Source organism: Dehalobacter sp., from assembly GCA_023667845.1.
GTDB lineage: Bacteria > Bacillota > Desulfitobacteriia > Desulfitobacteriales > Syntrophobotulaceae > Dehalobacter.
Map to the genome: position 1 here is coordinate 57,672 of JAMPIU010000112.1, position 57,671 is coordinate 115,342.

General features: G+C 46.2%; 51 protein-coding genes, 4 tRNA genes, 1 pseudogene and 1 riboswitch (2 of these 57 cut by a window edge). Of the genes and pseudogenes, 7 read left to right on the top strand and 49 right to left on the bottom strand.

Annotated features, from left to right (window positions below; all coding sequences use genetic code 11):
* Positions 1 to 174 carry the 5' portion of a germination protein YpeB gene (locus NC238_08245; GenBank protein ID MCM1565927.1) on the bottom strand. 1,248 nt of this gene lie to the left of the window's left edge, so the window shows 174 of its 1,422 coding nt (coding positions 1–174); its start codon is at positions 172 to 174; its stop codon lies beyond the left edge, outside the window.
* Positions 175 to 185: 11 nt separating this feature from the next.
* Positions 186 to 893, bottom strand: coding sequence for a spore cortex-lytic enzyme (sleB, locus tag NC238_08250; protein MCM1565928.1), 708 nt, complete (start codon positions 891 to 893; stop codon positions 186 to 188).
* 355 nt (positions 894 to 1,248) lie between these two features.
* On the opposite strand from sleB, the gene NC238_08255 reads away from it, so the two are divergent.
* Both NC238_08255 and NC238_08260 read left to right on the top strand, forming a co-directional pair.
* On the top strand, positions 1,249 to 2,154 hold the full coding sequence (locus NC238_08255; protein MCM1565929.1) for an FAD-binding oxidoreductase: 906 nt from the start codon (positions 1,249 to 1,251) through the stop codon (positions 2,152 to 2,154).
* Positions 2,154 to 4,313 (top strand): heterodisulfide reductase-related iron-sulfur binding cluster, encoded by a 2,160-nt coding sequence (locus tag NC238_08260; GenBank protein ID MCM1565930.1) that lies wholly within the window; start codon positions 2,154 to 2,156, stop codon positions 4,311 to 4,313. The genes NC238_08255 and NC238_08260 overlap by 1 nt, the downstream gene beginning before the upstream one ends.
* A 252-nt stretch (positions 4,314 to 4,565) precedes the next feature.
* Here the strand turns inward: NC238_08260 and NC238_08265 are convergent, their stop codons facing one another.
* From NC238_08265 to NC238_08280, 4 genes are all read right to left on the bottom strand, one after another.
* Positions 4,566 to 5,735 carry an alanine--glyoxylate aminotransferase family protein gene (locus NC238_08265; protein ID MCM1565931.1) on the bottom strand — a complete coding sequence of 390 codons (1,170 nt, stop codon included), beginning with the start codon at positions 5,733 to 5,735 and terminating at the stop codon, positions 4,566 to 4,568.
* 183 nt (positions 5,736 to 5,918) lie between these two features.
* Entirely contained in the window at positions 5,919 to 7,310 is a 1,392-nt protein-coding gene (asnS, locus tag NC238_08270; GenBank protein ID MCM1565932.1) for an asparagine--tRNA ligase, read from the bottom strand.
* A 35-nt stretch (positions 7,311 to 7,345) separates the two neighbouring features.
* Positions 7,346 to 8,098 carry a DUF2225 domain-containing protein gene (locus NC238_08275; GenBank protein MCM1565933.1) on the bottom strand — a complete coding sequence of 251 codons (753 nt, stop codon included), beginning with the start codon at positions 8,096 to 8,098 and terminating at the stop codon, positions 7,346 to 7,348.
* Between the two features lie 68 nt (positions 8,099 to 8,166).
* Positions 8,167 to 9,318: a class I SAM-dependent RNA methyltransferase gene (locus tag NC238_08280; protein ID MCM1565934.1), complete on the bottom strand. Its 1,152-nt coding sequence runs from the start codon at positions 9,316 to 9,318 to the stop codon at positions 8,167 to 8,169.
* A 271-nt stretch (positions 9,319 to 9,589) separates the two neighbouring features.
* Here NC238_08280 and NC238_08285 point away from each other — a divergent pair, with 271 nt between their 5' ends.
* Positions 9,590 to 9,985, top strand: a complete 396-nt coding sequence (locus NC238_08285; protein MCM1565935.1) for a response regulator — start codon at positions 9,590 to 9,592, stop codon at positions 9,983 to 9,985.
* 178 nt (positions 9,986 to 10,163) lie between these two features.
* Here the strand turns inward: NC238_08285 and NC238_08290 are convergent.
* Positions 10,164 to 10,316: pseudogene (locus tag NC238_08290) on the bottom strand (GntR family transcriptional regulator).
* Between the two features lie 132 nt (positions 10,317 to 10,448).
* Here NC238_08290 and NC238_08295 point away from each other — a divergent pair.
* A complete protein-coding gene (locus tag NC238_08295) occupies positions 10,449 to 11,000 on the top strand; it encodes a hypothetical protein (protein ID MCM1565936.1) in 552 nt (183 codons plus the stop codon).
* Between the two features lie 39 nt (positions 11,001 to 11,039).
* On the opposite strand, the gene NC238_08300 is transcribed toward NC238_08295, so the two are convergent.
* The gene (locus tag NC238_08300; protein ID MCM1565937.1) at positions 11,040 to 11,876 is read right to left on the bottom strand and encodes a metallophosphoesterase; all 837 of its coding nucleotides are present in this window, start codon (positions 11,874 to 11,876) and stop codon (positions 11,040 to 11,042) included.
* 111 nt (positions 11,877 to 11,987) lie between these two features.
* On the opposite strand from NC238_08300, the gene hflX reads away from it, so the two are divergent.
* Positions 11,988 to 13,793, top strand: coding sequence for a GTPase HflX (hflX, locus tag NC238_08305; GenBank protein MCM1565938.1), 1,806 nt, complete (start codon positions 11,988 to 11,990; stop codon positions 13,791 to 13,793).
* A 57-nt stretch (positions 13,794 to 13,850) separates the two neighbouring features.
* On the opposite strand, the gene NC238_08310 is transcribed toward hflX, so the two are convergent.
* The 7 genes from NC238_08310 to NC238_08340 form a co-directional block, all read right to left on the bottom strand.
* Positions 13,851 to 14,792 (bottom strand): 1,4-dihydroxy-2-naphthoate polyprenyltransferase, encoded by a 942-nt coding sequence (locus NC238_08310; protein ID MCM1565939.1) that lies wholly within the window; start codon positions 14,790 to 14,792, stop codon positions 13,851 to 13,853.
* Between the two features lie 65 nt (positions 14,793 to 14,857).
* Positions 14,858 to 15,487: a LysE family translocator gene (locus tag NC238_08315; protein MCM1565940.1), complete on the bottom strand. Its 630-nt coding sequence runs from the start codon at positions 15,485 to 15,487 to the stop codon at positions 14,858 to 14,860.
* 2 nt (positions 15,488 to 15,489) lie between these two features.
* The gene (gene larC, locus NC238_08320; protein MCM1565941.1) at positions 15,490 to 16,725 is read right to left on the bottom strand and encodes a nickel pincer cofactor biosynthesis protein LarC; all 1,236 of its coding nucleotides are present in this window, start codon (positions 16,723 to 16,725) and stop codon (positions 15,490 to 15,492) included.
* Positions 16,726 to 16,841: 116 nt separating this feature from the next.
* On the bottom strand, positions 16,842 to 19,220 hold the full coding sequence (secA2, locus tag NC238_08325; protein MCM1565942.1) for an accessory Sec system translocase SecA2: 2,379 nt from the start codon (positions 19,218 to 19,220) through the stop codon (positions 16,842 to 16,844).
* Between the two features lie 72 nt (positions 19,221 to 19,292).
* Positions 19,293 to 19,616 (bottom strand): hypothetical protein, encoded by a 324-nt coding sequence (locus NC238_08330; GenBank protein ID MCM1565943.1) that lies wholly within the window; start codon positions 19,614 to 19,616, stop codon positions 19,293 to 19,295.
* 248 nt (positions 19,617 to 19,864) lie between these two features.
* Positions 19,865 to 20,614 (bottom strand): methyl-accepting chemotaxis protein, encoded by a 750-nt coding sequence (locus NC238_08335; protein ID MCM1565944.1) that lies wholly within the window; start codon positions 20,612 to 20,614, stop codon positions 19,865 to 19,867.
* A 418-nt stretch (positions 20,615 to 21,032) separates the two neighbouring features.
* Positions 21,033 to 21,476 (bottom strand): chemotaxis protein CheW, encoded by a 444-nt coding sequence (locus NC238_08340; GenBank protein ID MCM1565945.1) that lies wholly within the window; start codon positions 21,474 to 21,476, stop codon positions 21,033 to 21,035.
* 272 nt (positions 21,477 to 21,748) lie between these two features.
* Here NC238_08340 and NC238_08345 point away from each other — a divergent pair, with 272 nt between their 5' ends.
* Positions 21,749 to 23,002 carry an AraC family transcriptional regulator gene (locus tag NC238_08345; GenBank protein ID MCM1565946.1) on the top strand — a complete coding sequence of 418 codons (1,254 nt, stop codon included), beginning with the start codon at positions 21,749 to 21,751 and terminating at the stop codon, positions 23,000 to 23,002.
* Between the two features lie 237 nt (positions 23,003 to 23,239).
* Here the strand turns inward: NC238_08345 and NC238_08350 are convergent, their stop codons facing one another.
* The 19 genes from NC238_08350 to rlmH form a co-directional block, all read right to left on the bottom strand.
* A complete protein-coding gene (locus tag NC238_08350) occupies positions 23,240 to 23,866 on the bottom strand; it encodes a precorrin-8X methylmutase (GenBank protein ID MCM1565947.1) in 627 nt (208 codons plus the stop codon).
* A 65-nt stretch (positions 23,867 to 23,931) separates the two neighbouring features.
* Positions 23,932 to 25,200: a precorrin-6y C5,15-methyltransferase (decarboxylating) subunit CbiE gene (cbiE, locus tag NC238_08355; protein MCM1565948.1), complete on the bottom strand. Its 1,269-nt coding sequence runs from the start codon at positions 25,198 to 25,200 to the stop codon at positions 23,932 to 23,934.
* Complete coding sequence (locus NC238_08360; protein MCM1565949.1) at positions 25,188 to 25,583, bottom strand: CbiX/SirB N-terminal domain-containing protein; 396 nt, start codon at positions 25,581 to 25,583, stop codon at positions 25,188 to 25,190. Before NC238_08360 ends, cbiE begins: the two co-directional genes overlap by 13 nt.
* Positions 25,584 to 25,669: 86 nt before the next feature.
* On the bottom strand, positions 25,670 to 26,947 hold the full coding sequence (gene hemL, locus NC238_08365) for a glutamate-1-semialdehyde 2,1-aminomutase (GenBank protein ID MCM1565950.1): 1,278 nt from the start codon (positions 26,945 to 26,947) through the stop codon (positions 25,670 to 25,672).
* A gap of 30 nt (positions 26,948 to 26,977) precedes the next feature.
* A complete protein-coding gene (hemB, locus tag NC238_08370; GenBank protein ID MCM1565951.1) occupies positions 26,978 to 27,964 on the bottom strand; it encodes a porphobilinogen synthase in 987 nt (328 codons plus the stop codon).
* 28 nt (positions 27,965 to 27,992) lie between these two features.
* Complete coding sequence (cobA, locus tag NC238_08375) at positions 27,993 to 29,492, bottom strand: uroporphyrinogen-III C-methyltransferase (protein MCM1565952.1); 1,500 nt, start codon at positions 29,490 to 29,492, stop codon at positions 27,993 to 27,995.
* On the bottom strand, positions 29,493 to 30,389 hold the full coding sequence (gene hemC, locus NC238_08380) for a hydroxymethylbilane synthase (protein ID MCM1565953.1): 897 nt from the start codon (positions 30,387 to 30,389) through the stop codon (positions 29,493 to 29,495).
* 76 nt (positions 30,390 to 30,465) lie between these two features.
* Positions 30,466 to 31,794, bottom strand: a complete 1,329-nt coding sequence (cobK, locus tag NC238_08385; GenBank protein MCM1565954.1) for a precorrin-6A reductase — start codon at positions 31,792 to 31,794, stop codon at positions 30,466 to 30,468.
* Positions 31,791 to 32,519, bottom strand: coding sequence for a precorrin-3B C(17)-methyltransferase (gene cobJ / locus NC238_08390; GenBank protein ID MCM1565955.1), 729 nt, complete (start codon positions 32,517 to 32,519; stop codon positions 31,791 to 31,793). The genes cobK and cobJ overlap by 4 nt, the downstream gene beginning before the upstream one ends.
* Before the next feature lie 8 nt (positions 32,520 to 32,527).
* Positions 32,528 to 33,769: a glutamyl-tRNA reductase gene (hemA, locus tag NC238_08395; protein ID MCM1565956.1), complete on the bottom strand. Its 1,242-nt coding sequence runs from the start codon at positions 33,767 to 33,769 to the stop codon at positions 32,528 to 32,530.
* Positions 33,759 to 34,817, bottom strand: a complete 1,059-nt coding sequence (locus tag NC238_08400; GenBank protein ID MCM1565957.1) for a cobalt-precorrin 5A hydrolase — start codon at positions 34,815 to 34,817, stop codon at positions 33,759 to 33,761. The genes hemA and NC238_08400 overlap by 11 nt, the downstream gene beginning before the upstream one ends.
* A complete protein-coding gene (gene cobM, locus NC238_08405; GenBank protein MCM1565958.1) occupies positions 34,814 to 35,599 on the bottom strand; it encodes a precorrin-4 C(11)-methyltransferase in 786 nt (261 codons plus the stop codon). Before cobM ends, NC238_08400 begins: the two co-directional genes overlap by 4 nt.
* Positions 35,596 to 36,297, bottom strand: a complete 702-nt coding sequence (gene cobI, locus NC238_08410; GenBank protein MCM1565959.1) for a precorrin-2 C(20)-methyltransferase — start codon at positions 36,295 to 36,297, stop codon at positions 35,596 to 35,598. The genes cobM and cobI overlap by 4 nt, the downstream gene beginning before the upstream one ends.
* A complete protein-coding gene (gene cbiD / locus NC238_08415) occupies positions 36,294 to 37,490 on the bottom strand; it encodes a cobalt-precorrin-5B (C(1))-methyltransferase CbiD (GenBank protein MCM1565960.1) in 1,197 nt (398 codons plus the stop codon). Before cbiD ends, cobI begins: the two co-directional genes overlap by 4 nt.
* Positions 37,491 to 37,509: 19 nt before the next feature.
* On the bottom strand, positions 37,510 to 38,388 hold the full coding sequence (locus NC238_08420) for an ATP-binding cassette domain-containing protein (protein MCM1565961.1): 879 nt from the start codon (positions 38,386 to 38,388) through the stop codon (positions 37,510 to 37,512).
* Entirely contained in the window at positions 38,388 to 39,179 is a 792-nt protein-coding gene (cbiQ, locus tag NC238_08425; protein MCM1565962.1) for a cobalt ECF transporter T component CbiQ, read from the bottom strand. The genes NC238_08420 and cbiQ overlap by 1 nt, the downstream gene beginning before the upstream one ends.
* Complete coding sequence (locus NC238_08430) at positions 39,163 to 39,504, bottom strand: energy-coupling factor ABC transporter substrate-binding protein (GenBank protein MCM1565963.1); 342 nt, start codon at positions 39,502 to 39,504, stop codon at positions 39,163 to 39,165. Before NC238_08430 ends, cbiQ begins: the two co-directional genes overlap by 17 nt.
* Positions 39,505 to 39,506: 2 nt before the next feature.
* The gene (locus tag NC238_08435; GenBank protein MCM1565964.1) at positions 39,507 to 40,247 is read right to left on the bottom strand and encodes an energy-coupling factor ABC transporter permease; all 741 of its coding nucleotides are present in this window, start codon (positions 40,245 to 40,247) and stop codon (positions 39,507 to 39,509) included.
* Between the two features lie 132 nt (positions 40,248 to 40,379).
* Positions 40,380 to 40,574: riboswitch (cobalamin riboswitch) on the bottom strand.
* 100 nt (positions 40,575 to 40,674) lie between these two features.
* A complete protein-coding gene (gene rlmH, locus NC238_08440) occupies positions 40,675 to 41,157 on the bottom strand; it encodes a 23S rRNA (pseudouridine(1915)-N(3))-methyltransferase RlmH (GenBank protein ID MCM1565965.1) in 483 nt (160 codons plus the stop codon).
* A 141-nt stretch (positions 41,158 to 41,298) separates the two neighbouring features.
* Between rlmH and NC238_08445 the strand changes: the two genes are divergently transcribed.
* Positions 41,299 to 41,508 (top strand): alpha/beta-type small acid-soluble spore protein, encoded by a 210-nt coding sequence (locus tag NC238_08445; protein ID MCM1565966.1) that lies wholly within the window; start codon positions 41,299 to 41,301, stop codon positions 41,506 to 41,508.
* Positions 41,509 to 41,592: 84 nt separating this feature from the next.
* Here the strand turns inward: NC238_08445 and NC238_08450 are convergent, their stop codons facing one another.
* The 15 genes from NC238_08450 to lonC all read right to left on the bottom strand — a co-directional run.
* A complete protein-coding gene (locus NC238_08450; GenBank protein MCM1565967.1) occupies positions 41,593 to 45,966 on the bottom strand; it encodes a 2-hydroxyacyl-CoA dehydratase in 4,374 nt (1,457 codons plus the stop codon).
* A gap of 304 nt (positions 45,967 to 46,270) precedes the next feature.
* Positions 46,271 to 47,440, bottom strand: coding sequence for a trypsin-like peptidase domain-containing protein (locus NC238_08455; protein ID MCM1565968.1), 1,170 nt, complete (start codon positions 47,438 to 47,440; stop codon positions 46,271 to 46,273).
* A gap of 73 nt (positions 47,441 to 47,513) precedes the next feature.
* Positions 47,514 to 48,302, bottom strand: a complete 789-nt coding sequence (locus NC238_08460) for an MBL fold metallo-hydrolase (protein MCM1565969.1) — start codon at positions 48,300 to 48,302, stop codon at positions 47,514 to 47,516.
* A gap of 87 nt (positions 48,303 to 48,389) precedes the next feature.
* The gene (locus tag NC238_08465) at positions 48,390 to 49,001 is read right to left on the bottom strand and encodes a tetratricopeptide repeat protein (protein ID MCM1565970.1); all 612 of its coding nucleotides are present in this window, start codon (positions 48,999 to 49,001) and stop codon (positions 48,390 to 48,392) included.
* A 113-nt stretch (positions 49,002 to 49,114) separates the two neighbouring features.
* Positions 49,115 to 50,554 carry a thioether cross-link-forming SCIFF peptide maturase gene (scfB, locus tag NC238_08470; protein ID MCM1565971.1) on the bottom strand — a complete coding sequence of 480 codons (1,440 nt, stop codon included), beginning with the start codon at positions 50,552 to 50,554 and terminating at the stop codon, positions 49,115 to 49,117.
* Positions 50,555 to 50,698: 144 nt separating this feature from the next.
* Complete coding sequence (gene scfA / locus NC238_08475) at positions 50,699 to 50,839, bottom strand: six-cysteine ranthipeptide SCIFF (protein MCM1565972.1); 141 nt, start codon at positions 50,837 to 50,839, stop codon at positions 50,699 to 50,701.
* Positions 50,840 to 50,853: 14 nt separating this feature from the next.
* Positions 50,854 to 51,429, bottom strand: coding sequence for a hypothetical protein (locus tag NC238_08480; protein ID MCM1565973.1), 576 nt, complete (start codon positions 51,427 to 51,429; stop codon positions 50,854 to 50,856).
* Positions 51,430 to 51,558: 129 nt separating this feature from the next.
* Positions 51,559 to 51,633 (bottom strand) — tRNA-Gly (locus tag NC238_08485).
* 246 nt (positions 51,634 to 51,879) lie between these two features.
* Positions 51,880 to 53,160: a peptidoglycan-binding protein gene (locus NC238_08490; protein MCM1565974.1), complete on the bottom strand. Its 1,281-nt coding sequence runs from the start codon at positions 53,158 to 53,160 to the stop codon at positions 51,880 to 51,882.
* Between the two features lie 129 nt (positions 53,161 to 53,289).
* Positions 53,290 to 53,365, bottom strand: a tRNA-Phe gene (locus NC238_08495).
* Between the two features lie 45 nt (positions 53,366 to 53,410).
* Positions 53,411 to 53,486: transfer RNA gene (locus NC238_08500), tRNA-Glu, on the bottom strand.
* A 259-nt stretch (positions 53,487 to 53,745) separates the two neighbouring features.
* A tRNA-Lys gene (locus NC238_08505) sits at positions 53,746 to 53,821 on the bottom strand.
* Between the two features lie 129 nt (positions 53,822 to 53,950).
* Entirely contained in the window at positions 53,951 to 55,234 is a 1,284-nt protein-coding gene (locus tag NC238_08510) for an adenylosuccinate synthase (GenBank protein ID MCM1565975.1), read from the bottom strand.
* A gap of 154 nt (positions 55,235 to 55,388) precedes the next feature.
* On the bottom strand, positions 55,389 to 56,717 hold the full coding sequence (dnaB, locus tag NC238_08515) for a replicative DNA helicase (GenBank protein ID MCM1565976.1): 1,329 nt from the start codon (positions 56,715 to 56,717) through the stop codon (positions 55,389 to 55,391).
* A gap of 19 nt (positions 56,718 to 56,736) precedes the next feature.
* On the bottom strand, positions 56,737 to 57,671 hold the final stretch of the coding sequence (gene lonC / locus NC238_08520; GenBank protein ID MCM1565977.1) for a Lon family ATP-dependent protease. It continues 982 nt past the right edge of the window; only the last 935 of its 1,917 coding nucleotides appear in the window; its start codon lies beyond the right edge, outside the window; it ends in the stop codon at positions 56,737 to 56,739.

Consider the following 57,671-nt stretch of genomic DNA (forward strand, 5'->3'; position numbering starts at 1 on the left):
GTTTAATGACGTCACAAGATCCGTAAAAGCCCTCGAATACTGGTTCTCTGTTTCCGTCTTATACTCTTTGAGTTCCCTAAACTCATAATAACCCCAGCCCAGAGAGAAAATCAGCGCAATCCCTAACGTCAGGGACAGCCAGGAAAGCAGCTTTTTTTTTGATTCAGCGTTCATCGGTACCCCCCCTAACGTGTAAAAATATGTTTGCCAATTTTTTTGATCTGCGGTCTTGACCAGACAAATTTATTGGTGGTCTTGTCGGGATTAAAATAATAGACCGCTCCATTGGTCGGATCAGATCCGTTCATCGCTTCCCTAGCTGCCTTAATGGCGGTTTCATCAGGTTGAAGGTTGATCTGACCGTCATCTACTGCCGAAAAGGCCTTTGGCTCGTAAATGACACCGGCGATGGTTTTCGGGAAGGAGGAACTTTTAATCCTATTCATGATACAGGCCCCGATCGCCACCTGACCAATATACGGTTCACCGCGGCCTTCCGCATAAACACACCGAGCCAGCAGCTGAAAATCGGCGTTCTTAAAACCTACCTGTTTTCCGGAAGAGGTAGTACTTTCACCTGTCAGTCTTTTTAACTCCCGAATCGTTTTGTCTCCGGCTATGCCGTCAGCTTTTAATCCTCTGCTTTTTTGAAATCTTTTGACGGCAGCCATTGTTGACTTTCCATAAATACCGTCAACTTTCCCGACCTGATACCCGAGTTGGACCAGTTTGCTCTGCAAGGCTTTGACTTCAGAACCTCTGGAACCCTTGGACAGTGTCCGGTCTCCAAGAGCAGCCTGACTGGCAGCAGAAAGAACCAGACACAGAATAAGACTTACCGTTATAATACTGAATATTTTTTTTTGTTTTTTTTCATTGGAATTCTGATTCATGCTTTCACCTCACCCGAAGTTATTTCTATTGCACCGCATTTCTTTGCTGTTTTTCATGCCAGCTCCGATTCAGCTTTCTTCTTATTCTGGCTTGGTTAGCAGCGGTTTATCCGCCAAAAACCATCTGTTCTGCCAGTCCAAATTTTTACAGCCAGCTTATTTATAAATTTCTATGATTATTACAAAGAATATAAGGATATTACTTTCTCAAACTTTTATAAATATTTCTATATTTGGCTTGTTTGGAGAGGTAAATCTCTAAAATGAAGAATATTCTGACACAGTGGGATATTATTTGACTTTTTTATCTCTGATTTCGCATTGTCAATCAATGATCCGAAAGGAGAGTATGGCCTTGACCATTCAGAAAGAAGTCATTGAAGATTTGAAGTCAATCTGGGGGGACCGGATAAACTTCAACGCCCTGGAAAGAAAAATTTATGCCCACGATATGGGAGTAATGCCCTCCATGATCAAACCCTTTGCCGGTAATCCTATTCCGGACGGTATTGTTCAACCGTCATCCGAAGATGAACTTGTTCACCTCGTGACCTATGCGAACCGGCATCAAATCAGCTTAATTCCAAGAGGGAAAGCAACATCCGGGTATGGCGGCGTACTGCCGGTTGACGGTGGGCTAATCGTCGAATTTAACCGGATGAAAAAAATCCTCGATATCTCCGAACAGGAAAGCAGTGCAACTATACAGCCGGGCGTTGTCTGGAATGAACTCGAGTATCACCTGAACCAAAAGAACCTGACGCTGGCGTTATACCCGACAAGTGCTCCTTCTTCGACGGTCGGCGGATGGCTTGCGCAGGGCGGTGCTGGAATCGGCAGTTATGAATTCGGCTACTTCCGAGACAATGTACTGTCTGCCAGAGTTGTCTTGCCAGATGGCTCTGTCAAATTCATGCAGGGTTCGGATCTGGATCTGGTTTCGGACGTTAATGGAATCACTGGTTTAATTAGCGAGATCAGCATCCGGGTTAAAATGCTGAAACCAATGCATGTCAAAGCCATCGCTTTTGGCAATCCGGACCATCTTGCAGGATTCATGAAAGATCTGTTTTCCCGCAAAGTGCCTTTATGGTCGGCATCGTTTATTAACCCGGACGCTGCGAGGTTAAAGAATAATCTACCGCCGCATTATCATCACGGGGAGCGAGTCTCGGATGAGCACAGACCGATTCTGCCCGAAAAATATATAGCGATTCTGTCTGTACCAACGACCGTTGCGATCTTGTTCAGGCCGATGTGATGGAAATCGCCGAAAAAAACAACGGAGAATTTCTCTCCGCCGAAATCGCCCGACATGAATGGGATGCCCGTTTTGAACCCGTCAGGGCCAAGAGAATTGCCCCTTCCCTGATTCCAAGCGAGGTTATTATCCCGCTGGAAAACCTCGATAAAGTCATTCAAGAGATTACGGCCGAGGTTAAGCACCCATTTATTCTGGAGGGCTTTGCGACAAATTCCCAGGAATTTGTTCTGCTGGGTTTCATCCTGCATGATGAAAGGCAGTTTAACTTCAATCTTGCTTATGCGCTTTCTCTGTCTATTCTGAACACCGCTCAGAAATACCAGGGCAGACCGTATGCGTCCGGCTTATATTTTATTGGGTTCGTCGAAAAGATCTTTGGCAAGGACAGGGTCAAAAAACTGACCGCATTCAAAAAGCAGGTTGACCCGAATAAAATGATGAATCCGGGCAAAGTCCTGGACAACAGTTTTTTGTCCAGGGGAATTGAACTTGCAGGTACGCTTGACCCGATCCTCAAAATATTCGGCAATTTGGCCAAAGCCAAAGATCCCGGTGAAGTATTCAAGGAGAGAAAAGGCATTCCGGGTGACATTGTCTGGTATGCCTACGCCTGTTCGCAATGTGGCTACTGTGTCGATCAATGTGATCAATATTACGGCCGGGGTTGGGAGTCCCAATCCCCGCGCGGCAAATGGACGTTTTTTAAACTTCTTCTGGAAGGGGAAGTCGAATTTACCCAGCGTGCTGTTGACACTTTCTTGGCCTGCACGACGTGTGAATTATGCAACAGGACCTGTCAGCTGGATTTGCCGAATGAATCTTCCTGGCTAAAACTGCGGGGGCTGCTGGTAGACGGACTCGGGTACAGGACATTTCCTCCTTTTGAAATCATGGCCAATACGATGCGCCAGCAGAGCAATATTTGGGGCGGATACGCTAAGGACAGGGATAAATGGATCATTGACGAGGTTCGGGACAGTATCCAGGAAAAAGCCGAATACGCCTTTTTCCCTGGCTGTACCTCATCCTTCGTCGAACAGGATATTGCCCAGTCTACTGCTTTGCTGTTAAAGGAAGCAAGGATCAAATATGCTTATCTCGGCAACAAGGAACAGTGCTGCGGCATACCGATGCTCGTATCCGGACGCTGGGAGGTCTTCAATGAAACGGCGGCTAAGAATATTGCCACGATGAAGCAGACCGGGGCCAAGACCGTTATTACAACCTGTCCGGCCTGCTGGCTGGTCTGGGAAATCTATTACCGCCATTGGGCCAAAGACAACAATATTGAATATGATCTGCATGCCAAACATTATGCGGATGTTTTAGCCGAAAAGATTGAAGCGGGAGAGTTTAAGCTTGCCAAAGAACTTAACCTTCAGGCAACCTACCATGATCCTTGTCATATGGGACGGGCCGGAGCCAGGTTTAAAGGTCCACGTACGCTGATCAACGCAATCCCCGGCTCAAACTTCAGGGAAATGCGTTTTCACCATTATGATGCGCACTGCTGCGGCGCCGTGATCTCTCTAGTGGCTGATCCGAAGGTCGCCTCTGAGATTGGTGCTTCCCGGATTGAGGAAGCGATAGAGTGCGGTGCGGATACGATTATTACCGCCTGTCCCTGCTGCAGGGTGCAGTTAAAAATCTCGGCCGAGGATAATCATCTGCCAATTAAGATCCGCGATTTATCTACGCTGGCCGCCGAAAGCCTTGGCTATGACATTCCGTGCTCAGATCCGGTCATCGATGAGAAATGGGCTGTCTTTGACAGGATGATCCGAATGATGACCCCCTGGGGAATGGCCGATATGATGGCCGGTCTAATTCCGGAGATGATTGAAGCCATGCCGGACACATACAGGAACATGATGAAAATGGTGATGAACGCGCCGGAAGTGTTCAAAGAGCCGATGATCTCCATGATGAAAAGCGTGATGCCTTCCTTATTCCCCGGATTGCTACCGGGCATCATGGATAAAGTCATGCCGCGAATGCTTGAGAAAGTAAGCGAAGCCATCCCGATGCCGGGGTACCTCGAAGAACAGATGCCAAACCTGATGCCCAAAACGATGGAGGTACTCATGCCTAAAATGCTAGACGAGATCATCCCGTATTTCCTGCCGAAAATGGCGGATTATTTGAGAAGGAAATAAAGCCTGGGTAACCTTAATCCAAGAAAAAGCGGACTGCCTTGTAACTTGTCTCTGAGGGACGTCTCAGTAGAATAAACAGCCGAAAAGCGGATGGCACCATGTCGTCAACCTTAGCTTAACTCAAAAAAAATGCTGATAACAGTCAAAAACTATTATCAGCATCATATCGGTTTAGAGTTACTCTTGTTTAGGGGTTCACCCCAACCTTTTACATAGAGCCTCAAATCTCTTACTTTTGAGCAATTTAGTGGTTTATTTATTATTCTCAGCAAAAACGTCCTTGAATACCTGGACGGCTTTCGCGCTGTCCACCGGGAATCCCATTTCTCCGAGTGTTTCACCAATGATTTCGAGCGCTTTGCAGAAAATATCATTCGTGGTGTTCCCCATATGTCCCAATCTGAAGCCTTTTCCGGCCAGAGAAGCGAGTAATCCGGCTACGATCAGCCCTTTCTTCGCGAGTACGGCTCTGAATTCGGCATCGTTGATTCCTTCTGGATAAAGAATGCAGCTTAAAGTCGGAGCAGCGACTTCTTCCGCAGCAAAAATATTCATGCCCATGGATCTGACCGCCGCACGGATTGCTTTGCCAATCGCTGTATGCCGACGATAACGCGCTGCCGTTCCTTCGGCCGCAATGATTTTCATAGCTTCTGCATAGCCATAGATCATATTGATCGGGTGGGTCGCAAAATATTTCTGGGGCTCTTTCATGACCGGGCTCCAGTTGTTGATATCCATATAGTAACTGTTGATACCATCCATTTTCGCTCTGGATTCTAGGGCTTTCTGTCCAAAGGCCACAATCGCAAGTCCAGGAGGAACCCCGATCGCTTTCTGAGATGCGGTCAAAACAACGTCAATCTTATAATCGTCAGTACCATAGGCTTTGCCCATATCTTCTTCAAGTCCGCCGGAAGCACATACGCCGTCTAAAATAAAGAGCGCGCCATACTTTTTGACTGTCGGAACAACTTTGTCCAGATTAGCAGCTACTCCCGTTGATGTATCCGCGTGGGTTACCGTAACAGCTTTAAATCCGCCTTGCTGCAGCTTTTCTTCAATCTGAGCCGGTTCAATTTGTTTGCCCCACTCAGCAGCCAGTACTTCAGCTTCAATCCCTAAAGCTTTCGCTACTCCGATAAAGCGGTCTCCAAAATAGCCATGGCTTACGATGAGCAGCTTCTCACCGCGGGCAACCGTATTGGCCAGTGCCATTTCCATGGCTAGTGTTCCGGATCCGGCGATAACAAAAACTTCGCCATCCGTATTGAACATTTTTCTGGTCTGAGCGAGAGCTTCGCTGAAAATACCTGCAAAACGCATATCCGTATGGGACATTGTTTCCCGGGAAAGCGCCTCATAAATTTCGTCGACTACAGGTGTCGGGCCGGGAATTAAGAGCATTTCTTTATTGGGCATTGGGAATTTCCTCCTTGAAAATAGAACATTTAAAAATTGTACTCCAATTAGGGATTATATCATTAATTTAGTCTCTACGGCTAATTCTGTCAGAATATTTTCCATTAATGCCGCAATAATTATTATTCTAGGACTAGTAAATCTGTATGTCTCATTTGGGCAAATATTTAAAAATAATTTTTGCTAGACATCTGCGGATTTCACGGTTCTCGGGAACGGGATGACATCACGGATATTGGAAATCCCGCTTAAATACATGATCAGGCGCTCAAAGCCGAGGCCGAAGCCTGCATGTTTTACCCCGCCATATTTTCTAAGTTCAAGGTACCAGCCATAATGCTCCTCACTCATTCCAAGCTGAGCAATTCGTTTTGTCAGCAAATCTGTTCTTTCTTCTCTCTGACTGCCGCCGATGATTTCACCGACACCCGGAACAAGCAGGTCCATCGCAGCCACCGTCTGCTGATCATCGTTTTGCCTCATGTAAAAAGCCTTAATCTCCTTGGGGTAATCTGTAATGAAAAGTGGTTTTCCAAATACCTTTTCGGTTAAATAACGTTCGTGCTCAGTTTGCAGGTCTAATCCCCATTCCACAGGATAAGCAAAATCCATATTGGCTTTCTTTAAAATCTCGATGGCGTCGCTGTAGGACAGACGGCCAAATTCCGAATCTAAAACATTGTTCAGCCGGGCCAGCAATTCTTTATCGATAAACTTACTAAAAAACGCCATTTCGTCCGGGCAGTGTTCCAGCGCATAAGCAATCAGATACTTCATCATTTCCTCGGCGAGATTTTGGATATCGTTTAACTCTGCAAAGGCAATTTCCGGCTCAATCATCCAAAATTCGGCTGCATGCCTGGCCGTATTGGAGTTTTCTGCCCTGAAAGTCGGTCCAAATGTGTAGACATCTTTAAACGCAAGGCAAAAACTTTCGGCATTCAGCTGTCCGCTTACCGTAAGATTTGTCTCCTTACCAAAAAAATCCTGACGGTAATCCACTGCTCCCCGGTCATCACGCGGCAGATGATCAAGCTTCAGTGTGGATACCCGAAACATTTCTCCCGCTCCCTCGGCATCACTTCCCGTGATGATTGGCGTATGCACATAGACAAAGCCTTTATCCTGAAAAAACTGATGCACGGCCATTGAAATGACAGACCTGAGTCTGAATACAGCCGAGAATGTATTGGTCCGGGGACGGAGGTGCGCAATCGTTCTAAGAAATTCCAGACTATGCTTTTTCTTCTGCAGCGGATAATCAGCCGGACAGGCATTTTCGATTTGGATCTTCTCGGCTTTTAGCTCAAAAGCCTGGTTTGCCCCCGGAGAGGAAACCAGTATCCCTTCCGCAGTTATGGCGGAACCGGCTCCGAGTCGGCTGACTTCGGAAAAGTTTAGCAAATCCTGACCATAGACGATTTGTAGGTTTCTGAAGCAACTGCCGTCATTGAATTCGATAAAACCAAATTCTTTGGATGCTCTGACCGTCCTTACCCAGCCTGAGATTTGCAGACGCTCCCCAATCTTAGCCTCTGTTGCCTCATAAATTTGCTTTACAGCTATACTGTTCATCATTAACTCCTGTTTATAATTGATACACCCTTCAGTTATTCTGATTTTACGTTTGGCTGTATTTGCTGTTTGATCTTGCTCTCCCGATATTCCTGGACAGCTTCGCTCCACTGATTTCTGGCCATATTGACATATTTTATGTACCGGCTTTTGTCAGGATGTTCACTGACTGTAGAAAAATATTTGACAGCTTCATTGTATTTTCCTAGTCTGCGGTTCAATTCACCGATCAAATATAAAATCTGGATTTCCGGAGTCAATTCCGGATTGAAATCCGTATAAAGAAAAGATTGTTCATATTCGGTACAGGCCAGGTTCATAAATCTCATCTCTTCTTCAGTAATTCCGGCTCCGCGGTAAATCCACGCCAGGCGGTGACAGATCCTTGCCAGCACAACATGTTTTTCTTTAATCAGCTGGGCAAAGTAGATCGCTAGCTTAAACGTTCTGACTGCCATTTGATAATCCCGCTCTCCGCAAAAGTCTTTACTGTGGTCCATCTTGCCGGAGATCTCCTCGAGGGTTTTTTTGCGAACATTTTGTGCCATGATTTTGGAAAAATCCTCTGTGAAAGAAAAACCGCAATGAGGGCAGACCATGACATAGTAGAATAACGGACTATTGTCACCTTGCTCAAATATCTGACCAAAATCACTGTCGACCTTGCGCGGCTTAATGAACCGCGACCGGATTTTCTTGGTCACGAATTCCTGACCGCATAAAAGGCATTCGACCTTTTTGTCGTAGAGAGGCTCGAGCTTTTCAGTTATATCCTTTTTATCCATCATAATCCTTATATTTCCTTCTCATCTTTAAAATTACCCTATCCATATTTTATTCTTTTTTTAGAAATAATCTATAGGTTATTTTTCGCGTCTTTTGGAGGTTTGAGCCCAAAAAACTGATAATAATGGCACTCAATTCTTCCATTATATAATTTCCGGCTTTTATCCCACCTTTTTTTAATGAACCTTTCTGGTTTTGGCAGCGAAGTGAGCATCTGCAGGGACCAATCTTCGAGTCTCTCCAGAACCTCGCCAAGTTCCTGATAAGCAGTTTCAGCTTCTGCTGCTGTTCCAAGCCTTTGCCCGTATGGAGGATTCGTAATGATACAGCCATATTTAAATCTGGAGCGGACTTCTTTGACCGGTAGCCTCTGAAAAAATATTTTTCCTTCCAGACCTGCTTCTCTGGTGTGTTCCCTGGCTAAGCGTAAAGCAGCTGGATCAATATCCGAACCATAGATTGCAAGTTCCTCATTTCTTTGCCAGAGATCTTCTGCTTCTTCTCTTGCTTTTCGCCAATGTTTTTCCGCAATGTTCGTCCATCGTTCAGCCGAAAATGCCCTGGCCAGACCAGGTGCCCGGTTCTGCCCGATAAAAGCCGCTTCAATCGGAATCGTTCCTGTTCCGCAAAAAGGATCCAGAAGAACACGGTCGGGTTTCCAGTAGCTAAGATAGACCATTGCAGCAGCAAGTGTTTCTTTTAATGGAGCCTCCCCGGCCATTTGCCTATAGCCGCGTTTGTTTAATCCCTTACCGGAAGTATCGATGGTCAGCGTAACAGTATCTTTCAGAATAGAGACCTGTACGGCATAGAGGGCTCCTGTCTCTTCAAACCAGCTGACGCCATAGGTATCCTTCAGTCTCTCCACAATCGCTTTCTTAACGATCGCCTGGCAGTCTGGAACACTATGCAGCTGAGATTTAACCGATTTTCCGGTCACCGGAAAACAGGCGTCCACCGGCAGCCATTCCTCCCAAGGCAATGCTTTCGTTTGCTGGAATAATTCCTCAAAGCTTCGGGCTTCAAACTCACCCATCTTCAAACTGATACGGTCCGCACACCTCAGCCACAGATTGGCCCGGCAAATCCCTTCTTCATTTGTTGTCCATGATATCTTACCGTTCTGAACCTCTGTATTTTCATACCCCAGATTTTTAAGTTCCCGCGCAACGACAGCTTCAAGCCCAAATGCCGTTACTGCGATCAGTTCAACCCTTGCCATTCAAACACTCCAGTAAAGCTAAATTTTACGCATAACCTACACATCAAAAAAATACAATATTTACTAACTTTTTTACGATAAATGACATTTCTTTCTGTAACCAAAATAAATGGACAGGCTTTAAAACCATTGGAAATAAACGATTTTCTTCTAAAAAACAGTCAAAATATTTTTTTTCGGCCTTTGACAGGCATCAACATTTTTCTTCCTTATTGTAGTGTATACTGATAAAGGTTGCAAAATAAGAAAATTTTAGAAGGAGGAACGACAGTTGAGGCCTGTTGTAATGGTCATCGACGACGACACAAGTATAGCCAATCTTCTGTCAACAATGCTAATTGGCAACGGCTATACTCCAATTATCGCGTCAAATGGATATTCAGCTCTTACTATGCTGAAGAGCTGCCCTCACCCAAATTTAATTCTCACAGACTATTCCATGCCTATACTCAATGGCTGCGAATTTATTGAGAAGATTTCAGCTCAAAAAAATCTGAAAAATATCCCGGTAATTATGATTTCCGGTTCAGATATTGAAGAAAGGAAGCTGCCGAAAACCACAAATTTCAAGGGGATTATCCAGAAACCGTTTAAAATCAATACGGTTCTTGACGTTATCAAGCATCACGCAATCAATCATTGCGATTCTTCACTCTATCCTGCTTAAATTCGCACTTAAATTCCAAACAGAGTTTTTGCATTCATCGATATATCGGAAAAGGTGTCAAGTCAATAATAACCATAATACGCAAAAAAGGCAAAATTAATGCCTTTTTTTCTTTAGATCTTTAAACCCACTGCGTCTCGGCAGTGTTAAAAGTCTTTGTTTTTATAGTCATAAGGTAAATGACACTAATACGCAAACCCTTCCCAAGCTGCCTGATCGAAGGAAGCATTTCCCCCTCGGTCAGATCTCCCGCCAGGATCAATGTTTTGATCTGATTGATGATTTGCTGATAGATCGGTTCGCCGCTCATGTGTGAAATAATGATATTCATGCATCATCCTCATCTATTTAAAGCAAAACCCGTTAACGATTCTTTATTGTCCGTTTCTTTCATAAAATTCAATAACCGTTTCAAAAGGCACTAATAAAAAGATATGTAAGACTATGTCGGAAAGGAGTAGCTATGCAGATAAAGATATTATTAAAGACCGCATGCGCTGTGGTTGTTGCCTTGCTAATCCAATATCTGTATCTGGAAGGACCGGCAATTGCATCCTTCCAAAACGACCGGACGTATGAATATCAGGTAGATAATTATGCAGTCAAAGCACAATTCCCAGCTACAACTGAAGTGCATTTGACTCCCGACAAAGGAGAGGAAATGCGTCTGAACATCTATTTTACGGACAGTAAACTCAGCTTCAGGGGATATCTCCAGATCTGGAGGGCAGACGACCTGGAGCATTTCCTTCAAGACAGCAAAGCCAGAAGTACTTATAACTTTATAAGCTATGTTCTAAAACGTACGTCCTTAAATCATTGGAACGGATTTGAAGAAAGCTGGTCAGCTGATTTTGGCGAAAATGTTATCAGCTCGCAGGAATACTGGTTGGAATTGAATGACAACAACGAAGTTGTCAGAATCTCCTTTTTTACGGATCAGGCTTTTTTCCCCGATAGCACGAGCAGCGCCATTCGTTCGATCCTGGATTCTATATCTGTCAAAAATCATTGATTTGTTTACTGCTCATCTTGTTAACTCCCTCGTACCACGTCAACTCACTAGTTTCACCAGCACAATTTCTGGTCTGCTGCAGAACCTGAACGGGAAATGGGTACTTTCCCCTAAGCCGCAATTGATGATCATACTTGTGCTTTTATACTGAAACTCTCCATAATCATACTTTGGAAACAACGCTTGTCCCGGAACATAAATAGCCCCGAGCAGCGGCAGCCTGATTTGTCCACCATGCGTATGCCCGACAAGCACCAATTCTATCTCATCCTCGGCTGCTTTCGTTAAAATATCAGGGGCATGAGCCAGCAGTATTTTCGGGGCCTGATCGGATATCCGGCCTGTGGCCTTACTCAAGTCATCCCTGTACGTATACGGATCATTGACCCCGACGATCCAGATATGGGAATTTCCGATGCTGTACGTATACGCCTCGTTTTGAAGAACATGCACTCCCTCATTAATCAGAGGCTCCCGGATATGAAACTGATAACGCCATTCGTGATTGCCCGACACAAAGAAAATCGGTTTGGGACGAAGCCCTTGAATCAATTCCCGGCCGGCGGTGAAATCAGCATTATCTTTATCAATGAAATCACCGGTAAGCGCGACCATATCAAAGCTGAATTGATGGATCAAATCAAGCAGGGTTTTTTGCTCCCGGCCATATCTTTTGCTATGCAAATCCGTCAGATGCAGAATCGTGAATCCCTCAAATTCTTTGGGCAAATTGGCAATCGAAGCGCGATACTCAGTTACAGCAACTGAATACCGCTCGTAATATAGAAAAAAGGTGGTTACGATTATCCCGATTCCACCTGCAATCAACTGACGGCGAGTCAAATGATATCTACGCAGAAGATAACCTCCCTCCACCCCGGCCGTTCCTCTGATCTTTTAGGGAATGACTGGATTCAGTGATATAATACTGTTATTATACATGATCAACGTCTTCTTTCCTAATCTTACCACAGGGAGGAATTGCCTTTGCTACAGGTTAACGGTGAAATAGAAGGTATAAAAAACAGTATTCTTAAAAAGTTAGACGGTTTCTATACTTACCAAATTCCTAGAGACCATTTGTGGACACAGGAACTCATTGAACAACTTGCCGAAATCTCTTCGCAGGTGAACAAGGAAATTGCCGTGTATGCCGACCGCAAAGGCCGGATCACCGATGTCAGCATAGGAAATCACAGTACCGTGAAGCTGGCTGAAGTGGAGCAGAAACACAGCCTGCAGCGCCTTTCGGGCACCCGCTGTATTCATACCCATCCCAAGAGCAGCGGTTTATTGTCTTCCATGGACATCAGTTCCCTGAAGCAGTTGAATCTCGATGCAATGATCGCCATCGGGATCCGGAATAACCGGGCTGAAGACCTTTATGTTGGCATTCTGTCACCTACGAACATTGAGGAGGTCAATATTTTCGGACCCCTTGCGGCTGATATAGATGACTTTGCGTTGCTCTTTCAAAATATCGAAGATGCCGACAATGTACTCAGGAAATTGCCTGCAGAAAAAGCCAAAACAGGTGAACGTACCATACTGGTTGGACTGCAGACACGGTACAGCAGAGACCTATACGGAATCAGCGAAGCGGAAGTCTCGTTTGCTGAACTCGAAGAACTGGCCAAAACAGCCGGCGCCTTGATTGTCGGCCATTTGATGCAGAAAAAAGAAACCCGCGATTCCTTAACGATCATCGGCCCGGGCAAGCTCGAAGAGCTTCAGCAAATGATCCAGACACGCCAGGCTGATCTGGTTATCTTCGACGAAGAATTAACCGGAACCCAGCAGCGCATCCTCGAAGAAAAGCTGGGGTTGAAAGTTCTGTCCCGTACAGGCCTGATTCTGGATATATTCGCCCAGCATGCCCGTTCCAGGGAAGGAATCCTGCAAGTAGAGCTAGCCCAGCTCGAATATAGACTTCCCCGCCTGACAGGAACCGGTGTAGTGCTTTCTCGTCTGGGAGGCGGCATCGGAACAAGGGGACCAGGTGAAACAAAACTGGAAACTGACCGTCGTCATATCCGCTCCCGGATTGCTCATCTGAGAGAACGCCTTGACGATATCCGTAGACAACGCGGTGTTCTCCGCGGAAACCGCCAAAAAAACAATATCCCGGTTCTGTCCATTGTCGGTTATACCAACGCCGGGAAATCTACCCTTTTAAATGCGTTGTGCGGCTCGGATGTCTTGGCCGAGGACAAACTGTTTGCTACGCTTGATCCGACAACCCGCAAGCTTCCCTTAAATAACGGCAGTACGGTCCTGCTTTCCGATACGGTAGGCTTTATTCGAAGACTTCCGCCTAATTTGCTCGATGCCTTTAAATCAACCCTGGAGGAAGTCGTATTATCCGACCAGATTTTGATTGTGGCTGATGCTGCTGATCCTCAGGTCGAAGACCACATCCGGATTGTCGATGAAATCCTGGCAGAACTTGGTGCAGGCAGTAAACCGACCCTGATTGTCCTCAATAAAGTTGACCGTTTGCATCCGGACAACCGGATCAGCCTTTGGCGCGAAACGCGGCCTGTTGTAGAAATTTCTGCTTTGCAGAGGAGCGGGTTGGAAGAACTGAAGCAGGCCATCGAGAAAGAACTGTTCAGTGACCACATTCAGGTTAGTCTGAAAATTCCTGTTTCCGATGGAGCCGCATTGGCCTGGCTATATGCGAATACGAAAGTTCTTGAAGTCGTCTATGATGAACAAGTTACCCACGTCGAAGCGGAACTCGCCGCTTCCTTACTGAGCACTGTGGAGAGATATAGAGTCTCTGCTCCATGATAGCACTGCTCATGCCTCTGAACCGGTAGTTCCACTGCCTTTCCGCTTTTCGTTCTATTACAGTTGACTTACGGCTAGTTCAATTAACAAACCAATGGTAAGCAAAATCCCAAAAAGTGTATTGGTCTGAGCCACACTTTTCATTCCCGGCATCATTTCAGCCGGGAATTTTTTGTTGCGGAATCCGTTCAAGGCCTGAAGAGCATTCGGAATGCTCAGCAGGACCAATAGTGCCCAGACAGGCAGAACACCTGCCAGGGTAAGTACAACTACCCAAAGATTGGCCACCAGGAACATTCCCGCCATGAATTGTACAGCCCTGCGGTGTCCCAACAGAATGGCGAGTGTATGGCGCCCGTTCAGCTGATCCCCTTCCCGGTCACGTATGTTGTTGGACATCATGATTGCTCCGATTAGAATCAGATTCGGAACAGAAATTAAAAAGACGTCCCAGTTAATGCTGCCGGTCTGAACAAAATAGGCAATCAAAATAATTCCTGATCCCATAAAGAGCCCGGCCAGCAATTCTCCAAAAGGCGTATAGGCAATCGGGTAAGGCCCACCCGTGTACAAATAACCGACAGCCATACAGCCCAGGCCAATCAGGGCCAGCCACCAACTGCTGCTACTGCAGATGTAAATACCCAGCAGTGATGCAATCAGCAAACAAACCAAAGCCAGACTCAGAACTGTCCCTGCTTTTATTCCGTCCCTGGTGATCGCACCGGCGATGCCAACGGATTCCGCTGTATCCAGTCCCCGGATAAAGTCGTAATACTCATTAAACATATTCGTGGCTGCCTGGATTAAGATTGAAGCAATCAGCATTGCCGCTACCAGTCCCCAGTTTAAGCCGTCTCTAATCTGCCAAGCCAGTGCCGAACCAATCAGAACCGGTATGAATGAGGCCGTAAGGGTGTGCGGACGAAACAACCGCCATAAAACCTCCCTGCGGTTTGATTGCATCTTGGCCCCCGAAGGGGATGATTTTGTTTCCATTATGATTGCTCCTTTGACTCAGTCTATGATTATTCGGTTCCTCATCATTCATTCGAAGTTCGTTTTTATCTTGTGCTGGTCAGAAGCTTAAAGCCGATTGCTCCAAAGATGGTCGCCGAGACAATATTCATAACCTTGGAAAACCCGGGCTTCTCTAAAATCCAATTTCCTAAAGAGCCGGCCGAGTAACCGATAAATCCAAAAATCAGCGCAACAAGCCCCATAAAGATAAGCCCTAAGAATATCATCTGCAAAGGAACGCTGCCAAATTCAGAATTGACAAACTGAGGCAGGAATGCCAGGAAAAAAAGGGCGACTTTCGGATTGAAAACATTCATATAGAAACCTCGCAGCAGCAGGCCGCGGTGATCGAACCCTTGTTGGTCAACACCGGCAGTCAGCGGGTCATTCCGATGTTTGATCGCTTTATATGCCAAATAAAAAAGATAAAGCGCCCCGCAGGTTTTAAACAGAACAAAGGCGACTTCTGACGTCTTGAATATGACAGATAGCCCCAGCGCCGCGGCCAACGTATGAACCGAATTACCCAACGTCAGCCCGATTGAAGTAAAAATGCCTGCCTTCTTTCCCTTGGCTATACCCTGGGTTATCAAAAATACAATGTCCGGACCGGGTGCCAGGATCAGTACAATGGACGAGGTAATAAACAGCAGGACCGCAGATAATGAAAACACGTTCAGTTCTTCCTCTCTTGATTTAAAGCTCCGGATCGATTGCCTTTGGGCAGCAGTCTGTAAACTTCAGCATAGATTTCGCTTAAGGGAAGGTCATGCTCCCTGGCAAGTCTTTTACAGTCTTCATATTCCGGTTTCGATTTGATTCTTTCCGCATCTAAATAAGAATATTTTACATTGACCGGACCGTACCGGGTCTGCATCAGCATATTCTCCCGGCGGAGTATCGTTTTTTCAACTGGATAACTGCGCAAACCAATCGCCGATGTTTCCCGCAAAATAACTTCCCCGACAGCTGAGATCCCTTCCTTGTTGACTAAAGCGCTTAATTTTGACCCCGGCCGCCCCTTCTTCATGATCACCGGCGTTTTAAAGACGTCCAGGGCTCCGGCAGCAACCATCTTTTCTTCAATATATTCATAGAATTCCGGATTCATATCATCAATATTCGTTTCCAGCATCCACTGTCTTTCCTGCTGTCTGAATCCGGGAGCAGTCTTTTCAGCTCTCTCCCCAAGATATACCCGTAGAATATTGGGTATTTCCAAATCCCGCCGGCCAATCCCATAACCGGTCCGGTGAATGATCATATCCACATTGTCCGTATATTCTTGAACATTCGCAGCCAGAATAGCCGCTCCTGTGGGCGTCGTCGTCTCAAAAGGCACGATTCCGGTCTTTACCGGGACACCCTGGAGCAGCTCTGTTACGGCCGGTGCAGGAACTGGAAGCAGGCCGTGCTCACAGCGCACAAATCCACCACCAAGTTCCACACTGGAAGCGACGATCCTGTCAGCTTGCAAGTATTCCAGGCAAACAGCCGACCCGACAATATCGAGAATCGCATCCACAGCCCCGACCTCATGAAAATGGACTTGCTCGGCCTTTATTCCATGAACCCTTGCTTCCGCATCCGCCAGAATGGCAAATGTCCGGATGCTTCTGTCTTTCACAGCTGCTGACAAATCAATTTCCCTGATCATTTTAGTGATATCGGCTAACGTTCTCGCCTGCTGGCTGGAATGGTGGTTCACGGGATCTTCAACCGTTATCTCTACGCGTGTGCCTTCAATTCCATGCTTGCTTTCAGAACGGATGTTTATTGTATATTGCTCATTGATTTGAAGTTTAGCCAGCTCAGCGAGCAGATGATCCTTTGGGACGCCAAGATCGAGCATCGCTCCAAGATTCATATCTCCACTTATGCCGCTGAAACAGTCATAATAGATAACTTTCATCAGCCACCTCTTTTTACAGTTGCCACTACATTCGTTCCCAAAAAATCCCCCGCCGGCAATAACCATTGCTCTGTCCATAACCAGCTGGGCGTTGCGTAAGATCCTAAATACTCAATTCAACATTCATTTGAATAATCCTTGTGATTTTTCGCAGAATTGTGCCGCCATAACCATAAAAAGTTGTTCCCGTTCTCATTCAGAAGATAAGTCCAGGTTACTGAAGGAGTTTGCAGGACTTCTTTTTTGTGCACAATTCCGTTCTGATCAATTTGAACGGTATGAAACGCACTGACAATTTCCGTCTCAATTCTATCGGACAATTCTCGAAAGCCTTCCATAGCAATGCGGTTAAACTCCGTTAGCGGATTTTTTTTGCCCAGCGCTACCAAATAAATGCTCTCCCGGACATCGGAGATATAGGCAAGATATTCCGCCCAACATTTATCCAGATAATGAAGCGTAAGCTGTTTTTCAATTTTTTGCATAAGCTTCGTTCCATATTTCTCAGACAAAGACAGATATCTTTCCGTAGCTTGAAGCTGCAAATGATGCAACACCGTTTCATCTCTCAGGATCCGGAATCTTTTCTCAACAACGATCCGCCGCTGGTGCTCAATCATCGAGGAATACTCCCACAACTGTCTCCGGATATCTTCATGATATCCCTCAATCATTTTGATTCCTCTCGTTATTTCGAGTCTGACAACAGGATCTGAAACGGGACCTTCCTGATCCTGAGGACAATGGTCTTTCGGAATAAAGCGGGCAAGCTGATAATTCTTGATCAGTTCATCTTCCAGACTGATAAAGAATCTGCTTTCTCCCGGTTCACCGTGTCTTCCAGCTCTTCCCCTGAGTTGATTGTTCACCCTGCGGCTTTCAAAAAGACTTGTTCCGATGACATATAAGCCTTCGGCAGTCATCACTTTTTCTTTTTGTTCTTCCCTGGCTCCGCCCAGCTTGATATCGATACCTCTGCCGGCCATATTCGTAGAAACCGTAACCGCTCCCGGTTCTCCGGCCTGCGCAATGACTCCGGCTTCCATTTCATCGTTCTTGGCATTTAAGACCCTGCACGCGATTCCCGCCTGACGGAGGTCAGCCGCCAAAGACTCCGACTCTGCGACGCTTCCTGTTCCGACCAGTATAGGCCTGCCCCGGAGATGTACCCTGTTAATCTCTTCGAGTAATGCTTTTTGCTTGGCTTCCCGGCTTGTAAATATCCAGTCAGGATGATCTGCACGGATACACGGCCTATGGGTAGGAATGACAACAACCTCCATGCCGTAAAATTCGTTGAATTCACCGGCTGAGGTTACGGCCGTTCCTGTCATTCCAGAAATCTTCGGATATAAGCTTAAAAAATGCTGCAGCGTGACTGATCCCAAAATCATCCCGTTCTTCCCCGAATTTATACCTTCTTTGGCCTCCACGGCTGCCTGAATGTCCTCGGGCCAGTGGCGTTTGTCGGCAATACGTCCCGTATATGGATCGATCAGTTCGATCCTGTCGTTGCGAAGAATATAGTCCTTATCCCTTTTGAGCAAGACCTCTGCATGCAACGCGCAGTTTACCCTAGCCAGCAGCTGAAGATCTTGGGCCTGGTAAAGATTACTTTTGTTCAGCATTTTTTCTATATGCTGAAGTCCGCTGTCAGTTAAAAAGACATGATTGCCGTTCTGGTTTAATTCAAAATCCAGGAGAGGCCGCAATTCTTTCACCAGTCCGGCGAGGTGGGACAGATCCTCTCTGCCCCCGCTCATTTCTCCGGCAATCACCAGCGGAATCCGTGCTTCATCAATTAAAATTGAATCGGCCTCGTCAATAATTGCATAATGAAACGGGCGCTGAACCAGCTCCTGCTGCTCCAAACAAAGGCAATCCCGCAGATAATCAAAACCCGCTTCTTTAGCCGAGGCATAGGTTATATCCGCCGAATAAGCCTTTTGCCGTTCCGTTAAAGCCATACCTTCGCTGACACATCCAACCGACAGTCCAAGAAATTCATAGACCGGTCCCATCCAGCTGGCATCCCGGGCTGCCAGATAATCGCTGAATGTGAGGATATGTACACCTTTTCCGGCTAAAGCGTTCAGATAAGCCGGCATGACTGCTGACAGGGTCTTACCTTCTCCAGTCTGCATCTCAGCAATCTTCCCCTCATGCAACACAATCCCCGCAATCAGTTGTTCCGCAAAAGGAAACAGGCCCAAGACCCGGCGTGATGCCTCCCTGGCCAGCGCAAAAGCTTCCGGCATCAGCAAATCAAGCGAACTTCCGCTTGTGGCCAGGAGTCTTAAACGCTTCCCGATTTCTTTTATTTGCTTCTCGTCTGCCTGAGCAAGTCGGTACTGTTCGATTTGTTTCAGTATGGCATCATAGGCTTTCAAATTATAGGTCAGCGCATACTCCCGCTGCCTCATAAACCAGCTGATTTGTTCCAGCTTCGCTTTGAATCCGGCTGGATTGAGTCTATCCGTAAGAAATTTAAACATAAAAATACCTCTCCTTATAAATATACAGAAATTCCGCTGTCAGGAATTAATACCGACAGCCATTCCGGATTATTACAAAGAAAGGTTTCTGACAAGTTTCAGGAGATGGAACATAATAAGCAGCATCAGCGTGAAGAAAAAGACAATATCCAAAGATAGGGTAAAGTGGTTCGAAGCACTCGCAAAAAGAGCAGCAGAAAGAAACAGGCTTCCGCATAGCATTTGACACAGGAAACCATTGCGAAGCGCCTCCCTCTCAGCAATATACAGCCAGAGTAACACCGAACAGGCTGCATAGGCCCGGGATTGCATCCCCTGTAAAATTGTTTTCCGGATCCTATTTACCACCGGAATGAGTACTGAAATCATCAGCCCCAGGATAAACAAATCCAACATTCTCATACCCTCTTTGAATCTTATTATACAAAATATCTTCGCTTAAAAATATCCCATTAGAAAAAATAATCTACGCCAATCCGTGTATAAACATAGAAAGCCCTTGTCAGACGGCAGACATATACCCTGCACGACAAATATCCTCCCCCCAAAAAAACCGAAGAAAAATGAACAATAATTAATATCAACAAACCCTAAGCCTCTACTTGCTTAGGGTTTGTTCTATGTGGAACATCCATAAATTGAGCTTATAAAGTCTTTGCCATCTCATTTAATTCTCCGCACATTGCGGTAATTTCCTCAATACTGGCTGTGACTTGTTCTGTTGCTGCAGCCTGTTCCTGGCTGGCATGCAATGAACTTTTACTCATATCTCCAGCATCATTCACTTTGGCTTTAATGGTATCCGTTAATTCCTGGATTCGGGGAACAGTGCTCTTAGATTGTTCTGAAAGCTTTCTTATTTCTTCCGCCACAACACCAAATCCTCTGCCTGATTCCCCGGCTCGGGCGGCCTCAATTGCTGCGTTCAGACCAAGCATTTTTGTCTCGTCCGCTATTTCTTTTATGAAGATAGAAACCTTATTAATTTCTTCAGAAAGGCCGATAATTTCCTTAATATTGTTGTTCAGATTTTGTTCGTTGGAGTGAATACTCGTAGCCTCCGCTGCGAGCTCTTCAATTGCTGCAGAAATTGCAGACAAGCCATCTTCAAGATTTCCTGAAATAATGCGCAGGTGTGCTGCTGTTTTTTTGGGGATAATGACTCCCAGAGAAGCGACTATTTCGTCAGGATTGTCTTCGTCAAAGAGCGGGTAATTTGTTTCTAAAACAGGGAAACCGTATATCTCTGCTCCACCTTCTTCTGAAATAGGCTTTTTCGTTTTGATGGTCCGGGAAGCAACATCTTCTTCCTGAATAACATGGCCAACAGGAAGAGACGATATATCAAATTTTCGAGAAGCCTGCCGGTAAACAACCTGAGTTAAATCCGTCATGTAAATAACCGAACCTTCCTCGAACATCTCAGCCAAAACAGGGGCAAAATCCTTAAAGGCAGCAGCCACAGGGTGTAATTTCGGTAGAAAAACAGAAAATGCACCGAGAACATTGTCAGTATCATCAATAATTGGCATAGCGACAATGATGAGTCGTTGACCATAGACGATCCGGGGAACATTCTGTGAGACTGTTTTTTTATTACGCACTGCATTCATCATCACGCTGTTGCTCTCAACATGATACCCAACCTCAAACGAATCTAAGTGGAAAGAATCTGAAGAAAATCTCCAAACAATTGTATCTCCTTCCGTTACGCAAAACATAATTCCGCCCGGAACCAGATGGCCTAGGGTTTCTGCCAAGGATTTGCATGAATCTAAAGCCGAAAATTTAATCATATTTGTTCCTCCATTTTTAACTAACAGATGCAAATATTTCGTTTTTTAATTTCGTGACATCCAGAAGCATAATCAAGCGATCCTCAACTTTACAGATCCCTTTGATGCAATTATTGCCTAAATGAGCGATTTCGACATATAAACTTTCGATGGACTCTTCACCTACACTCAGAACCTCCGAAACGTCATCCACAATATTGCCTAAAAGCATTCCTTCCAGGTTAAGTATCAGCAACCGGCTGTCATTTTCTGTTTCCGTGTTTTCAAGACCAAATCTTTTTCTAAGGTCTACCACGGGAATAACTTGATCTCTGAGGTTTAACATACCTTCTATGAAAGAAGGCATGTTCGGCACTCTGGTAATGTTTTTGGGAATTCGTATTATTTCCTGGGCACAAGAAATGTCAATGCCGTAATCTTCTTTGCCCACAGCAAACACCACCATTTGAATATTTTTCAAAATATCACCCCCTTTTTATAGTTATTTATATCGTATTTTTTATGCTATCGTTTAAATAGGTTATATTTATATCAAAACGATAGACTAAAGCTAATAATCCCAAACAGAAACTTTTTTAATAAATTTGAATTTAAAATATTTCCCAAAAATAAGAAAAAAGCAACAAATATTATTATAGCTTTATAAATAATTAATATTGATAAAATATTTAGATAATTGAAACAATATTTGGCTAAACGTACTAGATAAACGAAGGAAAGGAGAAAAATGTGATGCAGCAGAAAGAAATAGTCAGAAAAATTGTCGAAACGTTTTATGGTGCTACAGAAATTACAACCTTGTACGTCCCGTTAACACTGGTTAATCACCCTTCAATTCTAAGAGGATCCAACTATACATTCTTGATGGACTATTTTGAGTTTGGTGAAATCATCAATTTTCTTACAGCTTTGTTTGAACAAGACTCTTTTGACTTGAATACTTATCATACTGTTATTACCAAGAACTTCTTTGTCTATAACATTGTAAGGATCGGGTACAAAACAAAAAAAATAGGAGCGGTGGTTTCTGGGCCGCTCATCGTTCATGATCCTCCAGAAATAGTTCTGGATAATATTCTTAGGTCTCGATTATTATCCTTTCAGAAAAAGCAGGAGTTCAAGAGCGCGTTGAAAACAGTGCCTTTGACCACTTTAAAACGTATTGATTACCTGGGAAGATTGCTCCTTGTGTTATGTAAACCCAATGTCAAGACATTAGTCGGCTCGAAGCAAAGTTTTCACTGCTGGGAAGAAAGAGATCCCAAGGCAGGATATAAGAATTTGCTTAATCCCTGCCTGGAGGAGGATAGAAAAAGCCATTATGACATGATTTATTTTTTTCTTAAGAGTGCTAGAGATAACATCATCCGCGGAGATGAAAGAGGAATACAACTGCTTCTCAGAAAATCCGGGGACTTGCTATGGCAAACACGGGCCTACGATAAGCAATATATTTCTTCCCTAAAATTAAATTGCATCATTACAGGCAGTATTTGCTGTCTTTATGCCATTCAGGGAAATGCTCCCTATGAACGGATGATGTCTCTGCTGGAGCGTTTTATTGTCAAGATAAATAAACAGAGTTCACCTGAAGAGATTATTATTCAAATGGTAGAAATCTCTAAAGTGTTTACACACGCCGTTTCTGTCTTAACCTGTAAGGAATATTCGATCCATATAAACCGGGCTTTACAGTATATCAAACGTTATTATGCTGAAAAGATCACTTTAAATCAGCTGGCTAGGTATCTTGGCCTAAGCCCTTCATATCTTTCCAGTCAAATAAACAAAGAAACACACTTAACACTTGCAGGCAATATTAATAAAATCCGGATTGAGCAAAGCAAGGATCTTTTGCTGAATTCCAATAAGCCCATTAAGGAGATTGCTGATGCGGTGGGATATAACTATCAAAACCATTTTAATTCTATTTTTAAAGGCATAGTTGGGATGACCCCGCTAGAATTTCGAAAAAAGGGTTGTTAAAATAAATTAAAACTAGATAAATTAAAACATCCGGCACATTGCTAAATGCCCGGACGTTTTTTAGTCTCTATTATTAAAATTCTGGGAACAAGTCTTTTATTTATCCAGATGTCATCTAATCTCCAATATCGGAGATTTCTTTAAGTTTCTTGCTTCGTGGCGTATACGCGGGCACACCTAACGGCTTACAATGTCAAATTGTCAAGGTGTAGGTGTCGTTTGACCATAGGTCAAAATTTAAAGCGAATAAAGAAGTGCATTGCAAATGGCTGCAGCAACATTGCTTCCGCCTTTTCGGCCTCTGGCTACGATGTAGGGAACGCCGGAAAGCATGATCAGCTCTTTAGACTGCACAACGTTGACAAAGCCGACAGGAACTCCAATCACCAGTACCGGCTTAATCTGTCCTGACCGAATAAGCTGGTCCAGTCTGATCAGTGCTGTAGGTGCATTTCCGACGGCGATGATCAACGGTTCCGTAATGGTACTGGCCTTCTCCATGCAAACAGCCGCGCGTGTGCTGCCCTTTTCTTTAGCTTCCTGTGCTACATCCTGATCGGATATAAAGCAGTAAACCTTTCCGCCATATGCGCCTAGTTTGCCGGCATTAATTCCAACGCTGGCCATTTTTGTATCTGTTAATATCGATGCCCCATTTTTAATGGCACTAAGCGCAATCTGCACGACATTGTCGGAAAAACACAAGCTATGAACATAATCAAAATCCGCCGAAGTATGGATCACCCGCTTGATGATTGGGGCTTTCTCCATATCCAGTTGGATATCCCCAAGCTCTTCTGTGATGATCGCAAAGCTTCTTTTTTCAATCTCCTCTGGCAGTACATTTTCAAATCGATGCTCCATGATTATTTACCTTCCTACTTTTTCTGGGTTAATATTGGGGGGTTCATTTTGATTCATGTCTTATTTTAGCTTTCTTTATGCGCTACGCTTACTCCAACAGGCCAGACCGATAACACAAACACCGGGTTCTGTCCCGTAAAGAGATGATAATTCGCCAGCTTTCTGGCTTTGGAGACCATTACTTGAACAATCTCCACGTCATAAACAGTCTGATCGTTATAGTAATCCATGGCTTCATTCAGGGTTTCCAGCGTAATCGCATTGATAACAATTCCCGCAACCGGGTTTTTGGCATAAACCGTATCGAGTATTTCCTTCAAATTGCCGCTGCTGCCGCCGATGAAAACCCTATCCGGTGGCGGAAGCTCTGCGATTCCGTCCGGTGCCGTATTTTTGATAACAATAAGATTCTTCACACCGAATTTCTCTTTATTCCTTTGGATGAGCTCTACCGCCTGATCTTTTTTTTCGATCGCATAGACAAATCCATCCGACTGCTGCAGTGCCATTTCAAGTGCAACAGAACCGGTTCCGGCTCCAATGTCGTAGGTGGTATCGCCCTGGCGGAGACGTAGCTTAGAGAGAGAAACCGCCCGGACCTCCTGTTTGGTCATAGGCACATCACCACGCACAAACCATTCATCTGGAAGCCCGTGCGTGATGCAGGCCCGGTCCAGCGGCGTTACATTTTCAATTATCATGACACTCAGTGAGGCGAAGGGCTGTTCAATAAATTCTTGGGCCATTCCGGTGCAAATCCTCTCATCCGAATAGGATAGGTTTTCACCAATACTGACTTTGACATGAGCTAAGCCGAAATCACAAAGTCTCCTGCAGATGGATGCCGGGTTCTGGTCTCCACCTGTCAGAACAAATACCTTCCTGTTATTCATCACTTTTCCGACGATATTGTTGGCTCTGCCGTGCAGGCTGCAGATCACGGCATCGTCCCAGGCAGTTCTGAGCTTCGAAGCAAAATACTGAAGTGATCCGATTCCACAGATCAATCGGATATTTTGAAAAGCTACAAGGTTTTCAGATTCCAGTGTGCTGAGGAGCGACTTTGCCAGGCTGTAAAAACCAACATCCCCAGACACCAGAATAGAAACTTCATAGGTGCATGTGCCGGCCGATTGCAGCGTATGCAGAAGTTCCCTGATCTGCCGGTCATGGGTTGCATAATATAAATCTTTTCCATTTGCCAAGTCCATCAATCCTGCCAGGATACGCTTGTCACCAATCAGACACTGGCTTCGTTCTATCGCCTCCGCTGTCTCACGAGTCTGCTGCAGGAGATTGCCCGGACCCATGCCAATAATGTTTAGCCGCAGCATTTTGCGTCACCGCTCATTTCCTTTATCCGATCGACAACAATTTGTGCAAGTCTCTTATCTGCCCCCAAAGTTTGTCCAAAGCTGATTTTTACATTGGGGTATTCTTTCAAGAATCCATCAATTTCAGCCGGGATATCCTCCAGGATATGAACGCCGTCAAACAGGAAATACGGAATGACCTTGATCTCTGTAACTCCCCGGTCAACAAGTTTTTTCAGGCCAGTTTCCAAGTTGTTATCCGAGAACTGTAGGAAAGCATATTCAATTAAATTGGTATTAAGATCGGACTTCAGTTCTTCCTTTACCATCTCAATGATTTTCTGCAGCGTATTTTCCGTTTCACTTTGTCTGCTACCGTGAGCTAAGATTAAAATTCCCGTCATCGCACTCTTCCCTTTCCAAAAATAATTCCTTAATTGAAGATTCTAACTTCATTACCTGGTGTTCTAATGAAATCGGTTATTCAAATTTAGAGAGATCTTAAGGCCTTCTCTGCACACTCCAGCGTCCGGTCAATATCCACTTCCGTATGGGAATTAGAGATAAATGCCGCTTCAAATTGCGCAGGGGCAAGATAAATTCCCTGATTCAGCATGGCACTGAAGAATCGTCCATACATCTTCGTATCACTGGTCAAGGCATCGGTATAATTATAGACTTCCCGTTCGGTAAACAACAGCGTCGAAAGCGAGCCGATACTGTTTACCGTCGCCTTTAGGCCTCTAGCTTTGATCAGTTCCCGTAATCCGTTGCTTAGTCTTACTGAGAGACTATCGATATGCGTATAGATCTGTGGGTTGTTTTTAAGAATAGAAAGCTGCGCAATACCTGCAGCCATGGCCACAGGGTTTCCGCTTAAGGTCCCTGCCTGATAGACTCCTCCGCAGGGTGCGACCTGCTGCATAATTTCTTTTCTTCCTCCGTATGCCCCGACCGGCATGCCGCCGCCAATAATTTTTCCAAAAGCCGTTAAATCCGGCTTGATGCCAAACAGTTCCTGGGCTCCGCCAAGACCAAGCCTGAATCCAGTAATAACCTCATCGGCAATAAGCAATGTGCTGTTTTCAGTACAAAGCTTTTGCAGTTCCTGCAGGAAACCCGGCTTCGGCAGGACAACACCCATATTGGCAGGTACAAGCTCAACAATCACTGCTGCAACCTGATCTTTATTGTTTTCAAATAAGGCCTGCACACTGCCAATATCATTAAATACCGCTGTCAGGGTATCAACGGCGCATCCCGGAGGAACACCGAGGCTGCTCGGTACACCGGAAGACATAACTCCCGATCCTGCCTTGACCAACATTGCGTCGCTATGCCCATGGTAACAGCCTTCAAATTTTATGATTTTATTTCTACCGGTAAAGCCGCGGGCTGCACGTACTGCGCTCATCGTTGCTTCTGTTCCGGAATTGACCATCCGAATCATTTCAATCGACGGAACCAGGTCAAAGATCAATTGGGCCATCATGACCTCTGCTTCTGTAGCAGCGCCAAAACTCAAGCCATTTTCAGCCGCTGCCGTCACTGCCTTAAGCACTTCCGGGTTGGCATGTCCGAGGATCATCGGCCCCCAAGAGCCGATATAGTCGATATACTCGTTACCGTCTACATCATAGAGTCTTGCCCCTTTGGCACGGCTGATAAAGCGCGGCGTATCGCCGACAGACTGAAAATTACGCACAGGACTGTTGACTCCGCCGGGCATCAGCTGTTTAGCCTTTTCATATAAAATTTCCGATTTCATAGCTTGTACCTGCCTTTTAACTGTTAAATCTTAACCGATTCTTCCTTCACTGATATACGCCGCAATCTCCGGTGCAAAATATGTGATCAGCATATCGGTTCCTGCCCGGAAAAAACCCACGGTCGTTTCACAGATCATCGCGGCTTCATCAATCATTCCGGCCTTGGCTGCAGCCTTGATCATGCTGTACTCTCCGCTGACACTGTAAGCAGCCAGGGGAAGGTCAAATGTCTCTTTGAGCTTGGCAATCACATCCAGGTAAGCCAGAGCCGGTTTGACCATCAAAATGTCCGCCCCTTCCAGTACATCAAGTTCTGATTCCCGGACGGCTTCCCGCAGATTATGATAATCCATTTGATAAGTTTTCCGGTCTCCGAAAGACGGTGCACATCCGGCTGCCTCCCGAAAAGGTCCATAGAAGGAGGATGCATACTTGGCCGAATAGGACATAATCGGTAGGGTCGTAAAATGGTGTTGGTCCAACGCTTCGCGGATGGCTTGTACCCGTCCATCCATCATATCGGATGGCGCTACCATATCTGCACCGGCCTGGGCATGGGATACTGCCACTTTGGCCAGTATTGACAAAGTGTCGTCATTATCCACTTCCTTGCCTTTTAATAGGCCGCAATGTCCGTGACTGGTATATTCGCAAAGGCATACATCTGTAATGACATTAATCTGTGGAAAGCTCGACTTGATTTTCCGAACAGCCTGCTGCAGGGCACCGTTTTCGTTATAGGCCTCACTTCCGGTCTCATCCTTGCGACTGTGCTCCGGTACCCCGAAAAGCAGAACACTGCCGATACCAGCCTTGATGACGGTTTCCACCGCATGTTCAACCCGGTCCGGGCTGTAGCGCTTCTGGCCGTCCATCGCTGCGATATTTTCTTCAATTGCACTGCCTTCCTTGATAAATATCGGGTAGATCAGGGCACTTTTAGAAAGACGAGTTTCACGTACCAACTCCCGGGTAACGTTGTCTTTTCTCAATCTTCTCGGTCTGATCGCTTCCATCGGTACCTCCTTTAGCTGCCATTTACTGCTACTGCGAGATTGCCTCAATCATACTGTCCAAAGTAGCTTTTTCGGCAATAATACACTTCATCCCGTGACTTCGGGCGGCTTTGGCTGTTTCTTCACCAATGCAAACTGCCATCACCTTTGTAAAATCCAGCTGCGGCAGGGCGCTGACAAATCCTCCTACTGTCGAAGCACTTGTAAATGCAGCATAATCAAAATCATAAGATAAGATCGCTTCTTTCGCAAAAATGTTGCTGTCCGATTCGTAGAACGTGTCATAAACCGGAATATCTTCATAGCAGATTCCCTCTTGATCAAAAATACGGTTCAAATCTTCCGAGCCCTCCCTGGCCCGTAAGACCAACACTTTTTCTCCAGGTGTCAGAACGTTGACGAGGCCGCTGGCAAGGCTGACGACGTTATAGCTTTCCGGCATATACTCAATGCGAATGCCGCGCTGGGTAAACACCTTGGCCGTCCCGGCTCCGATAACCGCGATCTTAATCCCGTACAGGTCACGGATGTCTCTCCCCATTTCGTACATTCTGTCAAAGAGAGCCTCTACGCCGGCCGCGCTGGAAAAAACAAGCCAGTTATATTCTTTGATCCGCTCCAGTGCAGCATTAAATGCTTTATTGTCGCTTATTGGTCTGGTTTGGATACATGGGAATTCCAAAGCTTCCCCGCCGAGATCTCTGATCTTCTGACTAAGGACGGAATTAAGTTTTTCCGGACGTGTTACCACCACACGTTTACCTGCAAGCGGACGCTTCCCTGCCCATTCGAAATTCTCGGACAAGGAACAGACCTGGCCGATTACGATAACAGATGGGTTGCGGATTTCCGCCTTTGCAGCGTCATCCGGCAGGTTGCCGACTGTCGTCAGAAGCTTGCGCTGTCTTGCTGTCGTCCCTCTTTCGATGACCGCCGCCGGCATATCCGAAGCCATTCCAGCATCCAGCAACCCTTCGGAAATACTTTTGATCGCCGATACTCCCATCAGGAATACCAGCGTTCCTTTCATGTTTACAGCAGCCTGAAAATCAATATTCGGAGTCTCTCCCTCTTTTGTATGTCCAGTAATGATATGCAGGGAAGAACAAAAGTCCCTGTGGGTTACCGGGATTCCTGCATAAGCAGGAACCGCGATAGCCGATGTTACCCCCGGCACTACCTCGAACGGAACCTGATGTTCATGGAGCAGTTCCAATTCCTCTCCGCCACGTCCGAACATAAACGGATCTCCGCCCTTCAGACGAACGACTGTCCTGCCTTCCAGGGCTTCTTCCAGCAGAATCCGGTTGATCTCGTCCTGCGGGATACGATGATAGGTCGGCAGCTTGCCGACATCTATTTTTTTTGCGTCTTTAGGGATTAAATTGAGGATTTCAATACCTACGAGCTTGTCGTAGATGACAACCTCTGCATTCTGAAGAACACGCAGCCCTTTTACGGTGAGCAGTCCTGCATCAGACGGGCCTGCCCCAACCAGCCAAACTTTTCCCGTTCTCTTTTGCTCCATCTATCTTACCTCCGCAAGTAGTCTCGTTGCCAATCTGTATCCTATTTCCGCCGCATCCCTACGATCGCCGGTCATGCTGCCTTTGGCCTTTTCACCGGTTTCAACATCGACATAGAGGCCGGTGATCCTGACTTCTGTACCATGCACTTCGGCAAATGCCGCAGCAGGTGAACTGCACCCGCCGTCAAGTTTTTGAATAAAGGCTCTTTCAGCCAGGGCTGCTGTCTGAGCATCTTTGTCGTTGATACACGCCAAAAAGTTGAGATCCTCGCCTTTTCTGCCCTGAATCGCCAGGATTCCCTGTCCGGCAGAGGGGATCATTTCCTCTGTTGAAAACACCCTACTGATACGGTTTTCCAGTGACAGCCGCTTAAGTCCTGCGAAAGCCAGCAGCAGAGCACTGAATTCGCCCTCGTCCAGCTTTTTGAGCCGGGTAAGTACGTTGCCCCGCACAGGCTTGACATCTAGACCGGGATACAGATCTAAAAACTGAATTGTTCGGCGTGCGCTGGAACAGCCAACAGCCTTTTCTTTGTCAACATTTTCTATAGATCCTGTCCCCTGCGGCAGAACCAGTACGTCCCGAGGATCTTCTCTTTTAGAAAATGCCGTAATCGGCAGGTCCTCCGGTATTTCTGCCGGCATATCCTTTAAACTGTGAACAGCGATATCTATTACACCTTGACAGAGCGCCCTGTCCAGTTCTTTCACAAAAAGGCCTTTTCCTCCTATTTTGTCCAACGTCTGTTCCAAAATAACGTCCCCTGTGGTCTTCATCGTAATAAGCTCAAGTTCCAGTTCAGGATAATTTTTCCGGATCTGCTCCATAACAAATTGTGACTGGATCACCGCCAGCCTGCTTTCTCGGCTGCCGACAATTATTTTTCTTTTTCCCATTCGGCTACCTCTATTCTCATTTAATCAAAGTAACTTATTGTTCGTTTATTTCATTATGTTATTTATTCGTCATTATTTATTCGTCCAAGTGTTCATTCATGTATAGCCTCAGCTTCTCTGCTGTCTTCTTAGCCTTCGTGTGGTCTTCCCCGCTGGCCGTGAGCCCGATCACCACATTTCCCTTCCTGACCACTGCCGGGAAATAGAACGTACATAGCTCCTTACGATCTGCGACACTGACAGGGATTCCATACCGGGTGCATTCTTCGGCAATTTGACGGTTTACTTGTGTTTCATTGGTTACTGCCAGAACCAGGTCAGCCCCATTACAGTCCCCTTTCTGATACTTGCGACAGAGCAAAGTGACTTTTTCATTACCTGCCAATTCTTGTTTAAGTTCCGGGACAAGTTCGGGAGTAATCACGGTCATGTCGGCATTAAATGGCAGCAAGGTCCTGATTCTTCTTGTTGCAATCTTTCCGCCCCCAAAGACAACGATCTTTTTATTCTGAAGAGGAACAAAAAGGGGAAACCAAAGCTGATTCGAGTGCTTCTTCAGAGAATAGTCCCTGGCAAGCTTGTGCAAAACCTGTTCCTTGTTGTAAAACGTATGCTGTTGCGCATCTTCTTTATTTGTTTTACCCGAACGTTCCAATATCTCCAGTTGTTCCGGCCGCCTGATGAGAACCACCGTAATTCCCAGCTCACGCGCTGCTTCAATTTTTTCCTGGAATCCTCCGGTCTCTCCGGAGTCTTTTGTCACCAGAAATCTTGCTTGGGATGCTTTCAGCATGGCAATGTTCAGCTCTTTGGAAAATGGGCCCTGCATATAGCTTATATTAGACTTCTTAAAGCCCAGCTTTTCACACTTCTCCATTACATCCCGCACCGGAAGGACCCTGGCAAATACCCGCTCCTGATAGTCCTTGATTCCGGTAAACGTTTCAATCTCCTTGCTTCCGCAGCTCAGAAAGACGTTCCCGGTCTTATCATTTAATACCCGTACCGCATCCTCGCTGTTGTCCGCATAAATCATGTTTTCTAATATATTCGTGTTAAATGACGGATTATTTGAGACCAATCTACCCGGTTCCCTTTGCAGACGGATATAGTCCGTTGCGGTTTCGCGGCAAGCTTCGCAGATATTGTCCGTAACAATTTGGGCGTAAGGATGTGTTGTATCAATGACACAGTCCGGCTGAACCTCCCGAATGAAGGCGGCCATTTCTTCCCGGTTCAAACGTCGCGCTTGGATGTGAAGATTTTGATCCGGTTCGATTAGCTCCCTGCCATAATCCGTGGCCACTGAAACATACACTTTCGCGTTACTTCGCCGCAGCTCATCGATCAGCTCCCTGCCTTCTGTTGTCCCGGCAATGATCCAAAATACCGGCATCTTCATCATTTCTTATATCCTCTTGGTGTCACCAGTTTGTTATTGATTACTCTTGTCTGTGAATTTCCAATAATGACAGTCGTAAACATATCAACCTTCTTCTCTCTTAATTCAGTCAGGCTGGAGACAATCTCATAATTCTCGCCCTCTCTGCCGATGCTGTTGACAATACCCGACGGCAGGCTGGCATTCTGGTGGCGCATCACAATATCGCAGGCCTTTTTCAAATAATCATGCCTTTTGATACTTGATGGGTTATATAGCACAATGACAAAGTCTCCCTGGGCTGCCGCTGCAAGCCTAGCTTCGATCTTTTCCCACGGCGTTAATAGATCGCTTAGGCTGATAACTGCAAAGTCATGAATAAGCGGAGCACCGAGAACAGCTGCGCCGCTGCAGGCAGCTGTGATTCCTGGTATAACTTCCACCTCGAGGAAAGGATACGGCTCTGCAAGCTCCAGCACGATTCCTGCCATGCCATAGACTCCGGCATCCCCGCTCGAGACCACAGCAACCGTTGCACCTTCCAGTGCCTTTTCAACAGCGGTCCTGCAGCGATCCACCTCTTTCTTCATCGGCGTAGCAATTAACTTTTTATCTGGGAACTGATCCTTGATTAAATTGATATAAAGCGTATATCCGACTAGAATATCACTGGCCTTAAGCGCTTCCCGCGCGCGGTTAGTCATTTGCTCCGGTCCGCCCGGTCCTAATCCTACGACATATATTTTCATTACCTGTCTTACCTAACTACTTTCTCTAAATTTGTAAAACATTCGTCCCACAGATCCCGATCTATGCTGTCCCTGAACCCAAACAGAACTGAACTTACTGCCTTTTCTGCCACTTGCGCCAACCTGCTTTCAAACGATGCTTTGTCTTGGTCGCTTAAATTCAGGTACGCAAGATCTTTTTGCAAATTCCGGCATATCTTTTCCGATGTTGAATTGGATATGCTTTGCAGGAGTGGCAGATAACTGCGGATTTCAAATGATTCTATAAACTTGTCAATATGTTCATCAATGATTTCATAAGCTGCTGCTAAAGCATTCTGGTTTCTGAGGTCTGCCTTCCCGAGACCCAGATTGTCCATATCCAGTAACAAAATATTTTCCATGTCCCCGACCTTTGGTTCGATATCCCTCGGTACTGCCAGATCACAAAAGATTCTCGGCCTGTGGTTCTGTGCCAGGACTGGTACTAAGGCATCAGCTTTAATCGTATAATGTGGGCTGGACGTCACGCTTACCACCACATCCATATCGGCTAGCACAGTGTAGCGTTTTTCGTAATCCACGCCCGTACATTGTTTCGGCAATAAATAAGCCCCGTGTTTACGCTGTCTTAAGGTGATCAAAACCTCCGCCCCATAATCTGCAAGCTGCGCGGCAACAATCTTTCCCATTTCGCCGTTGCCAATGACCAGACACCGCTTTTCCCCCAAGTCAGGAAAGACCTCCTGAATCCGCTCCAGGGCTTTCGTTGCTACCGATACATCCGTCGTTGTCAGCTGGATCTGTGTTTTTACCTTTTTCGCTGAGGTTATGGCTATCTGAAAAAGTTTTTCCAGATAAAGGTCAGCAGTACCTGTCTCTCTGGCTTCTTCAATGGCTTTTTTAATTTGGGACAAAATTTGGCTTTCTCCCCAAATCTGAGACTTCAATCCGCAGGCGGTTTGAAAGAGGTGAACAAAGGCCTCACGGGACTGCCGAATAACGAATAAGTACTCATATTTATCCCTGTCTTCCTTCACAATTCGCTTCAAACCGAAGAGAATTTCTTTCAAATCAACCAGGGATCCTTCATTTTCGCTGACCCATAGCTCCGTACGGTTGCAGGTGGATATAATCACAGCACCTTCCACACCATAATTTTTTACAGCAGCTTCCATGGCCTGTCTGCTTTGAATCGGTGTAAAGGCAAACATTTCACGTTCCTTTAATGACGCTTTTTCATGATCGATGCCGATCATTCTAATATTCAAAGCTAACCCTCCATTTCTTCTGGGCAAGAGCTATTGTTACACCATTCCCGGATACTTTTCGGCTAATCAGCCCCCCGCCTGCGCTTGCCATTACGGCAGCCCGCTCGCAGACATTGCCGACACCGGTAATACTGCTTACAAATTCCGATTCTGTATATTTGCCTGGTACGGAAAGAAGTTCATCTGAACTGAAAAAATGCAGTGGCAGATTATTTTTTGCGGCAAAATTAAGCAGACCCTTTTCTTTTGTTTTGAGGTCAATACTGGCAATGCCCGCGATGGCCTGAAAGCTGATGCTGTTCCTGCCCAACTGCTCAAGGACAAGATCCTCAATACACTGCAGCGGCGTACCTCTTCGGCAGCCAATTCCGAGATACACCGTCCGGGGAACGATATTCAGCGTTATGGGGTAGGGTTTTAATCTGTCATTTAAAGAAATACAAATGCCAATACCCATGTTGTTTTCATTCTTCTCCAATAAACGCGGCATCTCTCCTTCTATGTCCAGCTCGCTATAAAACCCGACCGGCTTTTCTGCCAATAGTCGTGCCGAAATTTCTTTCGCTGCTTTCAGATCCGAAATCCAGGCGTCATGGAAAGCTGCCCATTCATCGACCGAAAAAAGCCTGTTTATATCCGTTGCAGTCGTTATCACAGGGATTGCGTTTAGCGCTTCGGATATCCTGTCCGCCAGCATGTTGGCGCCGCCGATGTGGCCGGAGAGGAGCGGTATAACGAACCGTCCCTTTTCGTCAATACACAAAACGGCCGGATCTTTCGTCTTGTCCTGAACAAAGGAGGCGATTGCCCTGACGGCAATCCCGCAAGCCCCAACAAAAATTAGCGCGTCTTTTTCTGCAAACTGTCTGCCTGTGAACCCCTTTAAATCCGGGGCAATGGGCTCTGCCATGCCGGCTGTATTGACGGTCCCGGTAAGTTTTTCCGGCTGATAGCAGGCGGTATGATTGCCTTGAGCATCCAACAGATCTTTTATTTTCAGGCTGAGAGCGACTCCATTGGCGGTAAAAGCCAGGATGCTTATCTTCATTTCAAACCCTCGGTCCAAGAAGACAGTAGATCGTTTCCTTCCCGGAATTCATGCGTAAATGCCGGATCGTAAAGTTTAGATCTTTCGAAGTTGTTTCCCAAAAATCTGCCCACTAGAATCAAGGCCGTTTTGGTGATATTGTTCTCTTTAGCTGTTCTCGCCAATGTCCCTACCGTACAGTGGAACTGCTTCTCATCCGGCCAGGTTGCCTTATAAACGATCGCTGCCGGAGTGTCAGCGGCGTAACCGCCCTCCATAAGCTTGGTACTTAAGTTTTCCAGCATCCCTGTACTTAAGAAAATTGCCATGGTTGCCTGGTGCGACGCCAGGAGAGCAATGTCTTCCTTAGGCGGTACCGGGGTCCTTCCTTCCATGCGGGTGATAATTACAGTTTGGCTGATATCCGGCAATGTATACTCCTTCTTCAAGGAAGCAGCGGCTCCGAAAAATGAGCTGACTCCAGGTACGACTTCGTAATACAGGCCCTCGGCATCAAGCAGATCCATCTGCTCACGGATCGCTCCGTAAATACTTGGATCGCCGGTATGCAGACGCACGACCAGTTTACCTGCCCGGGTGGCAGGAACCATCACGGCAAGCACCTCTTCCAGTGTCATCCCGGCACTATCGTAAACAGCGCATTCCTTCTTCGTAACATTCAATAGCTCCGGGTTGACCAGCGAGCCTGCATAAATCACAACATCGGCCTGTTCCAAAAGCGTCTTTCCGCGAACCGTGATTAAATCTACCGCGCCCGGACCAGCCCCAATAAAATAAATCATCTGACAATCTCCTTTTCTTTCACAATGATCGTGGAAAAATAGCTCGCTTTCCCCTCGGCTGCACCGATATCCTTTAAAACCCTCTCCGACGGCATCCCGCAGCATTCCACCATCTGGGTATGCTTAACCAGATCTTTGCTTATAAGCTCTTCCTTAACCTTGCCAAATTCCCTTCCTGACTTCATCAGCACCTTGGTTCCGCTCCAGTCCAGGTAATCAAAGGATCCTTCATAGGATGCGGGGATAATGTGCAGCGGCTGGGCACCCTCGCAGAGAGGCACATTGAGCCTTGCTGCTACAGCACAGAAGGAGGGGACCCCTGGAATCAGCCGGGCATCATAGCCTGCTTCCAAAACCCGGTTATGCAGATAAATGTATGTGGAATAGATCGACGGATCCCCCAGCGTAAGAAAAGCCACAGATTTGTTTTGTTTGAGCTGGTCGATGATCTGTTCAGCTGCTTCCTGATGGCTTTGCTCCAGCATTTGGGCATCCCGTGTCATCGGCATGTAAAGTTCCAGTATTTCTTTTGTGGAGAGGTCTACAGCCTGTTTTGCAATATTCCAGGCGGTCATTTCTTTTTCATCCGTCCGCGGAACAGCAATAAGATCTGCCTCGCTGATGATTCGGACGGCCTTTAAGGTCATCAGTTCAAAGTCTCCCGGACCTACGCCTATTCCATATAATGCTGCTTTCATGATGGCTTCATCCTTTTTATTTTATTGACTATTTCATCCGCCTGCGGTGTTTTGCCCAGGATACCCTGTTCATTGGAATACAGGATCACACCGGCTTTCACCTTATTCTGCAGACGGTAATTCACATATTCATCAATTTTTAACATGATGGACTCAAATACCTGGCTTCTAAGCCCGTGCCGGTCTAATACCGTAACGGCCTGCGGTGCTGTCAGGCTGGCCATAATTTCTTTGACTGTCTCCTTCCCGGCGCCGTGTAAGGCAGCATGTACGGCGATAACTTCCATGCGGCAGTCCGCATAGCGGGAGTGGGTATTCATAATGCCCGCTGCCAGCTTGACCAATTTTCCGGCATGTCCGATCAGCAGCAGGCCGTCAAAGCCCAATTCCACGGTAAAATCCAGCATTTCACCGATATAATTACTGCAATGGATCAGAGAACTCTCCAGTCCCAGCGTGCTGCGGACAAAAGTCTCACCGTAATTTCCAGGGCAGACCAGCAGATCTCTGCAGCCCTTTTCTTTCTGCTGATTCATCTCCAGTCGAATCGTATCGATCAGGGCCTTTTCGCTCATCGGCTCGACAATCCCTATTGTTCCCAGAATAGAGATTCCGCCAACAATGCCCAGCCGTGGATTGAAGGTTTTCCTGGCAATGGCCTCCCCTTCCGGAACTGATATCGTAATTTCCAGGCCTCCCTCATATCCGTACTCGGCACAGACTTTCGCCACCTCCGCCATAATCATGCTTCTGGGAACAGGATTGATGGCCGGTTCTCCTATAGAACAGGCAAGCCCGGGCTTAGTGATTCTGCCGACGCCCTGGCCGCCATCGACCTGAATATTATTATGGTTCGCTCTGGCGACCGTCGCAAAAATAAGGATGCCGTTGGTCACGTCCGGATCATCGCCGCTGTCCTTTTTTACAGCACACGTCACCTGGTTCATGTCTCTCCGAACTTCCAGCACCTGCATCGCAACCGGTATTCCCTTCGGTGTCGCAATGGCTATTTCTGTACACAGGTCTCCTGAGAGCAGCATTACCGCCCCAGCCTTGGCAGCCGCCGCCGCACAGGATCCCGTAGTAAAGCCGCATCTCAGTCTCTTATTCTGTTTGATGACAAAGAGTTCACCGGATTGACTGTTTTGTGGACTGTTTTGTTCATCGTTTAGATGGTGGATGTCATGATTCATTATTTTTATATTCCTTCAATCAGTTTGTATCTTTCCAGTTAATTAAAGCTTTTCTGGCCTCAGATATGGTATTGGCAGGCTGGGCAAATTCAAAGCCGTCTTTATCATGCAAAATCTCCATAAGATGCCCAATTCTTGGGAGTCTGAGATTAATCCTTCTGATTTCCTCCGGATGCGAAAACACTTCCTGAGGCGTACCTTCCATTACAAGCCTGCCGTCATCGACGACATACGCATAATCACAGTAAAGTGGTACGATATCGATGTCGTGCGTTGAGATCACGACGGACAAATTCAGCTCAATTTGCAGTTTTCTGAGCAGCTTCATTAGCTCACTGACTCCAAGTGGGTCAAGCCCTGCGGTCGGTTCATCCAGAATAAGCACTTCCGGCTCCATCACCAGAACGCCGGCAATGGCTGCACGTTTTTTCTGGCCAAAACTGAGGCTGTGTGTGGGCTTTTCTTTCAGGTGGGATATCCCGGTTCTCTTCATGGCTAGATCCACCCTTCTGCGGACTTCCTCCTCAGGCAGCTTTAGATTCATCGCGCCAAAGGAGATATCCTGATAGACACTGGCTGAAAACAACTGCTTGTCCGGATCCTGAAAAACAATGCCAACAGATTTTCGAAGCTGTTTGAGACCTTTTACTGAATAATCCAGCGGCAGGCCCTTGAATAGAACTTCGCCGCCTGAAGGCTTATTGATGCCGTTAAAGGAAAGCAGCAACGTTGATTTTCCAGCACCGTTGCTTCCGAGGACTGCCGTCGTTTTCCCCTGTTTAATCCCGAGTGACAGGGCCTTTAAGGCCTGGGTTCCATCACTGTAGATGTAGTAGAGATTTCTGACTTCCAAGATATTTTTAGCCTCCACGTTTTCAATCAAGCCATTTTCGGCCATTATAGCAAGCCCCCTGTCAATTGTTTGGAAAACAGCGCAACTGCAATCAGGAATAGGTTAATCAGCACAATCGGAATATATTCTGTCCAATGAGTCTCCGCCTGCTCATGGATCACACTGAGCTCACCATCATATCCCCTGGCTTCAAGCGCAATATACAGTTCATCCGCCCTTTGATAAGACCGGATAAAAAGTGACGAAGCCAGAGCCGCCAGTGAACGGTATCCGGAAGAAAGCCCCGCATAGCCCAAGCGGGAATTCTGCGCCGTAAACATGGTGTCTGCCGTTTCCAAAAATACAAAGATAAACCGGTAGATCAGTCCCATCAATTCAACCATCAGTCTTGGAACTTTAAGCTTCCGAAGAACTGCCAGCAGGTCTACCATCGGTGTACTCAGCGATAAATAATACAGACAGGAAACCGCGCCAAGCGCTTTAAAAAACAGATTTGCCGCACTTAGAATACCGGACTGCGACACCCCGATATACATGCCAAATGCATATACAGAGAATACAAAAACATCTTTGTCCCCTGAAACATTGACCGCAATGGTTAAAACGCCGATCACTAAAAAGGAAAGCGGGACAAGCATCAGTCTAATAAAAATTCCAACAGGGGTACCGCCTTTGCAAACGGTATACCAACCCATTATCAGGAGCGTCAAAATTGACACCGCAACGGATTCAGCCCAGAGACAGACCCCCAAAACCAGAATGGCTAAGACTAGCTTTTTCAATGGATTTGTTTGTTTAAGCTTGGATAAATAAGCGTATTTATCGATGTAAATCATTGTTTACCGGTTCTTCCTTTTTCTTACGACCCCGCAGATAACCTAACCCGTAGCCCAAAACACCTGCTCCGACAGCTGCCTGAAGCGCAAACAACAAGCTTTCAATTTCTCCGCTGGGCGGCTCCCAAATCGGTGAGAACCAGGCCTGGTAATTCCCGTTAAGTTCTGTTATAGCTTGTTCAGCTTGGCTGTCAGCTCCAGCAAATTCCGCATTTTTTTGCACAATGAGGGGTACAACAGCAAGCGCTATGACAATCGTAATTAAAATAATATTTGTGATGATAACCCGATTTTTATTCTTCGGTTTCATCGTTTCTACAGACATTTTCAGACCCCCTTTGAAAGTATTTTTAAGTCTTTAAGCTCATCCCCGGCATAGGATGAAATCGCCTTAAATATCAGCACTGTCAAAATACCTTCACTGATCGCCAATGGTACTTGCGTTAAGGCAAAAATACCCAAAAACTTGGTAAGTGACGCCATAACGCCGCCTGTTTCAGCAGGAAACGCCAGTGCAAGCTGCACCGATGTCGTAACGTAAGTCAATAAATTCCCAAGTGCGGCAGCGAGAAACACAGCAAGCCACTGCGGTCCATTTGCTTTCTTCACAATTTTGTATGTAGCAAAAGCTACCAGCGGCCCCACAATGCCCATCGAAAAAGTATTTGCCCCCAACGTTGTCAATCCGCCATGCGCCAGTAAGACAGCCTGAAACAGCAGTATGATCAAACCAATTACGGCCATTGCGGTTGGTCCGAACAAGATAGCGCCAAGGCCAACCCCTGTAGGATGTGAACTGCTTCCTGTAACGGAAGGAATCTTCAGGGAAGACAAAACAAAAGCAAAGGCGCCTGCCATCGCCAAAAGCATTAATGTTTTGGGATGCTCTCCAACAGTTCTTCTGATAGAAAAAAAACCTGCCAGAACAAAAGGTATTGCCAAAGCACCCCAGGTAATACACCAACCCGCAGGAAGGAAGCCCTCCATGATATGCATGGCATATGTCTGCTGGGGCAAGAACATAAACATAAGTACGAGACCCATTATCCAAATCTTTTTATTTATCATCGTCAAACTCTCCTATATAAGATATGAAACAAAAAACCTCTCAACATCTTACGTCGAGAGGCTCATATGCTAGGAAGTTTTCCTCGGTAGTCTTGCACATAACATCCCCCTCTCTATCACTCGTAGAGTATATGGTGAGACACTAAAACAGGTAGGTCTTCTGGCTTAAGCATCATCGATCTTCAGACCTTCCCAGTTTCCCAGTGGTATACCTGAAGAACTCCACTTTCACAGCGGCGTGACCGCGCGGGCTTCTACCCGACTTTCCTTATTCATTGAATGGTACGCTTATCAGCTTCATTCAACACCTGTTCTGTCTATTCAGTTTTAATCCTGATTCATTATATCGCTCTTTCGACAAGGAATCAATATTATTTTTACTTTAGCCTTGAACATATTAATTGAAGTATCTTTACCTCCATCAGTTCTATTTGTGGTAGGGTTCCCCTTTGCTGATCTTGCACGCCCGGTAAATCTGCTCCAGCAGGATAAGCCTGATCATCTGGTGCGGAAAAGTAAGCTTCGAGAACGACCACCGGTAATCGGCGCGTTTTCGGATTTCATCTGCCGTACCAAGAGATCCGCCAATCACAAAAGTGATCCGGCTCTGGCCTGAAAGCCCTTTTTCATCAAACAAAACGGCAAGTTCGGGTGAAGAAAGTTCCTTTCCCAGAAGATCCAGCAAAACCACATAATCCTGAGGTGAAATTAATTTAAGAACCTTTTCAGCTTCTTTCTGTTTTACTCTTGCTTCGTCGGCAGCTGATGCCCTTTCGGGGCATGGTTCGTCCTCAACTTCAATCATCTCAAGCCGGATGTACGCGCCAAGACGCTTGGCGTATTCCTTCAGCCCTTCTTTTAAATAATTTTCTTTGATTTTCCCTACCGCCAGAACTTTGATCTGCAGCATGTTTTCTCCAACTCCAGTCACTATGTTTGCGTCCAAACATTTGCAATCAAAAACTTGAAGGTTAAATCTCTCTGATATTGGATTATTTACAATGAAGATTTTTTTCAAAAGTGTCAATAATATTGATGGAGGTGAAAAAAAATGAGCAAAACAAGTGAAAGCAAAAAAAAGCTGCTGCAGAATCTAAAAATGGAGGCTGCGGCTGAAATCGGCCATCTTGATTTTGTAAGGGAAAATAACGATCACTATAAAGGCGACGTTACTGCCAGACAGAATGGTCTGGAAGGCGGCCCGATCGGCGGCCAGATGGTCAAAAAAATGATCGCTTATGCCAAACAGCAGATGAAATAGAATAACGGACTCATTTAGTATTCCTAATCTACTTCAATAAATATTCAAAACTTCTTCAGCCTACAATACTGAAGAGGTTTTTTGTTAAATAATCTTCTGTTCGGAATACGACTGCTCTGTACCTTCTTCAGTGTTATGCAAAGCTGCCGTTCCCTCGCCGGGTGCAGATTGCATTTGTCCGGCGTTGTTATTCATTTTATTTCTATTGTTTGTATTGGCATTATTGACTGCTTCCGCCTTTTCCATATTTTTGAAAGCGACTGAAAGCATCAGTTTAATTCTATTGATCTGATTCACCTGGCTGGCGCCCGGATCGTAATCGATTGGCACAATATTCGCCAGCGGATAGCGTCGTTTAAGTTCGCGGACCATCCCTTTACCCGTGATATGATTTGGCAGGCAGGCAAACGGCTGCAGACAGGCGACGTTTGTTGCTCCGCTTTCTATCAGTTCCAGCATTTCCGCGGTCAGGAACCAGCCTTCGCCGGTCTGATGTCCGAGATGCATGATTTTGCCGGCCATATCGGCCAACTCATAAATCGATTTGGGAGGATGGAAACGGTTGCTCTTTGCCAGAGTGCGTTTCATTACCCGGCGGTAGTTTTCCAAACGCCAGATAATATAGCGGCTGATAAGTTCGCCTTTCAGTGAGCCAGCGAGTTCTTTTCTTCTGAATATCGTTCCATACGCACAGTACATAAAGAAATCCATCAGATCCGGCAGAACGGCTTCGGCGCCTTCCTTCTCCAGGACATCGACAATAAAGTTATTGGCAAACGGATGAAATTTGACCAGGATCTCGCCGACCACCCCGACCTTTGGTTTCTTAACATCCAGGATCTCGATACGATCGAAGTCCTGGATAATCCGGCGGATATTCCGGTGGTATTCCCGCAAGCTCATCGCCGCGAGAGTCGGCTTCAGGTCCTTCAGCCATTTGGCCAGGAGGGCATTGGTTTCTCCTTTGTTTTTCTCATAGGGGCGGATGGCATTGGTTACGCGCATCAGCAAATCGCCGTAAACCGTTGCCATGACACACCGCTTGATCATCTTCAAGGAAAGTCTGAACCCGGGATTGGACTCCAGACCGCCGGCATTAAGGGAAATAACCGGAATCTGTTCCATGCCGGCATCTTTCAGGGCTTTGCGGATAAAACCGATATAATTGCTGGCCCGACAGCCGCCGCCTGTTTGCGACATAATGACTGCCGTCTTATTCAGGTCGTAACGGCCTGACTTCAGCGCCGCCATAATCTGACCGACAACCAGGATTGAAGGATAACAGGCATCGTTATGCACATGCAGCAGTCCCTGTTCGACGACATCCATCTCGACATCAGGCAGAATCTCTATCTTATAGCCTTCCAAACGGGTGGCTTCTTCAATCAGTTCAAAATGGATCGGTGCCATCTGCGGAGAAAGAATCGTATACTCATGCTTCATTTCTTCTGTAAACATGACTCTTTTAGGTGTCTCAAAAAGCTTATGCGCATGAATTTCTTTTTTGTCTCTTTCCTTCATTGCAGCGAGCAATGACCGTATCCGGATACGAATAGCACCCAGATTATTGATCTCATCAATTTTGACCAGGGTATAGGTTTTTCTGTACTGGTGCAGTATCTCCTGAACCTGATCCGTGGTGACGGCATCCAGTCCGCAGCCGAACGAATTCAATTGGACAAGTTCCAAGTCATCCCTGGTTGCCACAAAACTTGCCGCCGCATACAGCCTGGAGTGGTAGACCCATTGGTCGAGGACGCGCAGAGGCCTTTCCACCTGGCCAAGATGAGCGACAGAATCTTCAGTCAGCACAGCGATCCCCAGACCGGTAATCATCTCCGGAATCCCGTGGTTGATCTCCGGATCGGTATGATACGGCCGACCGGCAAGTACGATGCCTTTCAGGTTGTTCTTTTGCAAATAGTCCAATACTTCTTCCGCTTTGGTTCTGAGGTCCTGGCGAACAGCATCTCTTTCGGCAAAAGCCTTATCCACAGCACTTGCTGCTTCTTGTCGTGTTATACCCATCGCTTTAAATTCTTCATAGATCCGGACTTTTAAACGCGCCATATCATCGATCGGCAGGAACGGGAAAATAAACTCAACTTCTTTGTTCCTTATTTCATCCACATTGGCATGAAGGGATTCCGGATAAGAAGTGACAATCGGGCAGTTGTAATTATTATTCGCGTCAGCCAGCTCTTTTTCATCCCTCGGAAGGCACGGATAAAAAATCCGCTTGACCCCTTTGTTCAGAAGGTCCTTAATATGCCCGTTGGTCAGTTTGGCCGGATAGCACAGCGATTCGGAAGCCACCGTCTCCATGCCGAGCTCAAATATTTTTTTTGAAGAGCGGCCAGACAAAACAACCCTGAAACCGAGCTCCGTTAGCAGCGTAAACCAGAACGGATAATGTTCATACATATTCAGGACCCGTGGAATCCCGATCTCGCCACGTGCTGCCTCTTCCTTCTTCAGCGGTTTATAGGCAAAAAGACGTTGATATTTATACGCGAAAAGGTTCGGAATATCCTCAGAGGTGCTTTCCAGTCCGGCTCCGCGTTCGCAGCGGTTTCCTGTCAGAAACTCCCTGCCGTCCGAGAATTGGTTGACCGTCAGCAGGCAATTATTGCCGCATAGGCCACAGTGGCGTGTACGAGTCTCGGTATGGAAATCCTCCAGTTCATTTTCACCAAGCAGGGTAGTCTGTTCTCCGGCCTGATAATGGTCGCGGGCGATAAGAGCTGCTCCGAACGCGCCCATGATACCAGCAATGTCCGGACGAATGACCTGGCGGCCGGTGACACGTTCAAAACTTCTTAAAACAGCATCATTATTAAACGTTCCGCCCTGAACAACGATTTTCTTGCCAACTTCGGAAGAATTGTGTAGCCGTATGACTTTGTACAACGCATTTTTGACGACTGAATACGAGATCCCGGCCGCGATGCTGCCGATATCCGCCCCTTCTTTTTGGACCTGTTTGATTTTGGAATTCATAAACACGGTGCAACGGGTGCCTAAATCCACCGGGGTCTTCGAAAATAAACCTCTTTGCACAAATTCCGAGAGAGATAAACCCAGGGACTGGGCCAGCGTCTCGATAAACGACCCGCAGCCTGAAGAACATGCTTCATTCAGCATGATATTATGAATAACGCCGTCGCGGATCTGCATGCATTTCATGTCCTGACCACCGATATCGAGGATAAAGTCAACACCGGGCAGAAAATATTCGGCTCCCTTAAGGTGGGCAACCGTTTCTATTTCTCCGTGATCAACTTTGAGGGCAGCCTTTAGCAGGGCTTCTCCATAACCGGTCACGACGGAACCGCCAATCGTGGCTCCGGACGGCAAAGCCTGATAAAGCTTTTGCAGAGCAGAAACCGTAGATTTTAACGGACTTCCTCCGTTGCTTCCATAATGGGAATAAAGCAAATTGCCATCTCCATCGATCAGGGCAAGTTTCGTCGTGGTCGATCCGGCATCAATGCCCAAAAAGCAGGTTCCACTGGCTTCAGCCAGCAGTTTCTTCGCGACGGAATTTCCCCGGTGCCTTTGACTGAAGGCTTCATACTCTTCTTCACTGGCAAACAAAGGCTGGAGCAGGGTAGTGGCCGAATCCGAATTATGCAGATTCGGGATGTTCTCATAGATCACGTGAAGATCGCAGACTTCGCTCTGTTTCGAAGCCAAGGCTGCCCCAATCGCCACAAAAAACTGAGCATTATCTGGCGCGATAATATTTTCCGGTTTAAGCTTCAAGGTTTCAATAAAGCGCTGGCGCAGTTGAGGCAGGAAAGAAAGCGGTCCGCCCAGAAATGCCACATTGCCCCGGATTGGTTTGCCGCAGGCTAAACCCGCAATGGTCTGATTCACGACAGCCTGAAAAATTGAGGCGGCAATATCTTCCTTGGCCGCACCTTCGTTTAAGAGCGGTTGAATATCTGTTTTAGCAAAAACCCCGCAGCGCGAAGCGATCGGATAAATCTCCCGATGATGCGAAGCCAGTTCATTGAGACCCGCAGCGTCGGTTTTCAGCAAGATGGCCATTTGATCAATAAACGCACCTGTCCCGCCGGCGCAGGTACCGTTCATCCTGAGTTCGGGCGATTCCCCAAAATATGTGATCTTGGCATCTTCGCCGCCCAGTTCTATCGCGACATCCGTATCCGAAATAAATCGTTCAACAGCTTTTTGGCAGGCAATGACCTCCTGAATAAAAGGAATCCCAATCTGTTCGGAAGTGGACATACCGCTTGAACCTGTCACGTTCATGGTGACTTTTTCATTGCGGAACTGACTGTAAATCTTTTGCAGAAGGTTGCTGACTGTATGCTGGACATCTGAAAAATGCCTTTGGTAGCTGCTGAAAACCAAGTTATCTTTTTCATCAAGTATTGCAATTTTTACGGTGGTCGAACCAACATCGAGTCCGATATGCATTTGTTTTGTCATTCACCTGTCTCCTTCTATTTAAACAGCCTGCTCAATCTATAAAAAACAGTGTTTTAATCCTTTAGCATCAAACTTTATTATATCAGGTTTCATCTGTGTAACAAAATAGTAACTTTTTCTGTCCGGCCCTTTGTCTCGTCCTGCTTAGCATCTCGTCCTTATTATTGTATGAGAATGCAGGGAAAAGCGCCTATCCCTATAGAAAATGTGGCTGCCGCCAAGCTTTTGGCGGCAGTCTTTAGCTGATATAGTGCGAATGTCTTCCTATAGCTGATTCGTTCGACCTTTCTAGTTTCTGATTACGCTATTCTGATCTAATTTCTCCGAGGATCGCATCTGTTTTATACGTGCTGCCGCCCCGGAAATAGCTGACAGATACTTTGTCTCCCGGCTTGTATTTAAAGAGTTCGTGTGTCAGCTCCAGAGAATTGGTTATGGCTGTTCCGTTAATGGCCGTAATGATATCTCCGGCCTGGATACCGGCTTTAGCTGCCGCCCCACCGTTTTCAACACTGGCGATATAGCAGCCTGCCGGCCAGTCTTTAAATGAAGCATATTCCTCCGTGTAGCGGTCGTCGATATTGATCTGCAAAGCCGGATGGCTCGCAAACCCTTTTTCAATGAGCTGCTGAATTACAGGCAGCGCATCGGAAATGGGGATCGCAAACCCCATACCTTCAAAGCCCTGGGTATCATTTTTAGCTGAGTTAATTCCGACAACCTGGCCGCTGTAATTGACGAGCGGCCCACCGCTGTTGCCTGGGTTAATCGCCGCATCCGTCTGAATCAGATTGAAGCTGGCTTCCCCCTGCAGCTGAAGAAACCTGTCTGTCGCTGATACCACACCGGCTGTGACTGTACGGGCAAAATCCTGGCCTCCCGGATTCCCAATCGCAACGACGGATTCTCCGACTTTTAAGGCTGCGGAGTCTCCGAGCTGGACAGCCGCAAGTCCCTTCGTACCGTCAATTTTGAGCACGGCAAGATCGGTCCGCGGATCACCGCCGACAAGCGTTCCAGGAACATCCCGACCATCAGCAAGCGAAATCATAATTTTCTCAGCATCTCCAATGACATGATAGTTAGTAACAATATAACCCTGGGTGGCATTGATGATAAAGCCAGAACCGCTTCCTGCTTCACTGAGTCCATCACTGCTACCGGCAAAAATATTCCCGCTATACTGAAAGTTGGCCACACCTACGACAGCAGGCCCTACCGTGCTGGCAATATTAATCACCGGTGACTCCCCACCGGTAATACCTGAGGCTGAAATTGGGGGATTTTCTCCCTGCTGAATGACAACCTTATTACCACCTTCCAAATAATTGCCTCCAGGATATACCGCAGGAACAAGGACGACAGCAATCAAGCCGCCCAGAATTGCACTGATGACAGCAAGCAAAACCGTCGAAACAACCCGGGGTTTTCCGCTCCTTCGTCCGAAATTGTCCCGGTCATTATAATCATCCATCTGACATCCCTCCTATCCAGTATGTATCATGTCTACCTTAAATTTAGTCTGTCAGTTATGCTCTCATGACATACTATCCCAGTGTAATAAGTTCGTGCGGATAATGTCTCGGCGCAACTCTTATTTTTAGATTCGCGCATTTTTTCTTAACCTGCGAATTCCGGAGCATCTCCACAACTGTACTGAGTGCCATTTGCGGCGTATTGTTTTCTTCACTTAAGTGAGCAAGCACGACTTTTTGCGTGTTTTCACCAAGCCATTCCGTCAAGGCCTCAGCAAGCTGGACATTGCTTAGATGTCCTGCATCTCCGCTGACTCTTTTCTTCAAATAGTACGGATACCTTCCGTGCCATAGTGTTTCCAGGTCGTGGTTTGCCTCTACGACATAGGCATCACAGCCCCGAAGATTACGGTGCATCTCTTCTGTGACAATGCCACTGTCAGTCGCTATGCCAAGCGTATGTGTTTTGCCTGTTATTTTAAGACCGTAGCTCTCCCTGCTGTCATGGGAAGTCGGGAAGAGCTTCACATCCATACCCGAAAGATAGATGTCCCGGTCAATAATTCTTTTCTGTTCAGAATTAATATCCCCAAGCACCGTTTCAATTTCCTGCCAGATTCCGGCTGTCGCATAGATGGGAATCTTCAACTTGCGAGCCAGAATGCCAGCCCCCTTGACATGGTCGGAATGTTCATGGGTAATGATGATACCTTCTAGCTGGGGAGCGGCAATATCAATCATTTTGAGGTTTGTAAGCACTCTTTTGGCTGTAATGCCGCAATCCACAAGCAAACTCCTGTTTCCTTCCCCTACACATATGGCATTACCGGAGCTGCCACTGGCCAGTGTTGCAAAATACATCTGTTCACCTTCCCGATTTGTGATTCTCAGTGCTTACTCATCCTGTTGTCGGAAATGTCTGCCGTTACTTGTCTCAGGTTCATTTATCTAAGGTTTAATGTCCTGAGCTCTTGCTATCATTTCCTCAAGCTTGGTCTTCATCTCTCCATCGGTATTGTATTTCAACGCTGTCTGCCAGTACTGCTCAGCCTGCTTGTAATCTTCTTTGCTATAAAACTGGAACATCCCATACCAATACAACACATCCACATTTTGCGGTTCTTTTTCAATTAATTCCTTGTATGTTTCATCCGCAAGATCAGAATCTCGTGAAAGAAATGCAGATATTGCAAGTTTTAACCTTACATCATTGTCGTCTTTCTGGGTCAGGACTTTTTGGTAATACGTTATCGCATTCTGCAGATCTTCCTGATATTCTTCATCGTTAAGCTGAATTGTTATACTCGCTTTACTATAATAAGCGTCAGCCAGGGCCAGCTGCGTTTCGACGTCCTCCGGGCTTTTTTCGAGTGCTGCGCTGAGTTCCACGATGGCTTGCTTCCGCTGATTGTATTCCTGCTCCAACGCTTCCTGGCCCTGGGTATCTTCCGTATTATCAGACCCTGGAAGGGAAATTGCATAAAATGTTGATCCAATAAGGGAAATGCAGATGATCCCTATGATAATACCTACAGTGATCTTTTGAACTTTTTTTCGCATTTTTTCTCCTAACTTGCGACCTTGCTATTACCAATAATAGGAAGGTCTGATTAATCTTTCCTTAGAAACAAAAGCGTCAAAAAAACTCTTCCTTATGTACCAGGATTCTCTTGTTAAACGAGAACCCTTTGCCTGGCTTCTATGATTTTAAGGTAGTATGCGACTTCGAGCCTTTTTTTCTGCAGCTCGCATCCCATCGGATACACTTTAATCAGTTCCCCGCTAAAAGCTTCATTGGCTGCATGGCATCCGCCGCTGCATGAAAAGCGTGCCCAACAGGCGCGGCATTCTTCCTTTGCATAGACCTGCGCCTGGCGGAAGGATTGAACAATTTCTTCCTTCAGTTCACAGTTCGGATCATTCACAGATCCCATTTTATATTTTTCCTTTCCGACAAACTGATGACAGGGGTAAATGTCCCCCTCCGGCGAAACGGCCACATACTCGTGTCCGGCCCCGCAGCCCGACAACCTCTTAATTAGGCAAGGTCCTTCATCGAGACCTGTATTGAAGTGAAAAAAGACAAATTCTTTCCCTGCCTCGCGATATTCCAGCACTTTTTCTCCTAAAATATCGTAGCTTTCTTTGATTTCTGCCAGATCTTCCTCTCTGAAAGCATACTCTTCCTGCGGAGAAGCTACTACTGGTTCCACAGAGATCCTTCGGATGCCGCTGTCCGCCATATGCAGGACATCCTTATAAAAATCTTTATTGAAATGTGTATAGGTTCCCCGGACATAAAAATAATTGCCAACAGCATAACGCGATGTCTCCGGCCGCATTTCCGTAAATTTAAGAATCTGTGGCATAATCCGGTCATAACTTCCAGATCCATTCAGGAAAGGCCGCATTTTGTCATTTACTTCTTTGCGTCCGTCCAAACTCAGTACAACACTGATTCCTTCGTCTTCCAAAAATCTTGCTGTCGCTTCATCCAGCAAGACCGCATTCGTTGTCAGCGTAAACTTGACCTTTTTGCCCGCTTGAGCGGCTATTTCCCGGCCGTAAACAATCAATTCCCTGATAACCGGCAAATTCATCAGCGGTTCACCGCCAAAGAAATCAACCTCGCAATGTCCCCGCTCTCCGCTGTGATCCAATAAAAATTTCAACGCTTTCTTACCGGTCTCAACGTTCATCAACTCGCGGTTGCCGCCGAACGGTCCTGTTCCCGCAAAACAATATTTACAGCGCAGGTTGCAGTCATGTGCAACGTGCAGGCACATCGCCTTGATCACCGGCCGGTCAGAAAACGGTAGTACTGTCTCTTCGGGCTCGCAGGAAAATAACAGCTTTTGATCCTGAAGCACTTTCAATTCTGCCAGGATTTCCTGTTTTTCTTCAGAAGAAAGGTTATGCCCACATTTTTCCAGCAATTCTTCTGAATTTTCCAGGCTGTTTTTCTGCTGATATGTTATCAATTCCTGAATAAAAGCATATGTCTTGTCATCAATCACATGAAGCGACCCTGAATTGACATCATAAGCAATCTGAAGTTTCCCCTGCGTATACACATGTACATTTTTTGATATATTGTAGTTCGTTAATTTCATGCTTCTGTTTCCTCTGCCCATCGTAATCGTATTTAGAACAATTATACCATTGAAATACCTTTGTGAAAAAAGAAAACTTGGCTGACGCCAAGCTTTTTTACAGAACCCCTTTATAGATAACCGTCTGTCTTTATGATGTTTCTGTTATTTTTCACAAACTTGATTGCCAACTGTACAAGAAGTCTTACAAGCCGATTGGCAAGATGTCTGGCATTTTCCGCACCCTCCGGTTTTGGCTGTTGAGGCTAAGCTCCCCTTAATGATTGTCTGAATATGTGTAGCCATGCGTATCCTCCTTATTATTGTTTAGGCTGACTGAACAAGTAGATAACCTTTCCTTCAGCGGAGTACCCGGTAATATCCGCGCTTACCGATGGGACCTGCGGTTCACTGACAAACGCATACCATAATCTCAGCTGATCAGTGTTAACAATTTTCCCCTGGACCTTTTCCCCGCCGATCGTCGTAACGGTTACACGTACAATATTCTTATTCGTTATCTTGCCGTAATAGACCGAATATTGGGTGCCGTCTTCTCCAAGATCCGCATATCGCCACTGCAGGCCATCAGGATAAGTGACAAGCTTACCAACCGCACTTCCTGTCCATTTCCAGCCAAAACTGTTTTTCGTAAATATCCCTGTGCTTAGTTCTTCTTCAAACGTGTAAAACACAATTCCTGAATTGTCACTGACTTGTTCAACTTTTACCAAGTCATATCCTTTGGGAATAAGCGGCTTCGCTTTCGCTACCGCATCATCCAATGAGTTGCATCCGCCTAATACTGCTGTCATGATCACAATGGCCAAAATTGCTGCAATTTTCTTCAGCTTGCCCTTCTTGCGAAACATTCGGCTGCTAGAGTCAGATAACATCCTTTTTCTTTCAGCTCCTTTCGGCTTAACGCCTCACTAAAGCCTCATGTGATATGCGTCCCGCAAAAAACCATTAATTAGCTTTTGCGATAAAAAAACCAGCTTAAAACTGGCCTTATATTCTTAAATTGGAGCGGAAGACGGGATTCGAACCCGCGACCCTCGGCTTGGGAAGCCAATGCTCTACCACTGAGCCACTTCCGCATGATATTTCAAGGCTTTAGACTTCCTAGCATGTTCTAGGACCATGGCATACCTTTGTCGGGTAAGCATTATTATACTTCAAAATTTAATACTAGGCAAGATTATAAGTTCAATTTTTACAATTTCAACGATATTACTAGCTCAGTTGACTCTACCCCAAATTTGGTACAGGTTTTATTTTGTGGTTAATACACTTTTGGGTATCCCTCCTACACTACCAGTTTCAGCACTTTGTCATCCTTTTTCTTAGCCCGCAGTAGCAAGTGCCGCCAGTAACAACATTCCCTCATTTTCCCGATAGATCTGCGCGAATTGGGAAATTGGCAGGGGATTTCGGCCAAATCCAACCTCAACCGTATAGCCCGGTCTCCGGTATTTTTCGATAAACCAATCCTTATAGCCTGCATACGATGTTATTCCGGTCGCTTCTTCCAGCACATAGCCGCTTTTTTCTGCCAAACTGAGTGCAATTTGCCGGTCCCTGGCCGACGCCAGACCTCTGTAATTCCAGTAGATCGCCCTACCTTGGCTGTGGTAGGCCAGAACAAGTCTAAAATTATGATTTCTCGTAAAGTCTGCAACTGCTTTGGATTCAGGTTCGGATTCCGGTCCTGTCCCTGAAAATCTGGTCGGGCCAGGCCCGGTTATTCCGTGACTGGCTTCCGCTTGTTTCGACAACTGCCAGGATGCATCATAATTGTGGTTTAGATCTACGCCACGAATATTGGCCTGCCAGACCTGGCCAAAATCCATCCGGCCTTCATTCCATTTTAGAAGAGATGTGTAGAATGGATGATTTATCCGAAGTCCGTTTAAGACCAGATCAATACCATCTGGATTCACCATAGGGATTAAATAAATTGAACTTTGACCCCATATCTCTCTTATGTTGTATCCCCTGACCGAAGTTCCATCCACATAGTTTTTCAGATAGTTTTCACAGAACTTCATCAGCACAACTGTCGTAATCCATTCCAGTGAATGATGTGACGCATTATAAAATACCTGATTCGGTCCATTACCCAGCCTCAGATAGTAAAGATTCCGTCCCATAATACTTTTCCCGGCAACCCCGGTTTCCAAGAAAGGATAGCGTTTCTGTAACCCGGCAATATCCCGCTGCAAGATTTCGTAGGTATAATTGAGGTTTGTATCGACAATATCAAAAGCATAGGGCACGGTCAACTGTTGTCCTGCTCTTATATTGTCAGAACTGATCCCGGGATTTGCTGCTAAAAGCCGCTGGGTATTGATTTTATAACGGTTGGCAATCTGGTACAATGTATCTCCCGCAGCAACTGTAACCATGATGTAGCCGTTCAATAACGGCAGAAGCTTTTGATAAGTAATTGGACCAATGATTCCATCTGCTTGGAGACCACTGGCCGCCTGAAACTGTTTGACCACTTGCTCTGTATTTGTTCCGAATACCCCATCTACCGTCCCCGGATCGTAACCCAGCTTTTTGAGTAAAGCCTGAACTTCCATTACATCGTTTCCTCTAACTCCGATCTTAAGTACGCGCACCTAAATCCCCCCATCTATGTTCGTTGTTATAATCTATGGGGATCGGAAAGGATGTGTGTAAAGTTTGCGGCAAAAACAAAAACGAGTCCTAACAGCAAAAACCGTTAATAACTCGTTTTACAGGACGTATGGTGCCTCAGGACGGAATCGAACCGCCGACACGAGGATTTTCAGTCCTCTGCTCTACCGACTGAGCTACCGAGGCGTGATCGATTACCAATCTATCGAAACTCAGCTTAATTTAAAAACATGGTGACCCGTACGGGATTCGAACCCGTGTTACCGCCGTGAAAGGGCGGTGTCTTAGGCCGCTTGACCAACGGGCCATAGGCGATGCGTTAGTGAACCATGCTATGATGGTTTCACTCAATTTTTTTGCTCACGTTTCTGTATTATACAGATAACACGACAAATAGTAAAGAACTTTTTTAGATTTTTTATCTTTTATTTCAATTTATTTCAAAACTTTTATTTCAAAGATAGTGTATTTTCTTCAATTGCCGGTATTACATTATACTGTATGGTATTTTGATGGCTAATAAAAAAGCTTGCATCCGTTAAGACACAAGCGTTTTAATCGAGTATTGGTGAGCCATCCGCGACTCGAACGCGGGACACCCTGATTAAAAGTCAGGTGCTCTACCGACTGAGCTAATGGCCCAGGCCACAATTCATGATTCTATCATTTCGGCCCCTTGGATGTCAAGCAAAACTTTAATAATCCTTGACATCCAAGAACCAGGAATTAATCTGAAAAATTAAAGTAAATTCAGATTCATTATCAAAATCCTTAAAAGATATTACCCCGCGTAATCGTTTGATTGCGGCCAGGCCCGACAGCGAGCATGGTAACCGGAACACCGGTCAGCTCTTCCAAGCGGTGGATATAATTCTTGGCCTGCTCCGGCAGCTGGCTATATTCGCTGATTCCCGTCAGATCTTCCTGCCAGCCCGGCATTTCTTCATAAATCGCTTCACATTCGGAGAGGACTTTCAGACTTTGCGGGAAATCATGAAGGTCTTCACCTTTGTAGCGATAAGCTGTACATATCTTTAACGTGTTCATTCCTGTCAGGACATCCAGTTTGGTAAATGCAAAATCAGAAATGCCGCTGATCCGCACCGCATAACGGGTAATGACAGCGTCCAACCAGCCGCAGCGCCGCGGCCGTCCTGTTGTTGTCCCATACTCTCCGCCTTTTTCCCGGATAAGTTCCCCTGTCTGGCAGGTCAATTCCGTTGGGAACGGTCCTTCGCCGACCCTGGTCGTATAGGCTTTAACAACCCCGACAACCTTGTTGATCCGGGTTGGTCCTACTCCTGCACCAATGCAGGCTCCCCCGGCCACAGGGTTGGAAGAAGTGACATACGGATACGTTCCATGATCCAAATCCAAAAGCGTTCCCTGAGCGCCTTCAAACAGGACCTTTTTCCCGTCACTTAAGAAATGGTTAATTTCCAGAGAAGAATCGCCGACATAAGGCCGGATCCTCTCCGCATATTCCAGGCATTCCTGAAGCACAGCTTCATAGCTGAGCGCTTCCTGTCCATACACCTTTGTAATCAACAAATTTTTTTCTTTAAGGTTATATTGCAGCTTCGCTGTCAGCTCGTCCTTATCCAGGAAATCCAACACCCTGATTCCAGTACGGGAAGCTTTATCCTTGTAAGCGGGGCCGATACCGCGTTTGGTTGTTCCAATTTTTTGGTCTCCCTTATACTCTTCCTCAAGCACATCGAGAATGCGATGGTAGGGCATGATCACGTGAGCATTACCGCTGACTCTAAGGTTGTCTGTGCTTACGCCCTTGTCCTTGAGATACTCAAGTTCTTCAATCAATACCTTCGGGTCAATAACCAGGCCATTGCCAATTACGCAGACCTTTTCAGGATAAAAAATCCCGGAAGGGATCAGATGGAGTTTATAAGTCTCCTTATTAATTACAACCGTATGTCCGGCGTTGTTTCCTCCTTGATATCTGACTACCATGTCGGCTTTTTCGGCCAGAAAGTCTGTTATTTTACCTTTTCCTTCGTCACCCCACTGGGTGCCGATCAGTATGACTGCCGCCAATGCAAATCCCCCATTCCATCACGACTTCAATCCAAACTTCATCTTAACAACGATCACCCCTGTTTGTCAATAAAATCCGAACATTTGCTGTATTCCTAGGCCAAACGTTCGAATATTTGATACAACCAAATATAAACAATAATCTTACCGTGTATTAACCATAATTCTTATCGAGGTTAACAAATTTCGTAAATTCCTTCAAATACCCAAGCTCAACTGTACCTACAGGACCATTGCGGTGCTTGGCAATAATAATCTCAGCAATACCTTTTTTCTCCGAATCAGGGTGATAGTATTCATCCCTGTAAATAAAGGAAATAAGATCGGCATCAGCCTCGATCGATCCGGATTCCAGAAGGTCGGACATCAGTGGCCGCTTGTCCTGACGCTGCTCAACACCGCGGTTAAGCTGAGACAGAGCAATAACCGGCACGGATAGTTCACGTGCAACGCCTTTTAAGCCTCTGGAAATCTGGGCGACTTCCTGCTGGCGGCTTTCTACCTTCTTGCCGACGGTCATTAACTGCAGATAATCAATAATAATCAGTCCAAGTCCTTGTTCCATTTTTAATCTTCTAGCTTTAGACCGAAGCTCTGCGAGGGATATCCCAACGGTATCATCAATAAACATTGGTGCCTCGGACAGCGGACCTACAGCCTGGGTAAGCTTTGGCCAGTCTGAGTCCAATAGTTCGCCGGTCCTGACCCGCTGCTGATCTACCATCGCTTCCGAACAAAGAATACGCTGGACAAGCTGCTCTTTGGACATTTCCAGGCTGAATAACGCTACAGGGACCTTGGATTTTACCGCAGCATTCTGTGCCATATTCAGGACAAGTGCCGTTTTGCCCATCGATGGTCTGGCGGCAATAATAACCAGGTCGGAAGCCTGCCAGCCGGAAGTGATCCGGTCCAACTCCCGAAAATGGGTCGGAACCCCTGTCAGGTTTCCTTTATTGGAATAGAGGTATTCGATCTTGTCAAATGTCTTCAGGAGAATGCTTCGGATCGTAACGAAACCTTCCTTGGACTGTCTTTGAGAGATTTCTACGATCAGTCTTTCGGCTTCCTCCAATAAACTAAGGGCTTCTTCTCCCGCTTCGTACCCTTTTTCTTCAATATAGCCGGCAATGCGGATCAGCTGACGGAGCAGGGCTTTTTCCGCCACAATCCGGGCATAATGTTCCACGTTGGCCGCTGAAGGCACAGATCCGGCGATCTGAGAGATTGTTCCAATTCCCCCGATGCTCTCCAGCCTACCTGCCTGCCTTAAGTTCTCAGCCACTGTAACCAGATCAACAGGGTCCCCCTTTTCAAAGATATCCCTGATGACCAGGTAAATGTTTTTATGATTATCGCGGTAGAAATCCTCCGGACGTAGAATCTCGAATACAGTACTGCCCTTCTGGGGATCAAGCATCAGCGCGCCCAGAACAGCCTGTTCAGCCTCAAGATTATGGGGAGGAACTTTCAAAAGTTCCATGCTCATTTCTCCTCGTTTGCTAGGCTTGTGCAATTTTTATAGCTTCCTCTATATTTTCAACAGCAAGGACTTCAATTCCTTTTAATCCCGCAGGAACTTCTCCGCGATTCTCCGTCGGAATGATCACTGTTTTTACACCGGCCTGTTTGGCACCAAATATTTTTTCGTAAATGCCACCAACCGGTTTGACTTTTCCCTGTATTGAGATTTCACCGGTCACGGCTACATCTCCTCTCAGAGGCTGTTGCTTCAAGGCGCTGTAAATCGCCATGGTCGTAGCAAGTCCGGCCGAGGGCCCGTCTATTCTGCCACCACCAACCACATTGACATGGAGGTCATAGTTCTTCAAGTCTTCTCCTGTCAGGCTTCGGATCACAGCCGCGGCATTAAACACCGCGTCCCTGGCCATTGAACCTGCCGTCTCATTAAAGCGGATACTTCCTTTGCCGGTCTCCCCGTTGAATACTTTCACCTCAATCTCCAGAACCGAGCCAAGGAATCCCGATACCCCCAGTCCGAGTATTCTGCCGGTATCCTTGCCGGCGGTTACCCGTTTTTGAACGAAAGGAGTCAGTCTGGCTGACCTGAGCACTTCTCTGACATCGTCTTCCGAAATCAAGACTTCCTTCTTGCCGGGATTCCTAAACCTGGCCAGACCATACGCATCCAAAAGGATGCTGTTCGCTTTTCGTCCCTCAATCATATATTCACTGATAATTTCCGGTACATTCTCTTCCAACTGCACATTTAGTTTCAGAGCTGCCTGTCTGATAATATGGGTGATATGGGCCGGCTCCAAAGGCTCAAAATAGACTTCGGCACAGCGGGAGCGCAAGGCCGGGTTCAGATCCTGCGGCTCTCTCGTAGTGGCCCCAATCAGTACAAAATCTGCGGGAACTCCTTCATCAAAAATCTTCTTGATATATAAAGGAATCTGAGGATCATGCGGATCAT

Coding starts and splice junctions, on each gene's coding strand:
- sleB (MCM1565928.1), bottom strand. CDS start 893: ATGAATCAGAATTCCAATGAAAAAAAACAAAAAAAAATATTCAGTATT.
- NC238_08260 (MCM1565930.1), top strand. CDS start 2,154: ATGGAAATCGCCGAAAAAAACAACGGAGAATTTCTCTCCGCCGAAATC.
- NC238_08265 (MCM1565931.1), bottom strand. CDS start 5,735: ATGCCCAATAAAGAAATGCTCTTAATTCCCGGCCCGACACCTGTAGTC.
- asnS (MCM1565932.1), bottom strand. CDS start 7,310: ATGAACAGTATAGCTGTAAAGCAAATTTATGAGGCAACAGAGGCTAAG.
- NC238_08275 (MCM1565933.1), bottom strand. CDS start 8,098: ATGATGGATAAAAAGGATATAACTGAAAAGCTCGAGCCTCTCTACGAC.
- NC238_08280 (MCM1565934.1), bottom strand. CDS start 9,318: ATGGCAAGGGTTGAACTGATCGCAGTAACGGCATTTGGGCTTGAAGCT.
- NC238_08295 (MCM1565936.1), top strand. CDS start 10,449: ATGCAGATAAAGATATTATTAAAGACCGCATGCGCTGTGGTTGTTGCC.
- NC238_08310 (MCM1565939.1), bottom strand. CDS start 14,792: ATGGAAACAAAATCATCCCCTTCGGGGGCCAAGATGCAATCAAACCGC.
- larC (MCM1565941.1), bottom strand. CDS start 16,725: ATGAAAGTTATCTATTATGACTGTTTCAGCGGCATAAGTGGAGATATG.
- secA2 (MCM1565942.1), bottom strand. CDS start 19,220: ATGTTTAAATTTCTTACGGATAGACTCAATCCAGCCGGATTCAAAGCG.
- NC238_08330 (MCM1565943.1), bottom strand. CDS start 19,616: ATGTTGGATTTGTTTATCCTGGGGCTGATGATTTCAGTACTCATTCCG.
- NC238_08335 (MCM1565944.1), bottom strand. CDS start 20,614: ATGACGGATTTAACTCAGGTTGTTTACCGGCAGGCTTCTCGAAAATTT.
- NC238_08345 (MCM1565946.1), top strand. CDS start 21,749: ATGCAGCAGAAAGAAATAGTCAGAAAAATTGTCGAAACGTTTTATGGT.
- NC238_08350 (MCM1565947.1), bottom strand. CDS start 23,866: ATGGAGCATCGATTTGAAAATGTACTGCCAGAGGAGATTGAAAAAAGA.
- cbiE (MCM1565948.1), bottom strand. CDS start 25,200: ATGCTGCGGCTAAACATTATTGGCATGGGTCCGGGCAATCTCCTGCAG.
- NC238_08360 (MCM1565949.1), bottom strand. CDS start 25,583: ATGACGGGAATTTTAATCTTAGCTCACGGTAGCAGACAAAGTGAAACG.
- hemL (MCM1565950.1), bottom strand. CDS start 26,947: ATGAAATCGGAAATTTTATATGAAAAGGCTAAACAGCTGATGCCCGGC.
- hemB (MCM1565951.1), bottom strand. CDS start 27,964: ATGGAAGCGATCAGACCGAGAAGATTGAGAAAAGACAACGTTACCCGG.
- cobA (MCM1565952.1), bottom strand. CDS start 29,492: ATGGAGCAAAAGAGAACGGGAAAAGTTTGGCTGGTTGGGGCAGGCCCG.
- hemC (MCM1565953.1), bottom strand. CDS start 30,389: ATGGGAAAAAGAAAAATAATTGTCGGCAGCCGAGAAAGCAGGCTGGCG.
- cobK (MCM1565954.1), bottom strand. CDS start 31,794: ATGATGAAGATGCCGGTATTTTGGATCATTGCCGGGACAACAGAAGGC.
- cobJ (MCM1565955.1), bottom strand. CDS start 32,519: ATGAAAATATATGTCGTAGGATTAGGACCGGGCGGACCGGAGCAAATG.
- NC238_08400 (MCM1565957.1), bottom strand. CDS start 34,817: ATGAAGATAAGCATCCTGGCTTTTACCGCCAATGGAGTCGCTCTCAGC.
- cobM (MCM1565958.1), bottom strand. CDS start 35,599: ATGATTTATTTTATTGGGGCTGGTCCGGGCGCGGTAGATTTAATCACG.
- cobI (MCM1565959.1), bottom strand. CDS start 36,297: ATGAAAGCAGCATTATATGGAATAGGCGTAGGTCCGGGAGACTTTGAA.
- cbiD (MCM1565960.1), bottom strand. CDS start 37,490: ATGAATCATGACATCCACCATCTAAACGATGAACAAAACAGTCCACAA.
- NC238_08420 (MCM1565961.1), bottom strand. CDS start 38,388: ATGGCCGAAAATGGCTTGATTGAAAACGTGGAGGCTAAAAATATCTTG.
- cbiQ (MCM1565962.1), bottom strand. CDS start 39,179: ATGATTTACATCGATAAATACGCTTATTTATCCAAGCTTAAACAAACA.
- NC238_08430 (MCM1565963.1), bottom strand. CDS start 39,504: ATGTCTGTAGAAACGATGAAACCGAAGAATAAAAATCGGGTTATCATC.
- NC238_08435 (MCM1565964.1), bottom strand. CDS start 40,247: ATGATAAATAAAAAGATTTGGATAATGGGTCTCGTACTTATGTTTATG.
- rlmH (MCM1565965.1), bottom strand. CDS start 41,157: ATGCTGCAGATCAAAGTTCTGGCGGTAGGGAAAATCAAAGAAAATTAT.
- NC238_08445 (MCM1565966.1), top strand. CDS start 41,299: ATGAGCAAAACAAGTGAAAGCAAAAAAAAGCTGCTGCAGAATCTAAAA.
- NC238_08450 (MCM1565967.1), bottom strand. CDS start 45,966: ATGACAAAACAAATGCATATCGGACTCGATGTTGGTTCGACCACCGTA.
- NC238_08455 (MCM1565968.1), bottom strand. CDS start 47,440: ATGGATGATTATAATGACCGGGACAATTTCGGACGAAGGAGCGGAAAA.
- NC238_08460 (MCM1565969.1), bottom strand. CDS start 48,302: ATGTATTTTGCAACACTGGCCAGTGGCAGCTCCGGTAATGCCATATGT.
- NC238_08465 (MCM1565970.1), bottom strand. CDS start 49,001: ATGCGAAAAAAAGTTCAAAAGATCACTGTAGGTATTATCATAGGGATC.
- scfB (MCM1565971.1), bottom strand. CDS start 50,554: ATGAAATTAACGAACTACAATATATCAAAAAATGTACATGTGTATACG.
- scfA (MCM1565972.1), bottom strand. CDS start 50,839: ATGGCTACACATATTCAGACAATCATTAAGGGGAGCTTAGCCTCAACA.
- NC238_08480 (MCM1565973.1), bottom strand. CDS start 51,429: ATGTTATCTGACTCTAGCAGCCGAATGTTTCGCAAGAAGGGCAAGCTG.
- dnaB (MCM1565976.1), bottom strand. CDS start 56,717: ATGGAACTTTTGAAAGTTCCTCCCCATAATCTTGAGGCTGAACAGGCT.